Source organism: Bacillus sp. FSL R5-0431 (assembly GCF_038002985.1).
Classification (GTDB): domain Bacteria; phylum Bacillota; class Bacilli; order Bacillales; family Bacillaceae; genus Bacillus.
This window is the reverse complement of sequence record NZ_JBBOOG010000001.1, coordinates 2,018,004-2,074,682: the sequence shown is the minus strand read 5'-3', so window position 1 is coordinate 2,074,682 and position 56,679 is coordinate 2,018,004. Positions and strand designations below refer to the sequence as shown.

Annotated in this window: 65 protein-coding genes, 1 pseudogene and 2 riboswitches (2 of these 68 running past the window's edge); of the genes and pseudogenes, 60 read left to right on the top strand and 6 right to left on the bottom strand. The window is 41.4% G+C overall.

Going from position 1 to position 56,679, the window contains the following annotated elements:
* The 19 genes from MKZ03_RS10410 to lysA all read left to right on the top strand — a co-directional run.
* On the top strand, positions 1-912 hold the 3' portion of the coding sequence (locus tag MKZ03_RS10410; protein WP_340973237.1) for a S8 family peptidase. Its footprint begins 219 nt before the window's first position; only the last 912 of its 1,131 coding nucleotides appear in the window; its start codon lies beyond the left edge, outside the window; it ends in the stop codon at positions 910-912.
* A 116-nt stretch (positions 913-1,028) separates the two neighbouring features.
* Entirely contained in the window at positions 1,029-1,676 is a 648-nt protein-coding gene (gene spoIIM / locus MKZ03_RS10405) for a stage II sporulation protein M (protein WP_034661156.1), read from the top strand.
* 118 nt (positions 1,677-1,794) lie between these two features.
* Positions 1,795-2,247, top strand: coding sequence for a ferric iron uptake transcriptional regulator (fur, locus tag MKZ03_RS10400; RefSeq protein ID WP_003215577.1), 453 nt, complete (start codon positions 1,795-1,797; stop codon positions 2,245-2,247).
* A gap of 118 nt (positions 2,248-2,365) precedes the next feature.
* Positions 2,366-2,593, top strand: coding sequence for a YqzK family protein (locus tag MKZ03_RS10395; RefSeq protein WP_003215798.1), 228 nt, complete (start codon positions 2,366-2,368; stop codon positions 2,591-2,593).
* 6 nt (positions 2,594-2,599) lie between these two features.
* A complete protein-coding gene (xerD, locus tag MKZ03_RS10390; protein WP_034661153.1) occupies positions 2,600-3,490 on the top strand; it encodes a site-specific tyrosine recombinase XerD in 891 nt (296 codons plus the stop codon).
* A 151-nt stretch (positions 3,491-3,641) separates the two neighbouring features.
* Positions 3,642-4,826, top strand: a complete 1,185-nt coding sequence (gene deoB, locus MKZ03_RS10385) for a phosphopentomutase (protein WP_282066486.1) — start codon at positions 3,642-3,644, stop codon at positions 4,824-4,826.
* 11 nt (positions 4,827-4,837) lie between these two features.
* Positions 4,838-5,650 carry a purine-nucleoside phosphorylase gene (locus MKZ03_RS10380; RefSeq protein ID WP_034661149.1) on the top strand — a complete coding sequence of 271 codons (813 nt, stop codon included), beginning with the start codon at positions 4,838-4,840 and terminating at the stop codon, positions 5,648-5,650.
* 157 nt (positions 5,651-5,807) lie between these two features.
* Entirely contained in the window at positions 5,808-6,962 is a 1,155-nt protein-coding gene (locus MKZ03_RS10375; RefSeq protein ID WP_400559215.1) for a D-alanyl-D-alanine carboxypeptidase family protein, read from the top strand.
* Positions 6,963-7,124: 162 nt separating this feature from the next.
* Positions 7,125-7,478: an anti-sigma F factor antagonist gene (spoIIAA, locus tag MKZ03_RS10370; RefSeq protein ID WP_034661146.1), complete on the top strand. Its 354-nt coding sequence runs from the start codon at positions 7,125-7,127 to the stop codon at positions 7,476-7,478.
* Positions 7,475-7,915 carry an anti-sigma F factor gene (gene spoIIAB, locus MKZ03_RS10365; protein WP_034661145.1) on the top strand — a complete coding sequence of 147 codons (441 nt, stop codon included), beginning with the start codon at positions 7,475-7,477 and terminating at the stop codon, positions 7,913-7,915. Before spoIIAA ends, spoIIAB begins: the two co-directional genes overlap by 4 nt.
* Before the next feature lie 13 nt (positions 7,916-7,928).
* A complete protein-coding gene (sigF, locus tag MKZ03_RS10360) occupies positions 7,929-8,696 on the top strand; it encodes an RNA polymerase sporulation sigma factor SigF (RefSeq protein ID WP_024422864.1) in 768 nt (255 codons plus the stop codon).
* A 114-nt stretch (positions 8,697-8,810) separates the two neighbouring features.
* A complete protein-coding gene (locus MKZ03_RS10355) occupies positions 8,811-9,431 on the top strand; it encodes a stage V sporulation protein AA (protein WP_340973233.1) in 621 nt (206 codons plus the stop codon).
* Positions 9,421-9,837 (top strand): stage V sporulation protein AB, encoded by a 417-nt coding sequence (locus MKZ03_RS10350; protein WP_034661142.1) that lies wholly within the window; start codon positions 9,421-9,423, stop codon positions 9,835-9,837. Before MKZ03_RS10355 ends, MKZ03_RS10350 begins: the two co-directional genes overlap by 11 nt.
* Before the next feature lie 20 nt (positions 9,838-9,857).
* Positions 9,858-10,310, top strand: coding sequence for a stage V sporulation protein AC (gene spoVAC, locus MKZ03_RS10345; protein ID WP_034661140.1), 453 nt, complete (start codon positions 9,858-9,860; stop codon positions 10,308-10,310).
* A 12-nt stretch (positions 10,311-10,322) separates the two neighbouring features.
* The gene (gene spoVAD / locus MKZ03_RS10340) at positions 10,323-11,339 is read left to right on the top strand and encodes a stage V sporulation protein AD (RefSeq protein WP_095285354.1); all 1,017 of its coding nucleotides are present in this window, start codon (positions 10,323-10,325) and stop codon (positions 11,337-11,339) included.
* Positions 11,339-11,689: a stage V sporulation protein AE gene (gene spoVAE / locus MKZ03_RS10335; RefSeq protein WP_007501045.1), complete on the top strand. Its 351-nt coding sequence runs from the start codon at positions 11,339-11,341 to the stop codon at positions 11,687-11,689. Before spoVAD ends, spoVAE begins: the two co-directional genes overlap by 1 nt.
* Before the next feature lie 6 nt (positions 11,690-11,695).
* Positions 11,696-12,304, top strand: coding sequence for a stage V sporulation protein AE (locus MKZ03_RS10330; protein ID WP_034661137.1), 609 nt, complete (start codon positions 11,696-11,698; stop codon positions 12,302-12,304).
* A complete protein-coding gene (locus MKZ03_RS10325) occupies positions 12,258-13,730 on the top strand; it encodes a spore germination protein (protein WP_034661136.1) in 1,473 nt (490 codons plus the stop codon). The genes MKZ03_RS10330 and MKZ03_RS10325 overlap by 47 nt, the downstream gene beginning before the upstream one ends.
* A 115-nt stretch (positions 13,731-13,845) precedes the next feature.
* Positions 13,846-15,171 carry a diaminopimelate decarboxylase gene (gene lysA, locus MKZ03_RS10320; protein ID WP_095285352.1) on the top strand — a complete coding sequence of 442 codons (1,326 nt, stop codon included), beginning with the start codon at positions 13,846-13,848 and terminating at the stop codon, positions 15,169-15,171.
* A 38-nt stretch (positions 15,172-15,209) separates the two neighbouring features.
* Here the strand turns inward: lysA and MKZ03_RS10315 are convergent, their stop codons facing one another.
* On the bottom strand, positions 15,210-16,094 hold the full coding sequence (locus MKZ03_RS10315) for a DUF1002 domain-containing protein (protein ID WP_334749609.1): 885 nt from the start codon (positions 16,092-16,094) through the stop codon (positions 15,210-15,212).
* A gap of 322 nt (positions 16,095-16,416) precedes the next feature.
* Here MKZ03_RS10315 and MKZ03_RS10310 point away from each other — a divergent pair, with 322 nt between their 5' ends.
* Positions 16,417-16,854, top strand: a complete 438-nt coding sequence (locus MKZ03_RS10310; protein WP_008359679.1) for a peptidylprolyl isomerase — start codon at positions 16,417-16,419, stop codon at positions 16,852-16,854.
* Between the two features lie 30 nt (positions 16,855-16,884).
* Here the strand turns inward: MKZ03_RS10310 and MKZ03_RS10305 are convergent, their stop codons facing one another.
* Positions 16,885-18,147 (bottom strand): MFS transporter, encoded by a 1,263-nt coding sequence (locus tag MKZ03_RS10305; RefSeq protein ID WP_307499853.1) that lies wholly within the window; start codon positions 18,145-18,147, stop codon positions 16,885-16,887.
* 269 nt (positions 18,148-18,416) lie between these two features.
* Between MKZ03_RS10305 and MKZ03_RS10300 the strand changes: the two genes are divergently transcribed.
* The 7 genes and pseudogenes from MKZ03_RS10300 to MKZ03_RS10270 all read left to right on the top strand — a co-directional run bounded on the left by MKZ03_RS10300 (position 18,417) and on the right by MKZ03_RS10270 (position 22,768).
* Positions 18,417-18,998, top strand: coding sequence for a TetR/AcrR family transcriptional regulator (locus MKZ03_RS10300; RefSeq protein ID WP_034661130.1), 582 nt, complete (start codon positions 18,417-18,419; stop codon positions 18,996-18,998).
* A 220-nt stretch (positions 18,999-19,218) separates the two neighbouring features.
* Complete coding sequence (locus MKZ03_RS10295; protein ID WP_003215556.1) at positions 19,219-19,452, top strand: DUF2164 domain-containing protein; 234 nt, start codon at positions 19,219-19,221, stop codon at positions 19,450-19,452.
* Positions 19,453-19,676: 224 nt separating this feature from the next.
* Positions 19,677-20,021: a hypothetical protein gene (locus tag MKZ03_RS10290; RefSeq protein ID WP_034318777.1), complete on the top strand. Its 345-nt coding sequence runs from the start codon at positions 19,677-19,679 to the stop codon at positions 20,019-20,021.
* A 104-nt stretch (positions 20,022-20,125) separates the two neighbouring features.
* Positions 20,126-20,267: riboswitch (FMN riboswitch) on the top strand.
* Positions 20,268-20,521: 254 nt separating this feature from the next.
* Complete coding sequence (gene ribE, locus MKZ03_RS10285) at positions 20,522-21,172, top strand: riboflavin synthase (RefSeq protein ID WP_307499852.1); 651 nt, start codon at positions 20,522-20,524, stop codon at positions 21,170-21,172.
* An 11-nt stretch (positions 21,173-21,183) separates the two neighbouring features.
* Positions 21,184-21,789, top strand: a pseudogene (ribB, locus tag MKZ03_RS10280) (3,4-dihydroxy-2-butanone-4-phosphate synthase); the annotation flags it as partial.
* 47 nt (positions 21,790-21,836) lie between these two features.
* On the top strand, positions 21,837-22,301 hold the full coding sequence (gene ribH, locus MKZ03_RS10275) for a 6,7-dimethyl-8-ribityllumazine synthase (RefSeq protein WP_012010433.1): 465 nt from the start codon (positions 21,837-21,839) through the stop codon (positions 22,299-22,301).
* A gap of 113 nt (positions 22,302-22,414) precedes the next feature.
* Positions 22,415-22,768, top strand: coding sequence for a GNAT family N-acetyltransferase (locus MKZ03_RS10270; protein ID WP_003215830.1), 354 nt, complete (start codon positions 22,415-22,417; stop codon positions 22,766-22,768).
* A 24-nt stretch (positions 22,769-22,792) separates the two neighbouring features.
* Here the strand turns inward: MKZ03_RS10270 and MKZ03_RS10265 are convergent, their stop codons facing one another.
* A complete protein-coding gene (locus MKZ03_RS10265; protein ID WP_034661127.1) occupies positions 22,793-23,317 on the bottom strand; it encodes a DUF309 domain-containing protein in 525 nt (174 codons plus the stop codon).
* An 87-nt stretch (positions 23,318-23,404) separates the two neighbouring features.
* Positions 23,405-23,497, bottom strand: coding sequence for a YjcZ family sporulation protein (locus MKZ03_RS10260; protein ID WP_012010430.1), 93 nt, complete (start codon positions 23,495-23,497; stop codon positions 23,405-23,407).
* A gap of 209 nt (positions 23,498-23,706) precedes the next feature.
* Here MKZ03_RS10260 and MKZ03_RS10255 point away from each other — a divergent pair, with 209 nt between their 5' ends.
* The 15 genes from MKZ03_RS10255 to MKZ03_RS10185 all read left to right on the top strand — a co-directional run bounded on the left by MKZ03_RS10255 (position 23,707) and on the right by MKZ03_RS10185 (position 37,513).
* Positions 23,707-24,465: a segregation/condensation protein A gene (locus tag MKZ03_RS10255; protein WP_034661986.1), complete on the top strand. Its 759-nt coding sequence runs from the start codon at positions 23,707-23,709 to the stop codon at positions 24,463-24,465.
* Entirely contained in the window at positions 24,455-25,048 is a 594-nt protein-coding gene (gene scpB, locus MKZ03_RS10250) for an SMC-Scp complex subunit ScpB (protein WP_034661126.1), read from the top strand. The genes MKZ03_RS10255 and scpB overlap by 11 nt, the downstream gene beginning before the upstream one ends.
* A 113-nt stretch (positions 25,049-25,161) precedes the next feature.
* Entirely contained in the window at positions 25,162-25,641 is a 480-nt protein-coding gene (locus tag MKZ03_RS10245) for a YpuI family protein (protein WP_034661124.1), read from the top strand.
* 111 nt (positions 25,642-25,752) lie between these two features.
* Positions 25,753-26,904, top strand: a complete 1,152-nt coding sequence (locus tag MKZ03_RS10240; RefSeq protein ID WP_106039221.1) for a D-alanyl-D-alanine carboxypeptidase family protein — start codon at positions 25,753-25,755, stop codon at positions 26,902-26,904.
* On the top strand, positions 26,892-27,479 hold the full coding sequence (locus MKZ03_RS10235) for a nucleoside recognition domain-containing protein (protein WP_095285349.1): 588 nt from the start codon (positions 26,892-26,894) through the stop codon (positions 27,477-27,479). Before MKZ03_RS10240 ends, MKZ03_RS10235 begins: the two co-directional genes overlap by 13 nt.
* A gap of 4 nt (positions 27,480-27,483) precedes the next feature.
* Positions 27,484-28,020: a spore maturation protein gene (locus MKZ03_RS10230; RefSeq protein ID WP_003216139.1), complete on the top strand. Its 537-nt coding sequence runs from the start codon at positions 27,484-27,486 to the stop codon at positions 28,018-28,020.
* A gap of 135 nt (positions 28,021-28,155) precedes the next feature.
* Positions 28,156-28,890 (top strand): 23S rRNA pseudouridine(2605) synthase RluB, encoded by a 735-nt coding sequence (gene rluB / locus MKZ03_RS10225; protein WP_034661122.1) that lies wholly within the window; start codon positions 28,156-28,158, stop codon positions 28,888-28,890.
* A 90-nt stretch (positions 28,891-28,980) separates the two neighbouring features.
* Positions 28,981-29,511, top strand: a complete 531-nt coding sequence (gene resA / locus MKZ03_RS10220) for a thiol-disulfide oxidoreductase ResA (RefSeq protein ID WP_060596759.1) — start codon at positions 28,981-28,983, stop codon at positions 29,509-29,511.
* Between the two features lies 1 nt (position 29,512).
* The gene (gene resB / locus MKZ03_RS10215) at positions 29,513-31,192 is read left to right on the top strand and encodes a cytochrome c biogenesis protein ResB (protein WP_060596758.1); all 1,680 of its coding nucleotides are present in this window, start codon (positions 29,513-29,515) and stop codon (positions 31,190-31,192) included.
* Complete coding sequence (ccsB, locus tag MKZ03_RS10210) at positions 31,176-32,354, top strand: c-type cytochrome biogenesis protein CcsB (protein WP_034661119.1); 1,179 nt, start codon at positions 31,176-31,178, stop codon at positions 32,352-32,354. Before resB ends, ccsB begins: the two co-directional genes overlap by 17 nt.
* Before the next feature lie 87 nt (positions 32,355-32,441).
* Positions 32,442-33,164 (top strand): response regulator transcription factor, encoded by a 723-nt coding sequence (locus MKZ03_RS10205; RefSeq protein ID WP_003215596.1) that lies wholly within the window; start codon positions 32,442-32,444, stop codon positions 33,162-33,164.
* Positions 33,161-34,942 carry an ATP-binding protein gene (locus MKZ03_RS10200; protein WP_034661118.1) on the top strand — a complete coding sequence of 594 codons (1,782 nt, stop codon included), beginning with the start codon at positions 33,161-33,163 and terminating at the stop codon, positions 34,940-34,942. Before MKZ03_RS10205 ends, MKZ03_RS10200 begins: the two co-directional genes overlap by 4 nt.
* A gap of 199 nt (positions 34,943-35,141) precedes the next feature.
* Complete coding sequence (gene sigX / locus MKZ03_RS10195) at positions 35,142-35,750, top strand: RNA polymerase sigma factor SigX (protein ID WP_034318821.1); 609 nt, start codon at positions 35,142-35,144, stop codon at positions 35,748-35,750.
* On the top strand, positions 35,662-36,765 hold the full coding sequence (locus tag MKZ03_RS10190) for a sigma X negative regulator (RefSeq protein WP_334749578.1): 1,104 nt from the start codon (positions 35,662-35,664) through the stop codon (positions 36,763-36,765). Before sigX ends, MKZ03_RS10190 begins: the two co-directional genes overlap by 89 nt.
* Before the next feature lie 100 nt (positions 36,766-36,865).
* Positions 36,866-37,513 (top strand): M23 family metallopeptidase, encoded by a 648-nt coding sequence (locus tag MKZ03_RS10185; RefSeq protein WP_106031049.1) that lies wholly within the window; start codon positions 36,866-36,868, stop codon positions 37,511-37,513.
* 35 nt (positions 37,514-37,548) lie between these two features.
* Here the strand turns inward: MKZ03_RS10185 and serA are convergent, their stop codons facing one another.
* On the bottom strand, positions 37,549-39,123 hold the full coding sequence (serA, locus tag MKZ03_RS10180) for a phosphoglycerate dehydrogenase (protein WP_095285345.1): 1,575 nt from the start codon (positions 39,121-39,123) through the stop codon (positions 37,549-37,551).
* 287 nt (positions 39,124-39,410) lie between these two features.
* A riboswitch (FMN riboswitch) is annotated at positions 39,411-39,542 on the top strand.
* Positions 39,543-39,686: 144 nt separating this feature from the next.
* On the opposite strand from serA, the gene MKZ03_RS10175 reads away from it, so the two are divergent.
* Complete coding sequence (locus tag MKZ03_RS10175; RefSeq protein ID WP_106031050.1) at positions 39,687-40,268, top strand: ECF transporter S component; 582 nt, start codon at positions 39,687-39,689, stop codon at positions 40,266-40,268.
* A 34-nt stretch (positions 40,269-40,302) separates the two neighbouring features.
* Here MKZ03_RS10175 and MKZ03_RS10170 read toward each other — a convergent pair whose 3' ends face one another.
* Entirely contained in the window at positions 40,303-40,551 is a 249-nt protein-coding gene (locus MKZ03_RS10170) for a ferredoxin (RefSeq protein ID WP_003215700.1), read from the bottom strand.
* 266 nt (positions 40,552-40,817) lie between these two features.
* Here MKZ03_RS10170 and MKZ03_RS10165 point away from each other — a divergent pair, with 266 nt between their 5' ends.
* From MKZ03_RS10165 to fni, 17 genes are all read left to right on the top strand, one after another.
* On the top strand, positions 40,818-41,870 hold the full coding sequence (locus MKZ03_RS10165) for a helix-turn-helix domain-containing protein (protein ID WP_340973223.1): 1,053 nt from the start codon (positions 40,818-40,820) through the stop codon (positions 41,868-41,870).
* Entirely contained in the window at positions 41,863-43,371 is a 1,509-nt protein-coding gene (locus MKZ03_RS10160; RefSeq protein WP_106031051.1) for a RecQ family ATP-dependent DNA helicase, read from the top strand. The genes MKZ03_RS10165 and MKZ03_RS10160 overlap by 8 nt, the downstream gene beginning before the upstream one ends.
* On the top strand, positions 43,368-44,009 hold the full coding sequence (locus tag MKZ03_RS10155; protein ID WP_307499847.1) for a CPBP family intramembrane glutamic endopeptidase: 642 nt from the start codon (positions 43,368-43,370) through the stop codon (positions 44,007-44,009). Before MKZ03_RS10160 ends, MKZ03_RS10155 begins: the two co-directional genes overlap by 4 nt.
* Positions 43,954-44,715 (top strand): LysM peptidoglycan-binding domain-containing protein, encoded by a 762-nt coding sequence (locus tag MKZ03_RS10150; protein WP_341031729.1) that lies wholly within the window; start codon positions 43,954-43,956, stop codon positions 44,713-44,715. The genes MKZ03_RS10155 and MKZ03_RS10150 overlap by 56 nt, the downstream gene beginning before the upstream one ends.
* A gap of 64 nt (positions 44,716-44,779) precedes the next feature.
* Positions 44,780-45,232, top strand: a complete 453-nt coding sequence (locus tag MKZ03_RS10145) for a DUF2663 family protein (RefSeq protein ID WP_060596753.1) — start codon at positions 44,780-44,782, stop codon at positions 45,230-45,232.
* Positions 45,233-45,319: 87 nt separating this feature from the next.
* A complete protein-coding gene (locus MKZ03_RS10140) occupies positions 45,320-46,108 on the top strand; it encodes a metallophosphoesterase (RefSeq protein WP_106039278.1) in 789 nt (262 codons plus the stop codon).
* Positions 46,109-46,272: 164 nt separating this feature from the next.
* Entirely contained in the window at positions 46,273-46,854 is a 582-nt protein-coding gene (locus tag MKZ03_RS10135) for a genetic competence negative regulator (RefSeq protein WP_034661102.1), read from the top strand.
* Between the two features lie 195 nt (positions 46,855-47,049).
* The gene (locus tag MKZ03_RS10130) at positions 47,050-48,324 is read left to right on the top strand and encodes a Glu/Leu/Phe/Val family dehydrogenase (RefSeq protein WP_007500982.1); all 1,275 of its coding nucleotides are present in this window, start codon (positions 47,050-47,052) and stop codon (positions 48,322-48,324) included.
* A gap of 123 nt (positions 48,325-48,447) precedes the next feature.
* The gene (locus MKZ03_RS10125) at positions 48,448-49,419 is read left to right on the top strand and encodes a YpdA family putative bacillithiol disulfide reductase (protein WP_334749567.1); all 972 of its coding nucleotides are present in this window, start codon (positions 48,448-48,450) and stop codon (positions 49,417-49,419) included.
* Between the two features lie 155 nt (positions 49,420-49,574).
* Positions 49,575-50,231 carry a glutamic-type intramembrane protease PrsW gene (prsW, locus tag MKZ03_RS10120; protein WP_034661098.1) on the top strand — a complete coding sequence of 219 codons (657 nt, stop codon included), beginning with the start codon at positions 49,575-49,577 and terminating at the stop codon, positions 50,229-50,231.
* Positions 50,232-50,364: 133 nt separating this feature from the next.
* Entirely contained in the window at positions 50,365-51,285 is a 921-nt protein-coding gene (sleB, locus tag MKZ03_RS10115) for a spore cortex-lytic enzyme (protein WP_034661097.1), read from the top strand.
* A gap of 16 nt (positions 51,286-51,301) precedes the next feature.
* On the top strand, positions 51,302-52,651 hold the full coding sequence (gene ypeB, locus MKZ03_RS10110; RefSeq protein ID WP_106039213.1) for a germination protein YpeB: 1,350 nt from the start codon (positions 51,302-51,304) through the stop codon (positions 52,649-52,651).
* Positions 52,652-52,752: 101 nt separating this feature from the next.
* The gene (locus MKZ03_RS10105) at positions 52,753-53,400 is read left to right on the top strand and encodes a flagellar brake protein (protein ID WP_307499842.1); all 648 of its coding nucleotides are present in this window, start codon (positions 52,753-52,755) and stop codon (positions 53,398-53,400) included.
* Positions 53,401-53,463: 63 nt separating this feature from the next.
* Entirely contained in the window at positions 53,464-53,646 is a 183-nt protein-coding gene (locus tag MKZ03_RS10100) for a YpfB family protein (protein ID WP_034661090.1), read from the top strand.
* 71 nt (positions 53,647-53,717) lie between these two features.
* On the top strand, positions 53,718-54,395 hold the full coding sequence (gene cmk / locus MKZ03_RS10095) for a (d)CMP kinase (protein WP_334749559.1): 678 nt from the start codon (positions 53,718-53,720) through the stop codon (positions 54,393-54,395).
* A 223-nt stretch (positions 54,396-54,618) separates the two neighbouring features.
* On the top strand, positions 54,619-55,770 hold the full coding sequence (gene rpsA / locus MKZ03_RS10090; RefSeq protein WP_034661087.1) for a 30S ribosomal protein S1: 1,152 nt from the start codon (positions 54,619-54,621) through the stop codon (positions 55,768-55,770).
* 14 nt (positions 55,771-55,784) lie between these two features.
* A protein-coding gene (gene fni, locus MKZ03_RS10085; protein WP_307499840.1) for a type 2 isopentenyl-diphosphate Delta-isomerase crosses the window boundary here: on the top strand, positions 55,785-56,679 show its 5' portion. 173 nt of this gene lie beyond the right edge of the window; the window shows 895 of its 1,068 coding nt (coding positions 1-895); the start codon lies at positions 55,785-55,787; the stop codon falls past the right edge of the window.

Below are 56,679 nucleotides of genomic sequence, written 5' to 3'. Positions count from 1 at the left end.
TCCTTGAATGAGGCATCGAAAGAGAAACTGAATCAGAGAAAAGAAGTGACCTTCATTGAGGAGGACCAAAAGGCAAAAACAAGCGGTCAAACGATCCCATATGGCATCAAAAGCATCAAAGCACAAAAGGTACATAAACGGGGATACGCCGGACAGAATGTCAAAGTAGCCGTTCTTGACAGCGGCATCGATGGCAAACATGAAGATTTACATGTCACCGGCGGAGTCAGCTTTGTTCCAACAAAGTCAGATCCGCTTGTTGACCCGCATGAACACGGAACGCATGTGGCAGGCACAATTGCAGCGTTAGATAATAAGGTAGGTGTCGTTGGTGTTGCACCAAAGGCTTCTATCTATGCGGTCAAGGTGGCAGATGAAAATGGTGACGGCTACTATAGCTGGATCATTAAAGGAATTGAATGGGCCATTGAGAATGACATGGATGTCATCAATATTAGTATGGGAGGAGCAAGTGAATCTGAAGCGCTGAAAGAAGCGGTAGATCGAGCATACGACAAAGGGATTCTCATTGTGGCTTCTGCTGGGAATGCAGGAAGTTATGGCTCTCTCAACACGGTTGACTATCCAGCTAAGTACGCCTCAGTGATGGCGGTTGCCTCTGTTGACGAAAGAAAACAAAGAGCCTTTGATTCATCTGTCGGCGAAGAAGTGGAAGTCTCAGCACCGGGCGTTTCAACGCTCAGCACCATTCCTCATAATGAATATGGCTATAAGAGTGGAACATCCATGGCATCACCGCATGTAGCGGGCGCTGCGGCTGTCATTCTATCAAAACATCCGAATTTGACAAACGATGAAGTGCGCGAGAGACTTTCAAAAACGGCTGCAAAGCTTGGAGATCCTTTTTATTATGGTGCCGGGCTTGTGAACGTACAAAAAGCCGCCCGATAAATGATAAGAGAGAGCAGTGTTTGGGCTGCTTTCTCTTTTTTCTTTCAATAAAACTGTCATGTTTCGTAATCTCTCTCATAGAATCTAGTAACCTTTACTATTTGGGAGGAAGACGCATGCGGAAAAAGTCTTGGAAGGAACATCTTCTACAGCACGTAAAAGACCATCTATCGATTTATTTGTTTGTCTCTGTACTCTTTTTAATGGGCGTGATCTTTGGGGCCATCATCGTTAATAGTATGACAATTAGTCAGAAAGAGGATTTATTCTATTATTTAAATCAATTTTTTGGTCAGCTGACGAATGAGAAAGCAGCAGAATCAAAAGAAATGTTTTTGCAAAGCTTTTTGCATCATATGAAATATTTAGGTCTTATGTGGATACTAGGAATATCTATCATTGGCCTGCCGCTCATCTTTCTCATGATTTTTTTAAAAGGAATTGTCGTTGGGTTTACAGTTGGTTTTCTAGTAAATCAAATGGGGCTGAGTGGTTTTTTCCTTTCGTTCGTATCGGTTCTTCCGCAAAACATATTGCTTATTCCAGCCTATTTAGTGATTGGTACATGTGCGATTGCGTTTTCCATCCGTCTCATTGGGCAGCTGTTCATGAAAAAAACCATCAGTCAAGCACCTGTTCAGTGGTTCGCCCGGTATGCATCTGTTTTGCTGATGATTTTAGCGCTTGCTGCACTTTCGTCCTTTTTTGAATCTTACGTATCTTTCATGCTCATGAAAAAGCTGGCAGGTGTTCTTTTTTCATAATTTTATAATCGTTATTAAATAATAATCAATTTATTTATCAATTTAAAATGATTATAGTTGGCTCTCAGCACATCATTTGATATAATGATCAAGTAATGTGGCGTAGGAGGGAAAGTCAATGGAAAATCGGATTGATCGAATTAAGAAACAGCTTCATTCTTCCAGCTATAAGCTCACGCCACAGCGTGAAGCAACAGTAAGAGTACTGCTTGAGAATGAAGAAGACCATTTAAGTGCAGAAGATGTATACCTCCTCGTAAAAGAGAAGTCTCCTGAAATTGGTCTTGCTACTGTTTATCGAACGTTAGAATTGCTAACTGAACTGAAAGTTGTTGATAAAATTAACTTTGGAGACGGCGTTTCGCGATATGATCTTCGCAAAGAAGGAGCCGCTCACTTCCATCATCATCTTGTCTGCATGGAATGCGGGACAGTCGATGAGATAGAAGATGATTTATTAGAAGACGTTGAAGAGATTATTGAACGTGACTGGAAATTTAAAATTAAGGATCATAGATTGACATTCCATGGTATTTGCCACCGGTGTCATGATGATGAATCCGGCAAATAATCCGAATTGGAACCTTTTCATTTAAGATGAAGAGGTTTTTTGCATTTTCGCTGTATATTCCTTGTCCCACCTGGCATATGCTGAAGTAATGAGAAGCTTGAGAAAGGACATGAAAATCATGCGAAAATGGCTCAAAACAACAGGTGAAGTGATGAAAGTATTCATCTTGTTCACTGGTTTTACCGTCTTGTTCTATTATGCTATGATATGGATAAATTCAGAATATGAAAGCTACCATCGTTATGATAAACCAGAGGGTGCAGCAATTAAAGTGATGGAAATGGATCAGCCGAATCAAGACAACTGGCAAGACCGATTGATTTATTTTTATCAAAACGGGGAGTAGAAATCATTGAACGATCAATTATCCGACTTTATTCATTTTATGACAGTAGAGAGAGGACTCTCTGAAAATACCATTGTTTCTTATAAACGAGATTTACAGAACTACTTGTCTTTTTTAATGACACATGAGCAGCTGACGGATATCAAAGATGTCACGCGCCTGCATATCATTCATTATTTAAAGCAGCTAAAGGAGGAAGGGAAATCGAGCAAAACGTCAGTGCGGCATCTATCCTCGATCCGTTCCTTCCACCAATTTTTGCTCCGGGAAAAAGTGACAACAGATGATCCGTCATGGAACATTGAAACGCAAAAAACAGAGCGGAAATTACCGAAAGTACTATCACTAGGGGAAGTCGAAAAGCTGCTTGATACACCCAATCAGCACACTCCCTTTGACTACCGTGACAAAGCGATGCTCGAGCTCTTATATGCAACAGGCATTCGCGTCAGTGAAATGCTGGACCTGACCCTTGCTGATGTTCACCTCACAATGGGCTTTATCCGTTGTTTTGGAAAAGGAAGAAAAGAGCGGATTGTGCCAATTGGTGAAGCTGCTGCAAGTGCGATTGAAGAATATATCGAAAAGGGAAGAAGCAAGCTGTTAAAAAAACAGCCGGCAGATGCCTTATTTCTCAATCATCACGGAAAAAAAATGTCGCGGCAAGGCTTCTGGAAGAATTTAAAAAAACGAGCCATCGAAGCAGGGATTCAAAAAGAACTCACACCCCATACACTCAGGCATTCATTTGCAACACATCTGCTTGAAAACGGTGCAGACCTAAGAGCCGTGCAGGAGATGCTCGGACATGCCGATATCTCAACAACACAAATTTATACACATGTGACGAAAACAAGACTGAAAGATGTGTATCACAAATTCCATCCAAGGGCATAAGTAAAGCATGACACAGTGAACGTGTGTCATGCTTTTTCATGTTTGCACCGTTTATGGTTGTCAACCGGCTTGTAAACGGTTTATACTTGAGATGTCAGACCTCTCTTTTTGAAAGGACAAAAGACAAGAATATTGAAGGAGGCGCTTTTTAATGCCTGATTATCAGTATAAACGCATTTTCCTCGTCGTAATGGATTCAGTAGGAATTGGGGAAGCACCCGATGCTGCTGAATTTAATGATGTAGGTGCAGATACACTAGGACATATTGCTGAAAAAATGAACGGGCTTCATATGCCGAATATGGCGAAGCTTGGGCTGAGTCATATTAAAGAAATCAAAGGAATTCCAGCGGATGAAAAACCGCTTGCGTATTATGGAAAAATGCAAGAAGCATCAAATGGTAAAGACACAATGACAGGACACTGGGAAATCATGGGTCTTTACATAGACACACCGTTCAAAGTCTTTCCAGACGGATTCCCAGATGAACTATTAAATGAACTAAAAGAAAAAACAGGCAGAGGCATTATTGGAAATAAACCTGCGTCTGGTACTGAAATTTTAGACGAGCTTGGCGAAGAGCACATGAAAACAGGCGATCTAATCGTCTATACATCTGCGGATTCTGTGCTGCAAATTGCTGCGCACGAAGAAGTGGTGCCATTAGATGAACTTTACCGTATTTGTGAAATTGCACGTGAACTCACATTAGATGAAAAGTATATGGTTGGACGTATTATCGCTCGTCCGTTTGTCGGGGAGCCTGGCGCATTTGTCAGAACACCAAACCGCCATGACTATGCTTTAAAACCATTTGACCGTACAGTGATGAATGAGCTGAAAGATGATGGGCTCGATGTGATTGCGATCGGCAAAATCTCTGATATTTATGATGGTGAAGGAATCACATCTTCTCTTAGAACAAAATCGAACATGGATGGAATGGACAAGCTGGTCGATACACTTAAAACAGACTTTACAGGACTCAGCTTTTTAAACCTTGTTGATTTTGACGCTCTTTACGGACATAGAAGAGATCCAGAGGGCTACGGAAAAGCACTAGAGGAATTTGACGCACGACTTCCTGAAGTGTTTGACCTGTTGAAAGAGGATGATCTCCTTGTGATCACAGCAGATCATGGAAATGACCCTGTTCATCACGGAACAGATCATACAAGAGAATACGTTCCGCTCATTGCTTACAGCAAAAAGCATCAGGGAGCAAATGAACTGCCAACAGCAAAAACCTTTGCTGATCTTGGAGCAACAGTTGCAGACAATTTCAAGTCAGCCATGCCAAAATACGGCACAAGCTTTTTATCTAAACTCAAATAGGGGGAAATCTCGTGGGAGCACAGTTTTCAGAAGCGGCGGCATACATTAAACAAGCATCGACAAACGTACCAACAGTTGGATTGATCTTAGGTTCAGGGCTTGGCATTTTAGCAGATGAGATTGAAAATCCAATCAAGTTGAAATATGAAGATATTCCTGGATTCCCTGTTTCAACAGTAGAGGGTCATGCAGGACAGCTCGTCATCGGGACGCTGAAAGGCACTGTCGTATGTGCTATGCAAGGACGTTTTCACTTCTATGAAGGATATGATATGAAGCAAGTGACGTTTCCAGTCCGTGTGATGAAAGAAATTGGCATTGAGACATGCATTGTGACAAATGCAGCCGGCGGTGTGAATACATCCTTCCATCCAGGCGATCTCATGCTGATTACAGATCATATCAATATGATGGGGACCAATCCATTAATTGGACCAAATGACAGTCAAGGTGTTCGTTTCCCTGATATGTCTGCCCCATACGATAAAGATTTGCTGGCACTTGCAGAAGAAACAGCTCAGCGCTTAGGTATATCTGTACAGCATGGTGTTTATGCAGGGATGACAGGTCCTTCATATGAAACACCGGCTGAAGTTCGTTTCCTCAGAACACTTGGAGCAGATGCTGTAGGCATGTCAACTGTTCCAGAGGTGATTGTTGCGCGTCATGCAGGAATCAAAGTGCTTGGTATTTCATGCATTTCTAATGCGGCATCAGGTATTTTAGATCAGCCGCTGTCTCATGATGAAGTCATTGAAGTAACGGAAAAAGTGAAAGCGAGTTTCCTTGATTTAGTAAAAGATGTAGTCAAACAACTCTCATAGCATGTTTCAAGAAGCCTTCTGTTTTATCGACAGAAGGTTTTTTTATGGCAATCATACGATCTCTGAATAAAACAGCCTGTATGAGGAAAAAATAGAGAGGATTACGATAATGGAGGTCTGCCACTTGAAACGTCATATATGTGCATTGTTTATTTTAATGATCCTTATCTCAATGGTTTCACCATCAGCGATAGCAAAAGAAAAGATTGAAAAACCAGGAGAAAAACAAACATCAGAATTGGTGCACGAAGCCAAATCAGCGATCTTAATAGAACGTGACACGGGAAAAGTGCTTTACAACAAAAACAGCGATGAAAAGCTTGCACCCGCAAGTATGACCAAAATCATGACGATGCTTCTCATCATGGAAGCCATTGATCAAGGAAAACTGAAAATGACTGATAAGGTTAGAACAAGTGATTATGCAGCATCAATGGGAGGGTCACAAATCTTCCTTGAACCTGGAGAAGAAATGACCGTGAAAGAAATGATGAAAGGCATTGCGATTGCGTCAGGAAATGATGCTTCAGTTGCCATGGCAGAGCATATTGCAGGGTCTGAAGAACAGTTTGTGGAGCAAATGAACAAAAAGGCAAAAGAACTCGGCCTCACCTCTACGGTCTTTCAAAACCCAACAGGACTTCCTGAAAAAGACCATTACAGTACAGCTCATGATATGGCAAAAATGGCAAAAGAGCTGTTGAAATATGAACAAATCACTAAATTCACAGGGGTCTACGAAGACTATCTCCGTCAAAACACGGATAAAAAATTCTGGCTTGTGAATACGAACCGATTGATTAAATTTTATCCAGGTGTCGATGGGTTGAAAACAGGTTTTACAGGCGAAGCCAAATACTGTTTGACTGCATCCGCTAAAAAAGGCAACATGCGCGTCATTGCAGTTGTCTTCGGCGCAAGTACACCGAAAGACAGAAACGCTCAAGTGGTCAAAATGTTAGACTATGCATTTAGTCAATACAACACTCACCCGCTTTACAAACGAGGACAAGATGTAGCGGAGATCAAGGTAAGCAAAGGGAAAAAGAAAAAAATTCAGCTTGTCACCTCTGAGCCAATCTCCCTTTTAACGAAAAAAGGCGAAAATGTGGATCAGATTAAAAAAGAAATCAAATTGTCTCAGGATGTCACGGCCCCATTCTCAAAAGGAACGGAACTAGGTACAATTGTCTTGAAAAAAGACGGAAAAGTGCTGCATGAAAGCCCTGTAGAAGCTAAAGAAGGAATGGAAAAAGCAGGCGTTTGGACTTTCTTGAAACGAGCGATGGCGGAATTTGTGAAATGGAAATAAAATGTGAAAGGCTGCTGTAATTGGCAGTCTTTTTGCTATGAGTAAGAAGAAAAGAACATCTAAATGTGACGAATGGTCACTAGTTTTGTCATGGTGAAGGATTTACTTGATAAAAAAGAGAAACAATCTTTATCCGAAATTAGAGCAAGGAGGAATAAAAAGATGAGCCTTGAAATTGATTTTCAAGTAAAAGAGAGCGTACTTTGCATTCGGTTAACAGGAGAGCTTGATCATCACTCCGCAGAAACATTGAGACAAAAGGTGACGAATTATTTGGAAACAGAGGACATTCGCCACATCGTGCTGAATTTGGCTGATTTAACGTTTATGGACAGCTCAGGTCTCGGAGTGATTTTAGGAAGATATAAAGAAATTAAGCAGCTTGGCGGAGAAATGGTCGTCTGTGCTATCTCGCCAGCAGTGAACCGATTATTTGATATGTCTGGCTTATTTAAAATCATCCGTATGGAGCCTTCAGAGCAAACGGCATTGCAAACATTGGGGGTGGCATCATGAGGAATGAAATGAACCTGACCTTCTCTGCTTTAAGTCAAAATGAATCCTTTGCGAGGGTGACAGTCGCAGCGTTTATCGCCCAGCTTGATCCGACATTAGATGAATTAACAGAAATCAAAACCGTTGTGTCAGAGGCGGTGACAAACTCCATTATCCATGGCTATGATGGAAATCCAGATGGCAAGGTGCATATCCATGTCACACTTGATGACCATGTTGTGTACCTCACCATCCGTGACGAAGGCATGGGCATTACAGATCTTGAAGAAGCAAGACAGCCGCTATTCACCACAAAACCAGACTTAGAACGCTCTGGAATGGGCTTTACCATCATGGAGAATTTTATGGATGATGTCATGATAGACTCATCTCCAGAAATGGGCACGACCATCCGTTTAACAAAGCATCTATCAAAAAGCAAAGCGCTTTGTAATTAAAGGAGCTGCTCATATGGATGTGGAGGTAAAAAAGCAAGCAAAAAAAGCCCAGCTGTCAAATGATGAAGTCAAAGAGCTCATCAAAAAAAGCCAAGACGGTGATCAGCAAGCAAGAGACCTCCTCGTAGAAAAAAACATGCGTCTTGTTTGGTCCGTTGTTCAGCGCTTTTTAAATAGAGGATATGAACCAGATGATTTGTTTCAGATTGGCTGTATTGGACTGCTGAAATCTGTTGATAAATTTGATTTGTCATATGATGTGAAGTTTTCGACCTACGCTGTTCCAATGATCATTGGTGAAATCCAGCGATTCATTCGTGATGATGGAACAGTCAAAGTGAGCCGGTCACTAAAAGAACTTGGAAATAAAATTCGGCGGGCAAGAGATGAATTGTCTAAGTCTCACGGAAGAATGCCGACTGTCCAGGAAATAGCCGAATATCTTGATATCACACCAGAGGATGTCGTCCTCGCCCAAGAAGCGGTCCGCTCACCGTCATCGATTCATGAAACCGTGTATGAAAATGACGGAGACCCGATTACATTGCTTGATCAAATTGCGGATCATTCAGAAGAAAGATGGTTTGATAAAATCGCCCTGAAAGAAGCGATCAAGGAATTAGAAGAACGAGAAAAACTCATTGTGTACTTAAGATATTATAAAGACCAAACACAATCTGAGGTAGCGGAGAGGCTCGGTATTTCACAAGTACAAGTCTCGCGGCTTGAAAAGAAAATTTTAAAACAAATCCAAATGCAAATGGATCAAAAAGACAGCTAGCCAATTAGGCTGGCTTTTTTTGTGTGGTAATTACCGGTAAATCAAGTTCTATCGGTATGAGAACCATTTTTCACCACATACTATTTTTAACCCATCGTTTAGGAAGTGACTTGGATGGACGGACAAATCTTTCTTCGGCTGCGCCATCGAATCAAGACCGGTAATGATCAGCTCATTTATTTAGAAGATATCGCCCAAATCACTGGTGATGAGTTTGCTGTGGAAAAGCTTAGCAAAATGCCGATATATCATGTCAGTAAAAAGGATCGTCACATCGCCGTTCTTGATATCATGCATGTGGTCAAAACGATCAAAAAAACATGGCCAGACATCGACATTCAAACCGTTGGAGGCGCTGAGGCCATTGTCGAAATTGATACAGGCAAACGCCAGCTTTCTCCCGTTTTATTTGTGTTTGTATGGCTCCTGTTATTTGTCGGAGCGGCGCTTGCCATTATGAATTTCCACGAGGATGTCAGTATGCGGCTCGTTCATATCCGCCTATATGAAATGATCACAGGAAAAACGGTTGAGCATCCTTATTTATTGCAAATTCCATATAGCTTCGGACTAGGCTTCGGCATGATTTTATTTTTCAATCATGTATTTAAAAAGCGTTTAAATGAAGAACCAAGTCCGCTTGAAGTGGAAATGTTTAAATATCAACTCGATCTCGATCATTATGTCGCCCTCAAAGAAAATAAAGAGACAATGAAAGACATTCATGATCGGTAAGTGGCTTTTTGTCGTGCTTGTTGGACTTGGCGGCGGTTTAACGGTAGGAGCAGGATTTGTGGCATTTCTCACAGTGCTGGGCATCATCCCTCGTTTAATGCAATTAACCAAAACGCAGCGCTTCATACAAGGGTACGAGGCGGCTGTCATCAGCGGGGCGGTCGTTGGCGGCTGGGCAACCTTAAGTCCAATACATTTGCATTTATCCAAATGGCTGGCACTTCCGATCGGTCTTTTAGCGGGCATCTTCGTCGGCATGCTTGCAGCTGCGCTGACTGAAGTATTAAATGTACTTCCTATATTAACGAAAAGAATTGGAATGGACGGGAAAATTGTTTTGCTTCTCATGGCCATTGTCTTAGGAAAGGTATTTGGTTCACTATTTCATTGGCTAATTTATATTTAAGAATTTGGAGGGAACAACACGTGTCGAGTTTAAAAGAGAACTATCCATCTAAGGTGAAAACGTATCAGCCTAAACCTCCTTATGTCCTCAACTGCATCAAGGCTTTTCTTGTTGGTGGATTGATCTGTGCCATAGGTGAGGGGCTGCAAAATTTCTATATTCACTTTTTTGATTTTAATGAAAAGACAGCAGGGAACCCAACCGTAGCGACCCTCATTTTAATTTCTTCTATATTAACTGGTATCGGTATTTACGATAGAATCGGCCAGTTTGCTGGAGCGGGATCCGCTGTCCCGGTGACAGGGTTTGCAAACAGCATGACAAGTGCTGCTCTTGAACATAGAAGTGAAGGGCTTGTGTTAGGTGTAGCCACGAACATGTTTAAGCTTGCTGGGAACGTCATTGTTTTTGGTGTCGTCTCGGCATATGTCGTAGGGATCATTCGATACATCTTGGAAAAGGCGTTTTCGTAGGAGGAATGAAACGTGAAACTAACAGGTAAACAATCTTGGGTATTTGAGCACAAGCTTTATGTCAATGCAGAAGGAACAGCTGCAGGACCGAAAGAAAAAGAAGGCCCGATCGGTCATCTAATTGATAAAACATACGACGAAATGCATTGTTATCAAAAGAACTGGGAAATGGCTGAAAGGCAGCTCATGGATGATGCGATATCAACCGCTTTATCAAAAGCAAATTTGCAAAAAAGCGATGTTGATCTTTTGCTGGCAGGAGACTTACTGAATCAAAACGTCACAGCAAACTATGTGGCAAGAGAACTTAAAATCCCGTTTCTTTGTTTATTTGGAGCATGCTCCACATCAATGGAATCGGTCGCCATTGCTTCGGCATTAGTAGATGGTGGTTTTGCAAAAAGAGCCATTGCTGCGACAAGCAGTCATAATGCGACGGCAGAACGCCAATTTCGTAATCCGACAGAATACGGCGGACAAAAACCAGATACAGCGACAAGTACAGTGACTGGGAGCGGGGCCGTTATTATCAGCCAAGAGCCCTCCCAAATTCAAATTACAAGCGCAACTGTGGGACGAGTTATGGATCTTGGGATTACAGACCCATTTGACATGGGGTCGGCAATGGCACCGGCAGCAGCAGATACCATCAAGCAGCATTTAGAAGATCTAGGGAGAACGGTTGACGATTATGATCTTATTTTAACAGGTGATCTATCTGGCATTGGCTCACCGATCTTAAAGGATCTGCTCAAAGAAGACGGCATTCAGCTCGGCCGAAAGCACGATGATTGCGGATTAATCATCTATACACCCGATCAAAACGTGTTCGCTGGAGGCAGCGGCTGTGCGTGTTCAGCTGTTGTGACATTCAGTCACATCTTTCAAGAAATGAAGGCAGGGAATTTGCAAAGAGTACTGGTTGTCGCAACCGGGGCACTTCTCAGCCCGACGATGGTCCAGCAAAAAGAGACCATTCCAACCATTGCGCACGGTGTCGTATTTGAGCGTGCAGGAGGAGAGAGCTAATGGATTATCTTATCGCTTTTGTTGCAGGCGGACTTATTTGCGTCATTGGCCAGCTTTTACTAGACGTACTCAAACTTACGCCTGCACATGTCATGACCACCTTTGTTGTGGCGGGTACCATATTAGACGGTTTCGGTATTTATGATAAATTTATTGAATTTGCTGGTGCGGGCGCAACCGTACCAATCGTCAGCTTTGGTCATAGCTTGCTTCATGGGGCGATGCATCAGGCAGATGTACACGGGTTCATCGGAATCGGGATCGGTATTTTTGAATTAACTTCTGCTGGAATATCAGCTGCGATTTTATTCTCATTTATTATCGCTCTTATCTTTAAACCGAAAGGATAACCTAATATGGGGCAAAGACGGAAAGTCATTTTAGTGACAGACGGAGATATATATGCTGCCAAAACCATTGAGCTTGCTGCTAAAAAAGTCGGTGGACGATGTATTTCCAGCTCAAAAGGAAATCCAAGCAAACGGACAGGGCCTGAACTTGTACAGATGATTTTAAAAACGCCGTATGATCCAGTGTTTGTCATGTTTGATGACTCTGGCCTGACAGGTGAAGGAACAGGGGAGACGGCGATGAAGCATGTGGCGCGTCACCCTGAAATTGAAGTCATAGGAGCGATCGCCGTTGCATCCAAAACGCATCAAGCTGAATGGACAAAAGTTCATGTTTCCATTGACCGGGAGGGTGAACTGACAGAATACGGTGTCGACAAGCATGGTCTTCCTGAAATGGAGCCTCATAAAATGAGCGGGGATACAGTGTATTGTCTTGACTCGCTTCATCTTCCGTTTGTTGTTGGGATTGGAGATATTGGCAAAATGGGACGTAAAGATGATCTGAGCAAGGGATCTCCGATCACAATGAAAGCAGTTGAATTAATTTTAGAAAGGAGTGGTTTCCATGAAGAAAGACAAGGTAAACGTGTACCGAGACCCGAAGAAAAATGAAGATTACTTCAAGGAAAATGTCGGAATGGGTCTCAGCTTTGACCTTGGCGTGCGGAAAATTTATATACACGATCAGGAAATCCAACTTTACTATGTAAACGGACTGTGTGATACACAGTATGTCATCTACTTATTAAAAGAGCTAATTGAAATCAATGACAACGAACCTGAATCAGATGATCTGGCACGTGTGGTCGAGAACCGTCTAGTCAATCAGCAGGTCTCAAAGGTTGAAACGCTCGATGAAGCGGTAGACCAAGTACTGTCGGGGCTTGTGGCAGTTGTAGTAGAAGGTGAAAACTACGCATTTATCATTGATGTCAGAAGCTATCCTGGCAGAATGCCAGAGGAGCCGGATACAGAAAAGGTTGTCCGGGGCGCAAGAGACGGCTTTGTTGAAAACATTATTGTCAATACAGCGCTCATACGAAGACGGGTGCGAGATGAAAAACTGAGATACAAAATGCTCAAAGTAGGCGAACGTTCGAAAGCGGATGTATGTGTTTGCTACATTGAAGATATTGCGGACCCAGATCTTGTCGATATTATAGAGAAAGAAGTATCAGGAATCAAAGTCGATGGGCTGACGATGTCTGATAAAACGATTGAAGAATTCATTATTAAACAAGGATACAATCCCTTTCCCCTTGTACGCTACACCGAGCGTCCAGATGTCGCCGCTAACCATATACTAGAAGGTCATGTCATCATCATTACGGATACATCTCCTAGTGTCATCATTACGCCAACCACCATTTTTCACCACGTTCAGCACGCAGAAGAATACCGCCAGGCACCTGCAGTTGGTACGTTCCTAAGATGGGTACGCTTTTTAGGCATTTTATGTTCAACGTTTCTTTTACCGATTTGGTTTCTGTTTATCCTCGAACCAAGTCTTCTGCCGGATCATTTAAGCTATATTGGCTTTAATAAACCTTCTCATATCCCGGTCATATTACAAGTATTCCTTGCTGATTTTGGGGTGGAATTTTTAAGGATGGCAGCGATTCATACGCCAACCGCTTTGTCGACCGCCATGGGGCTGATTGCGGCTGTTTTAATTGGACAAATCGCCATTGATGTCGGTTTATTTACGCCAGAGGTCATCTTATACGTCTCACTAGCGGCTATCGGGACATTTACAACGCCAAGCTATGAGCTGAGTGTCGCCAATAAGATTGTACGACTCATCATACTAGCACTCGTGGCGATCTTTAAGCTGAATGGACTCATCATTGGTTTTACGTTGTTAATCATATATTTAACATCCATACGTTCATTGCAGACGCCTTATATGTGGCCGTTTCTTCCTTTTAATGGGAAAGCTTTATGGCAAGTGTTAATTCGGACGTCTGTTCCTGGCTCAAAAGTAAGGCCAAGCATCGTTCACCCTCAAAACAGATCAAAAATTCCGCCAAATTCTTAACGCTCATTGAAAGTGGCTGAAGATTGTGATATTGTATTTTTAACTTTGAGAAACGGCAAAAGGCAGCTCACGCAGCTGTCTTTTTTCAGCCGAGGCGGAGAAAGAGGGAATGACATTGTATTTACACGGCACTTGCAGACAAAATGAACTCGGTCATTTAGAAATTGGTGGTGTTGATGCCGTTTCTTTAGCTGAAACGTATGGGACACCACTTTATGTATATGATGTGGCTTTAATACGGGAGCGTGCAAAAAGCTTTCAAAAAGCATTTATAGAAGAAGAGTTAACAGCGCAGGTAGCATATGCGAGTAAAGCATTTTCCTCCATCGCCATGTTTCAGCTTGCCAAGGAAGAAGGATTATCTCTTGATGTCGTATCAGGAGGGGAGCTTCACACAGCCATTTGCGCCGGGTTTCCGGTAGAAAAAATTCATTTCCATGGCAACAATAAAAGCAGGGAAGAATTGAAAATGGCGTTAGAGCACGAGATCGGCTGTATTGTCGTAGATAATTTCTACGAAATGAAGCTCATTGAAGAGCTTGGTCAAGAGCTGTCAAAACAGGTGAAAGTGCTGCTCCGTATTACACCAGGTGTCGAAGCGCATACACATGATTACATTACAACAGGCCAAGAGGATTCCAAATTTGGCTTTGACCTTCACAATGGACAAGCAGATGAAGCGGTGAAACAAGTGCTTGGATCAGAAGTGATCGAGCTTTTAGGCGTTCATTGCCATATCGGTTCACAAATTTTTGATACGGCTGGTTTTGTCCTTGCAGCAGATAAAATCTTTTTGAAGCTAGATGAATGGAGAGAATCATTTGGTTTTATTTCGACCGTGTTAAACTTAGGCGGCGGCTTTGGTATCCGTTATACAGAAGAAGATGAACCACTTCCTGCGACAGAATACGTCGAGAAAATTATCCAAGCTGTAAAAGAGAACGTAGCCCGCTATGAGTTTGATATGCCGGAAATTTGGATTGAGCCAGGCCGCTCTCTCGTTGGAGATGCAGGGACAACGCTTTATACGATCGGCTCATCAAAACATGTACCTGGCATTCGCGATTATATTGCGGTAGATGGGGGAATGAGTGACAACATTCGTCCAGCTTTATATCAAGCGAAATATGAAGCGGCAAGTGCCAACAAAATGAGCCAAACGCATGATCAAACGGTTTCCATTGCAGGGAAATGCTGTGAAAGCGGAGATATGCTCATTTGGGATATCGATTTGCCAGAGTTATCACAAGGAGATTTATTAGCTGTCTTTTGTACCGGAGCTTACGGCTACAGTATGTCAAACAACTATAACCGCATCCCGCGCCCGGCTGTTGTATTTGTAGAAGACGGGGAAGCGCAGCTTGTCGTTGAACGCGAAACATATGCGGATATTGTCAAACTTGATTTACCGTATCAATCAAAAGTGAAATCATCTACGTAAAAAAGCTGCCTGTACATCAGGCAGCTTTTTATAATGACTTATTTTCCTCCAGTAAATACAGAGACGATTGCGTTCCAAATGGAGACAAAGAAATCCCAAATCTTTTGAAGAAGGTTTTTCCCTTCATCTGATTCTATGAATTTCGTAATCTTGTCTTTTGCTTTATCGATTTGAGATCCTACTTGGTTCCAATCGATATTAATGTTCTTCATTTTATCGAATAGTGAAACAAGCTGATCCTTTTGATCTTGCGTTAGATTTAAGTTTAAATCAGAAGCAGCCTGATCCACTTTTTCTTCGACTTCTTTTGTTGTTTTAGGGACACCATTTTTCGCAATGTCATCCTTGATTTTTGCAATAAGGGCAGAAGCATTGTCTTTCCCGATGGAGTCACCCAATTTAGAAGTTGTCACAAGCTCTTCGTTTGCTACCTGTTTCACATCTTCTGGAATCGCTTTGTCGCTTGACACTTCATAGGCTTTTAATAGACCCGTCAGTGCGGCTGTACCAGAAACTTCAAACGGCGCAGTCACGACAACCTTGGCATCCTTGACACCGGCTGTCATTAAAGCATTTAAATACATCTCATCTGTAATGGTCTTGATGTTATGTGTATCCACAGTCAGACCAGTACCTGATTTTTCAATGGTGATAGATGAAGATGATAATGCTCTCGTCCCGATAGAAGAACGAGGGATATACTTTCCTAAATATTCATGCTCTTCTTTATTGGTTACTTCAATTTTTGTCGCATTTTCAGGTGGATTCAACTCGTCAAGCACCTTCTGGCGATCAGCCGGAGTTAAGTCTTGCCCAAGTGTGACGATGACATCGCCGACAGCTGCATCCGCTAAGCTGACTTTTGGCGCACCAATTAGGAAAAGGAGCGCTGCCATCATACCAAGCATTGATTTTTTAAACATGTTGACCTCCTTCAAGTCGAAAGGGTTCCTCTTTCAAGAGAAACTCATCTTTTGAGCACACGTAAAGAAATGCACTCCATCATATAGACGTAACAAATCGATTCAACGTTTCAATTTTCTTTTTAAGATGTTTTCCTTTTCCAATATAATGAAGACATGTTGCACAGTCTGTCATCAATTTAATAGGAAAAAAGGATCAAGCTCTTCTATTGTATCAATCCTAAGAAAAGAGGTAAATCACAATCAAAGAGCAGGGGATGTTTAACATCACCGAAAATGTGCTATAATGAGCGTTGTTTAACCTGAAAGGAGAATGTGAAAAATGGCGAAAAAAGGATACATACAACTAACGAATGGTAAGAAAATTGAGTTTGAACTATACCCAGAGGCTGCTCCAGGTACAGTAGCAAACTTTGAAAAATTAGCGAATGAAGGCTTCTACGATGGATTGAAATTCCACCGCGTCATCCCAGGCTTCGTAAGCCAAGGCGGCGATCCAAACGGTAATGGAACTGGTGGTCCTGGTTACACAATTAAATGTGAAACAGAAGGGAATCCACATCAACACGAAAGAGGTTCATTATCAATGGCGCATGCTGGTAAAGATACAGGCGGCAGCCAATTCTTTATCGTACATGATCCTCAGCCGCATTTAAACGGTGTTCACACTGTTTTTGGCAAAGTAACATCTGGTATCGAGGCTGTTCTAGATATGGAACAAGGCCAAGGTATGGAAAAAGTCGAAGTTGTCGATGCTTAATCCAAAACACCGCTTAATCGCGGTGTTTTTTTATGTTAAATCTGATTTTACGGTTATTTGTTCCGTGAGGCGGTAGGTGAAGATCCAATACAAAAGGGCAATGGCACTGACAGAGGCACCAAATAAACATACCCCGATCCAGCCATCGTTTGCGTATATGCTGGTTGAAACAATAGAACCAGTCGCACTGCCGATGGAGTAAAAAATCATATAAGCAGCAGTAAGCCGGCTTCTCGCCTCAGACCGCACTGTGAAAATCATACTCTGGTTGGTCACGTGTACGGCCTGCACAGATAGGTCAAGAATGATAATACCGATGATCAATAAAATAAGTGAATATTCAGTGAAAAAGATAAAAAACCATGAAACGATTAATAGGACAAGGGCTATACAAGTTGTTAACTGTCCTAAGCCCCGATCAGCAAGGCTTCCAGCCCGAGCAGCGCCTAATGCTCCGGCAACTCCAGCAAGACCAAATGCACCAATCGCCGTATGTGAAAGATTGTATGGCGTGGTACTGAGGGGCAGCACGAGCGAAGTCCATAACGTACCAAACACAATAAAAATAAGAAGAGCCAGAATTCCACGGATGCGCAGGATTCGTTCTTGTCTGAACAATGTAAACATTGAACGAAGCAGGTTTGCATAGGATAATGACTCTCTTTCGCTGTCATCACCCGGGAGAATTCGGAACAACACGCCAGTTATGATAAGCATCATAATGGCAGAAACTAGGTAGACTGACCTCCAGCCGGCGAGATCGGTTAGTACACCAGCAAAGGTTCGTGCGAGAAGAATCCCGATCACGATTCCACTTTGCACCAAGCCAACAATACGACCGCGCTCTTCTGGAGCGGCCCAAGTCGCTGCGAACGCTACGAGTACTTGAGTGACCACAGCAAGCAGTCCGACCACAGCTAATCCTATAAAGAGGACGGTGACGATAGGAGCGATGCCGACTAGAATGAGAGACAACACGGATAAAAGCATCTGACCAATGATGAGCCGGCGTCTATTCAATAGATCACCAAGTGGTACTATCAGTAGCAGCCCCAGCGCATAACAAAGCTGAGTAATCGTAATGACCATGCCAATGGATGAATAGGTGATACCAAACTCGGATGCGAGGGAGTCTAATAACGGTTGTGCAAAGTATATGTTTGCAACTGCCATCCCGCAGGCTATCGCAAACAGCAGTGCCATATAGCGAGTCATCGTTGATCTCGGTTTGATTGGTAAATGAGTCGTTTCCATATCAAGATGTTCAATGGAAGTGATTTTTTCTTTCACCATGCATTTCATCGTCTCCTTTTGTACTAAAAAGTATAATATACTGTTCGGTATATTATGATTCATGTTAAGGATAACCAACAAAACGTTTTAAAGTCAAGACTTTGATACAGTTAATTGATGCTGATCTTGAGAGGGTAAGGCAATTTGACATTAGTACGTCAATAAAATAAAATTATAATGTACCGATTGGTAACCAAATAGAGAATAATATCAAGAAATAGATGGCTGACTTTGTGAAGAAATTTTATTGTTGAAATGAGGAATTGCTGATGGTTCGACAACGGGAATTTGATAAGGAAAAAGCGTTGGATGAGGCAATGGTGCTTTTTTGGGAAAAGGGGTATAGGGCCACTACATTAAGCGATTTGACTGCAAAAATGGGAATACAGCGGCCAAGCTTATACTCAGCTTTTGGAGATAAAGAGGAATTATTTGAGGCCGCATTACGCAAATATACAAAGCAGCATGCTGGCCATATTCGAACAAAACTTCAAAGCAATCTTTCTGCAAAGGAAGCATTTCATGCATTATTTGCAGATTTAGTAGAAGAGGAATATAGAGATGGTCCGAGTAAAGGATGTTTTTGCATCAATACAATAGTGGAACTTGCGCCACACGAAGAGAAATTTGAAATTCTTACAAGAGAGCATCAGATGTATCTTTCGGTCATTTTTGAAGAAAGGATTGTTCAAGGTATTCGCTCGGGTGAGCTCGAAAGCAGTCTGAATGCTAAAGCTTTAGCACAGACACTGGTCGTTTCTTTCATTGGACTTACCGTCCTCATGAAATCTCGTCCAGAGCGTTCATTTGTAGATCATTCTGTAGCGACGATACTTTCCATATTGAAATAAACAGTCTACGTGGAAAACAGTCAATATAGGGAAAGCGTATTTTGATCAAGCTATCAAAACACGCTTTTTCTTTTAGGACAGTTATGGACAGAACTCGATTTTGTGATATGATAAGAGAACAAATATTCGCATTTGTGGGTGTCGCCACATTCAACTGAAAAACAGATGTCAATGCAAATTAAAAAAGCGTGTTTCATGCTGAAAGAAAGCAGGAGATAATTTGAAACCATTAACAAAAGAAGAAAAAAATCAAATGATGATTGCCATTCAGCGTTACTTTGCCGAAGAACGAGAAGAAGAGATTGGTGAATTAGCAGCCATTAATATACTAGAATTTATCACAAAAAATCTTGGAAGTTACTATTATAATCAAGGGGTTCGTGACAGCCGGAACATTGCTGTTCAGAGATCGCAATTGTTAGAGGAAGATCTATTCGCACTCGAAAAAAGATGATCATCAATGGTGTGCGCCCTACTAACGGATAAAGAGGAAAGAGACCCCCTTAATAAAGAACGCATATTCGTATCATATGTAATGATGAAAAGGTGGAACCAAAGGTCCAACTCAATCGTTATATAAGTAACCATTAATGGAAATCAGCTTTTTTGGTTTTATTTCATCAAAAGAAGGAATAAAACATACAAATAGGCGAAGTGCAGATGATGGAGGTTCTAAATATGGGGAAAATTAAATTGAAAATTGCCGTCTTATTTGTTTTACTGCTTTGTTTAGGCGCAGGTTATTTATACATGAATGGCATGAAAATTGAAGATGTGCCAACAGCCATTGGTGAAAGCTTAACAAATAATGATAAAGATTATACCATCTATGAATATACCATTACGAAAATTGATGGAGATGAATATTACGGTCAAGCAAAAAACGGCACAAAAATCATTTTTAATGGAAAGAAATTCGAAGATGATGTGGCCGACTTGAAGAAAGGCGATCGTATTAAAGCCTACTTTAGTAATGAAAAAAGAATAGATGGACTTATAAAAGTAGTAAAAGTCGTTAATTAACAAGTCTCCTTTCCTATAAGGAGACTTTTTTGTGAGAAATCTTGATTGTTGCATTTGATAACAAGGATCGCTATAATAGCCCCTAAGGACAGCTAAATATCGATTGTATCCTTCGGGGCAGGGTGAAAATCCCGACCGACGGTAATAAAGCAAATGCTTTACAGCCCGTGACCCGTTAATTTATTAACGGTTGATTCAGTGAAAAGCTGAAGCCGACAGTGAAAGTCTGGATGGGAGAAGGATAAAGAAAGCTATGAACGAAAAATATTTGTTGATCATAGTTTTATTTCTGATGCAAAAAAGCCAAAGCCCCGGAATTTTTTCCGGGGCTTTCTGTATGTACATGTAGTTAATAGACCGGCATGCAGTGTTTATTAGGTGATCCCTCATCTACCTTGTATGGACCTTAAAAAGCGACGAAGGTGCTCAATCGATCACATGTCCCTAACATCGCTTTTTTATAAAGTGAGAAATACAAATGAAAAGAAAGGGAGGATCACATGTTTACGGGGATAATTGAAGAAGTTGGCACCGTACAGTCATTAAGTAAAAAGTCAGCAGATGCCATGGAAATTGTCATTAAGTGCAGTCGTGTGCTAGAAGATGTTCACCTCGGAGACAGTATTGCGATCAATGGTGTATGTCTTACAGTCACAAGCTTTACAAAAGCACAGTTCGCAGCAGATGTGATGCCAGAGACGGTCAAAGCGACATCACTGGATCAGCTGACATCAGGCAGTCCAGTGAATTTAGAGCGGGCCATGTCCTCGAATGGACGATTCGGCGGCCATTTTGTCTCAGGCCATGTTGACGGAACGGCAGTCATTACCCGAATAGAAAAGAAAAGTAATGCCATTTACTATGATTTGGAGATGGACAAGACCCTCACAGATATGCTCACGCAAAAGGGTTCGATCGCAATAGATGGTGTCAGCTTAACCATTTTCGATTTGCAAGATTCACACGTCACAGTCTCTATTATTCCTCATACGCTTGAAGGAACTATTTTCCTGACTAAATCTATGGGAGAGATTGTGAATATAGAGTGTGACATGATCGGCAAATACATTTATCGCTTTTTAACAAATGAACAAGGCGAAAAGCAGCCATCCCGATTGACCCCATCATTTTTAAAAGAGCACGGATTCTAGGAGGCGATTGTATGTATCATTCAGTAGAAGAAGCAGTAGATGCTCTAAAAGAAGGAGAAATCATTATCGTAGTGGATGATGAAGACAGAGAGAATGAAGGAGATTTTGTGGCACTTGCTGAGCATGCCACGCCTGAAGTTATTAACTTTATGGCTTTACATGGAAGAGGCCTCATTTGTACACCGGTCCATATGACGATCGCCAAACACCTGAACCTGCATCCAATGGTAGAACAAAATACAGATGCACACCATACAGCATTTACAGTGAGCATCGATCATGTGACAACGACGACTGGTATTAGTGCTTTTGAGCGCTCTGCGACCATGCTTGCCATGTTAAATAAAGACGCAACACCAGAAGAATTTGCCCGCCCAGGTCATGTGTTTCCGCTCATTGCAAAAGAGGGCGGTGTACTAGAAAGACCAGGTCATACAGAGGCGGCGGTAGATCTTGCGAAACTGGCAGGTTCAGAGCCAGCGGGTGTCATATGTGAAATTATGAATGTAGATGGCACAATGGCGCGCGTCCCTGAACTAAAAGAGATCCAAAAACAGCACGGTTTAAAGATGCTGACAATCGAAGCATTGCAGACATATTTAAACAATAACGAAACAGCAACTATCGAAACAAAATAAAAATCACAAAAAAGGATGATCAACATATGAATACAATACAAGGGCATGTAGTAGCAGAAGGACTAAAATTTGCAATCGTCGTCGCGAGATTTAATGACTTTATTACAAGTAAACTGCTTGACGGAGCAGAAGATACATTGCTCAGACACGGAGCAAACGGTGACGATATTGATGTCGTGTGGGTACCGGGTGCTTTTGAAATTCCGTACATGGCAAAAAAACTAGCTGAAACAGAGAAATACGATGCCGTCATTACACTAGGAACCGTAATCCGGGGCGCAACAACTCACTACGATTATGTTTGTAATGAAGCCGCTAAAGGAATTGCTCAAAGTGCCATGTCAACAGGGGTACCGATTATCTTTGGTGTACTAACAACAGAATCCATTGAACAAGCCATCGAAAGAGCCGGCACAAAAGCTGGAAATAAAGGCAGCGAATCGGCTGCAGCTGCCATTGAAATGGCGAATCTCAATCGAACCTTTCGTTAATTTAGTGAAAAAGAGTTTAAAAACGGTATAAAAATGTTTATAATGTGTGATGAGCAAATGATTCGTGAGACATTTGCTGGACATTAGGATAATTTGAATATTGAGGGGTATATATGTTAATTCGTTATAAGAGGTCTTTTGAAAAAATTGCCATGGGGCTACTCTCCTTCATGCCGGGTGAGAAAGACGTCAAACAGCTTCAGCAGACGATGAAGTCATATGAAATGGATGAAAATCGGCAGCTGTTCCTTTGGAAAGATGGCGAGGATATCGTAGGTGCCATTGGTGTGTTGAAAACAGACGACCAAGTACAAATCGAGCATATTAGTGTGAATCCATCCCATCGAGATCAAGGAATCGGCAAGGAAATGGTTTTAGCCGTGGAAGAGGTATTCAAAACCAAAACACTCATTCCAAATGAATTAACGCAAGGCTTCTTTCATAAGTGTCACAGCGAAACAAATTAAATATCACACATGTAAAAGCAGAGGCTACAGTCCTCTGCTTTTTTTACGTTCGATCTGCTTTTTTCGTTCAAGCAATACATCTGTCCGGTCACGCAGTCTATGTTTTTCGATCAAAAATGTGTGGGATAAGTTGCTCTCCTGTCCAAAGGTCAGACCTTCTTTTTGAGCCATTTCTTGGCATAAAGAAAGAAGCGCTTGATCTTTGATCGGGAGCAACACACTTTCGTAGGGCATGTCTTCATTCATTTTCTTCTTTAGCGTTCTCAGAAGTATGAGAAACGCCTCATCATCTAGACCGAGGTTCGCTAATACGGGCCGGTTTGCTTCCAGCAAGTGGAGGCTGTTTGAAATGAGCCGTTTTGCCCCTTTTCCATTTCCCCGTCTTTGATGATACAATGCAACGGCAAGCTGAATGAAACCAACCCAATATTCTTTGCGCTGCTCAGGCGGGTCTTCCTTCCAATATTCCTCAAGAATTTCATGACACTCAAAATAATCCCTTGTCGTATGAAATTCATGTAAAAAAGCCACGTACGCTTCAGGATACACAGTGGTCATCTCCTTTTCCACTCTCAGTCTAACATATTGAAAAGAAAAGAAGAAAGAGCGCCCTTCGTGAAAGGACGCTCTGTTTCTTTAATAAACCCAAGCCGCGCCAACGATGATCAGCAAGATGAAAAGCACGACAATAAGCGCGAAACCTCCGCCAAAGTTATAGCCATCTCCCATAATGATACGGCCTCCTTTTTCATCAGTTCTGTTTACAATGGTATTCTATGTATAAATGCCCTGAGTGGTATGGGCGAAACCACTGTTTTTCTTGTTTTGCCTAGGACATCATGGTCGAAATTATATTGGACGAGAGCTTTATCCTGTCTTATACTAAAGGTTAGCCGGTGAAACGGTACTTAGAAGACAGTAGAAATGGTGAGAAAAAAATGCTGGAATATCAGGTGAAAATAGATTCGTTTGAAGGTCCTTTGGACTTACTTTTACATTTAATCAACCGGTTGGAAATCGATATTTATGATATTCCCGTTGCTAAAATTACGGAGCAGTATTTGTTATATGTCCACACAATGAGGGAGCTTGAACTTGATGTGGCAAGTGAATATTTGGTGATGGCTGCAACCCTCCTGAGTATTAAAAGCAGAATGCTCCTTCCGAAACAAGAGGAAGAGCTATTTGATGAAGACCTGCTCGAAGAGGAAGAGGACCCTCGAGAAGAGCTGATTGGCAAATTAATTGAATACCGCAAGTATAAAAATGCAGCACAAGAACTAAAGGAACGCGAAGAAGAAAGGCAAAATGCCTTTACAAAACCTCCGAGTGATTTAAGCGAATTTGCAAAAGAATCGGAAGTGAAGGACACAAACTTACATGTCACGGTGTATGATATGTTAGGTGCGTTCCAAAAGGTATTGAACCGAAAAAAAATAACGAAACCAGCACCATCTAAGATTACAAGACAAGAAATCCCGATTGAAGACAAAATGAATGAGATTATGAACCATTTAAGAAAAACGAAAAAGCGGACCAATTTCATGACTCTATTTCAACATGATCAAAAGGAGCACCTTGTCGTGACGTTTCTTGCTGTTCTCGAATTGATGAAAAGTCATCAAATCATGTTAGAGCAGGAAGGAAACTTTGAAGACATTTATATAATAGGGAGTGAAACGATTCATGACGCTTGATATCGTGAATTGGAAAGCCATCATAGAAGCGCTGCTGTATGCAGCAGGTGACGAAGGCTTAACAAAAAAACAGCTCATGTCTGTTCTTGAAGTAGAAGAGGCAGCATTACTCGACATGATGTCTGCCGTAAAGGAAGAATATCAAAAACAAGAACGAGGGATTGAGCTCATTGAATATGCAGATTCATATATGCTGCTGACGAAAAAAGAATACAGCATTTATTTGAAAAAATTAGTCGAGACCCCATCCAAAGGTTTGTCACAGGCAGCGCTTGAGGTACTCGCAATCGTTTCTTATAAACAGCCGATCACACGTAGTGAGGTAGAGGAGATCAGAGGAGTCAAATCAGAGCGGGTGCTTCATAGTTTAGTAGCCAAAGCACTGCTCTGTGAAGTAGGACGTGCCGATGGCCCGGGGCGAGCGATTCTTTATGGGACAACGCCTACCTTTTTAGAGCAGTTTGGCTTAAAGGCCTTGGATGAATTACCTCCGCTGCCAGAGAATGTGGAAGCAGATGGTGTACAAGAAGAGGCTGATCTATTTTTTGAAAACTTCAATCAAACATTCGAAGAGATAAAATAGTTCAAAAGAATGAAAAATGTATGATAAAATATAAAAAAGATTTTAGGTCTAACATCTATTGATGTCAGATAAAATGGTAATAAAGCCATGAGGGGAAGGTAAACACGAAACAAATGGCACATATGAATGTAAAGGCTCAAGTTGATCAAGCAGGCGTCTTTTTATCAAAGGTTGCAACTGAAATGAATGGTTTTCTGAACGAAGCTACCTTATCAAGCATGAAACGATTAAACCCTGAAGCGGAAGCCTATTATTGTGACATATTGAGTACATTACGGAAGCTTGCAGTGTACAGCGAGGATGCAGCGGCAGTTTGCAGGAAAATCAGCCAGCAGCAGACATTCCCGCAGCAAGCCGCGCAGCAGACGCTTCACCGTATTTATCATCAATGTATTGAAGAATTTTTTACGCCGAAAAAGGATACATGGTATGAAGACAGCCGTTCCGCGTATACAGGAAAGGGCAGCATTGTTTTCCACCATGAAGTATCCGCTGATATGAAACGATTATTTTCTTCATTAGAAAACGATTTTTTAGCGATGAGAGAAGAGCTAGAATATACGACATCTCATCAGCAAATGAAAATGGTATAGCAAGAGGAAAAAGTGTCTCTACATATAGAGACGTTTTTTTTATGGACGAGGCATCATAACTTTTTCAGGCGCGCATACACTTGTACAAAACGGACAAGGACGTGAATGAACATGCCCTATTTAAAAATTGGAACAGCAGTCCTTCTTCTATTTACACTCTTACTGCCTTTTTCCTCACATGCCAAAGCAGACATATCATTATCTGTGAGTGCAAGAAGCGCCATTTTAATAGATGGACAGTCAGGCAGAGTCCTATTTGGAAAGGACGAGCATGAAAAAAGGAGAATCGCCAGTATTACGAAAATTATGACGGCGGTATTAGCCATTGAATCAGGAAAAATGAAAGACACCGTCAAGGTATCAAAACGCGCGATTCAAGCAGAGGGCTCATCGCTCTATTTAAAAGAAGGGCAGAAGGTGAGTTTAGAAGACTTAACGTACGGGCTTATGCTGCGTTCTGGAAATGATGCAGCTGTTGCCATTGCAGAGCATGTGGGCGGTAGCTTAGAAGGATTTATTTTTATGATGAATCAAAAAGCGTCTGAACTAGGAATGGAGAATACAAATTTTCAAAATCCGCATGGACTCGATGATCATAAACATCATTATTCATCAGCCTATGACATGGCCATTTTAACAAAATATGCCATGGAACATAAACAATATCAAAAAATTGCGGGCACGACTTTCTATAAAGCGAAAACGATGGAAGGCTATTGGAAAAATAAAAACAAGCTCCTCACTGGTTTATATCAATATTCAACTGGGGGGAAAACGGGATATACGAAGCTTGCAAAACGCACACTTGTCTCTACAGCTGCAAAAGGGGATGCGGCGCTGATCGCTGTGACCATTAATGCCCCAGATGACTGGAAGGATCATATCTCTATGTTTGAATATGCATTTGATCACTATAAAACGTACGTACTTGCTGAAAAAGGAAGACTCGCTTCGTTAAAAGGAACCTTTTACGAAAAAAAAGCATTTATCAAGCGTGATGTGGACTATTTTTTAAATGAAGATGAGAAAAAGCTAGTGGAAATTGAAACGGAAATGCTTACCCCTCAAAAGAAGTGGGAAAAAAACGCCGAAGCCATCCCGGATGTTGTAGGGAAAATGACATTTTTATTAGATGGCCAGGTGATCGAGCAAGTGCCGATTTTTTATGAAAATAAACGAAATCGAATGCCTCAAAAAAGCTTTCAAGAAATGTTTAAGTCTGTCTTTCAGACATCTATAGGCGGATTTTCATGGTCAATCTAATTTGGGTATTCCTCACTGTCATCGGTCTTGTGTATGCGATGTTCAACGGAACGATGGAGGAAGTAAACGAAGCTGTATTTAAGGGCTCAAAAGAAGCAGTTACCATTTCAATTGGTCTGATTAGTGTCCTCGTTTTTTGGCTCGGACTGATGAAGATTGCAGAAGAGGCAGGTTTGTTAAATTTCTTTAGTAAATTGTGCCGTCCCTTTATTTCAAAGCTATTTCCGGATATTCCGCCTAACCATCCCGCAATGGGATATATTTTGTCCAACCTTATGGCGAATTTCTTTGGTCTCGGGAATGCCGCAACACCGCTTGGGATTAAGGCAATGGAGCAGATGAAAGCATTAAACGAGGGGAAAAATGAAGCAAGCCGGTCCATGATTACATTTTTAGCGGTCAACACATCCTCTATCACACTTGTGCCAACAACCGTCATTGCGATTAGAATGACCTATGGTGCAGATCAGCCAACAGACATTGTAGGCCCAACCATTTTGGCAACACTCATTTCAGGAATCGGTGCAATTCTCATTGATCGCTATTTCCACTATCGCAGAAGCAGGCGGGGGTGATCTCGTGTCATTTATTAACTGGCTGTCACTTGCTTTGATCCCACTGATCATCGCAGGAATTTTAATTGCAGGAACCATTAAAAAGGTACCGACCTATGAAACATTTGTCGAGGGCGGGAAAGAGGGCATTCAAATTGCCTTTTCAATCATTCCTTATTTAGTCGGTATGCTTGTAGCCATTACGATATTCCGTGCGTCTGGTGCGCTTGACTTTGTCATGGGACTGTTAAAACCCGTGTTTACAGCGATCGGCTTCCCGGCAGAAGTGGTGCCGCTTGCGTTTATTCGTCCGATATCTGGCACGGCCGCACTCGGGATGACATCAGACCTCATTGCGACATATGGACCAGATTCTTTTATCGGACAGCTCGCAGCTGTCATGCAAGGGTCAACAGATACCACCCTATACATTTTAACGGTCTATTTTGGAGCAGTCGGTATTAAAAAGATGGGGGATGCGCTGAAAGTAGGACTGTTAGCGGACCTCATTGGAATCATTGCATCTGTCATCATCGTCAGTTTGTTATTTAGCGGCGCCTAATGAGGCGCTTTTTTGTATTTCGTGGATGGAAAATCGCTTTTTAGCTGAAATTAGACAGACGAATCGCTTATTTTTCCACGAATGCTTGTTTGTTTTAAGTCAAGCAAGTAAGATAGTACATGAGGTGAAAGACAAATGGAACGTTTACAGAAAGTAATTGCACATGCCGGCGTCGCTTCTAGACGAAAGGCAGAAGAATTAATTAAAGAAGGACGAGTTACCGTTAATGGCCAAACAGTGACAGAGCTCGGAGTAAAAGTGGGCTCTTCAGATAAAATTGAAGTCAACGGATTAAAGCTTGAAAGAGAAGAACCGGTTTACTTTATGCTTTATAAACCGCGCGGCGTCATTTCAGCTGCTGAGGATGATAAAGGACGTAAGGTCGTCACAGATTTCTTTGATGACGTCCCGCAGCGCCTTTATCCAATCGGCCGCTTAGATTATGATACGAGCGGTTTGATTTTAATTACAAATGACGGGGAATTTGCCCATAAGCTCATGCATCCGAAATATGAAATTGATAAAACGTATGCAGCGAAGCTAAAAGGCATCCCATCAAAGGAATTGCTTAGAAAGCTAGAAAAAGGGATCATGTTAGATCATAAAAAGACAGCACGTGCTCGTGCCAAAATGCTTTCTATCGATAAACGAAAGCAGACATCTATCGTTCAATTAACCATTCATGAAGGCAGAAACAGACAAGTGCGCCGCATGTTTGAAGCGATCGGTCATGATGTGTTAAAGCTAAAAAGAGAGCAATATGCGTTCCTTCATATTGAAGGCATGAGACCGGGAGACCGCAGAGAATTGTCTCCGCATGAAGTCAAGCGCCTAAGAGCGATTGCAGATCATGGGAAAAGCGCTTTTTAATTTTCACATAAACTTCAAAAAATGAAGAAGCATCAAAAGAAGGAGAATGCTATAATTTACCTGAATGTCTATGGGGAAGGGGTACTTCAGATGAAGAAAAGACGGTTTTTCATACGGACGGGCATTCTCCTTGTGATGCTTGCTGCACTTTGTTATACGATGTATAACTCAGTATTTGCCAAACAGGATCAAGTCAAAGAAGGATCTATTGCGCCAAACTTTGTCCTTCAATCAGTGGATGGGGAACGGATTGAATTAAAGGAATTAAAAGGCAAAGGCGTCTTCCTTAATTTTTGGGGGACCTGGTGTGGTCCGTGTAAACAAGAATTTCCTTACATGGCAAATCAATATGAAGTATTCAAGGATCGCGGTGTGGAAATTGTTGCAGTCAATGTTGGGGAATCCAATATTGCCGTGAAAAATTTTATGGAAACCTATGGCGTGAATTTTCCTGTTGCGATGGACAAAGATCGTCAAGTGACAGAGGCATATGATATTACGCCGCTGCCAACCACATTTTTAATTAATCCTGAAGGCAAGGTAATCAAAGTCATAAAGGGAACCATGACAGAACGTAATGTCTATGAATATATGAATTTGATTAAACCAAAGGGGTCATAGAATGAAAGAGGTAAAGTGCGAGTGTGGACATATTAATCCAATCGGTACTGTTTTATGTGAATCATGCGGGAATCCAATTGCAGCTATAGAGAAAAACTCTTCAAAGCTGCTTGATATGAGATATGACGGCAGTGCAAGACGCTCGCAAACATACAACAAAACGATTGTGGATAAAGTATGGAACTTTTTTTCTTCCGTTAAAGTGGGTGTGTGGCTGATTGTTATTACACTGCTTGCTTCCTCACTAGGAACCATTTTTCCGCAGGAGCGGTTTATTCCGCCAGGTGCATCTGCTTCCACCTATTATGAAGAGCAATATGGGTCGTTTGGTAAGCTGTATTACATACTTGGATTCCATGATCTTTATAATTCTTGGTGGTTTTTAGCTTTAGTCGCATCAATCGGAATCTCCCTTGTCATTTGCAGTCTCGACCGGGTCATTCCTCTTTATCGGGCACTTAAAAACCAAGGGGTTATCAAAAAAGAAGGCTTTATGAGAAGACAGCGTCTGTTCAGTGAGACAGACAAAACGTTAGATCAGCATACATATGAAGGCATCATAAGAGCAATGAAACAAAAGCGTTACCGCGTGCGAGAAGAAAACGGACATATTTTAGCTGAAAAAGGCCGCTTTTCACGCTGGGGGCCTTATGTCAATCACATTGGATTAATCATCTTTCTCATTGGATCGATGCTCCGGTTTGTCCCAGGCATGTACGTGGATGAAACGCTGTGGGTCAGAGAAGGTGAAACTGCTCCAATTCCAGGCACAGATGGTCAATATTTTTTGAAAAATAATGCGTTTTCAATTGACCGCTATGAAACTGGAAATGAAAAAGAAGTGTTTGAGAATGCGATTGAAAGAGCTGGCGACGGTCAAGTGGTGAAAAGTTATAAAACCGATGCCACTTTATACAAACGTGAAGGGGAAGTTGTTTTTGGTGAAAAGCCCAAGCTGAAGCAGGTAACAGAACACGATATCAAAGTGAACGAACCGCTCAAGTTTGATCATTTCTCATTATATCAAGTGGATTTTAAACAAAATGAACTCGATCAAATGGTCTTTCAGCTGATTCGTAAAGATACAGAAAAATCTTTCGGAACAGTGAAGATTAATCTGCTGGAGCCTAAGTCAGAATATGATCTTGGTAGCGGTTACAAAGTCAAAGTGATGAGCTATCTCCCTGATTTTTATTTTGACGATGATGGAACGCCGAGTACGAAAACAAGAAATCCAAATAATCCTGCTTTCGTGTTTGAAATGATTTCTCCTGAAAAGCCTAAAGGTGAAAAAAGCTTTGTGGCGATTCAAGAGACAGTAGAAGGCTCTGATAACAACATATATAAAATGAAGTTTGATCGAGTGGAAACGAAAAACGTCACGGGATTGACGGTTAGAAAAGATTTAACTCTCGGGGTGCTCATCGTAGGCGGGATTATCTTCATGATTGGTGTCGTGCAGGGGATGTATTGGCAGCATAGAAGAATTTGGCTGTCTGCAAAGGATGGAAAAGTATTTGTGGCAGGACACACAAACAAAAACTGGTTCGGCTTAAAGTCTGATCTCAACGTGTTACTAAGTGACAGTGGCATCAAACAGCCAGTTGATCAAAAAGAACTGCCTGATACAACAAGTATCAGCAAAAGCAAGGGGGAAGGATTAGATGGCAGCAGTCAGTGAAAACCTGTTATTTGCAGCTTTTCTATTGTATTTAGCGGCAGTTCCTTTTTTTGGTGGTGCCATTAAAGGAAAAAAGCAAGTTGATGGACCGCGCAGGAATAAGGCAGCACTTATCGGCATTACGCTCACCATCATCGGTTTTTTAAGCCAATTTGGCTATTTTATTTCAAGGTGGATGGCGTCTGGTCATGCACCAGTCAGTAATTTGTTTGAATTCACAACCGCTTTTGGCATGATGCTTGTGCTCGCATTCATCATTTTATATTTTGTGTATCAAGTGTCTGTACTTGGTTTATTTACACTTCCAATCGCTTTATTGATTATTGCCTATGCAAGTATGTTCCCATCTGATATATCACCGCTGATTCCTTCACTACAAAGTAATTGGCTTTATATTCACGTGACAACAGCAGCACTAGGGCAAGCCATTTTAGCGATCAGCTTTGTGGCAGGTGTCATCTTCTTATTAAAGCATGTCGATCAAACAAAGCCAGGGAAGAAGACATTTGGTTTAGAGCTCGTCATGTTTATGATTGTCGTCACACTTGCATTTATCGCTGTCACGTCCATCTTTAGAATGACAGGATACGAGGCGAAATTTAATTGGGTCGATAAAAATAAAGAGGAAAGTGTGATGGTCTATGAGCTGCCAGCTCTAGTTGGACCTCATAAAGGAGAGCTTGTGACGCAAGATCGTTTGGAACCATTTGTTGATTTGCCGCCTGTTTTTTCAGGAAGAAAGGTCAATACGGTGTTATGGTCATTCGGCACGGGGCTGATCTTGTATGGACTGATTCGGTTGATCATTCGCAAACGACTCAGCGCTCTGCTTCAACCGCTTGTGAAGCAGGTGAACCTAGATTTAGTCGATGAAATTGGATACAGGGCTGTTTCCATTGGTTTCCCTGTATTTGCGTTAGGCGGGCTGATTTTTGCAATGATCTGGGCGCAAATTGCCTGGACTCGGTTCTGGGGCTGGGACCCGAAGGAAGTATGGGCATTGATTACGTTTCTCTTTTATGCAGCCTACCTTCACCTTCGCTTATCCAGGGGCTGGCATGGCGAAAAGTCCGCTTGGCTAGCTGTCATCGGATTCGCCATCATTATGTTTAATCTCATCTTTGTCAATCTTGTGATTGCAGGGCTTCATTCTTACGCTTAATCACATGAAAAAGGCCAACTTTTTATGAATCGATTTGGCTTTTTGTTAAAATGAATGTAACAACGGAGAAAGCAGGAGGATTGTCTAATGGAACACACAACTCAAACGAAAATATTAGTCGTAGATGATGAGGCAAGAATTCGCCGCCTTTTAAAAATGTACTTAGAACGTGAAAATTATGAAATCGATGAAGCAGAAAATGGAGATGAGGCGATTCAAAAAGGACTCCAAACAGATTATGACCTCATTTTACTCGATTTAATGATGCCTGGGACAGATGGAATCGAAGTGTGTAATCAAATTCGAGACAAAAAAGCGACTCCAATCATTATGCTGACGGCAAAAGGAGAAGAAGCCAACCGCGTCCAAGGGTTTGAGGCAGGAACGGATGACTATATCGTAAAACCTTTTAGCCCGCGTGAAGTTGTTTTACGTGTAAAGGCATTGCTCAGAAGATCTTCTCAAACGTCTTATCTCAATACTGGGACAACAACAAAAGATGTACTTGTGTTTTCTCATCTTTCAATTGACCACGATGCGCATAGAGTGACGGCTGATGGCAAAGAAGTCAGTCTCACGCCGAAGGAATATGAGCTTTTATATTTCCTTGCGAAAACACCGGATAAGGTTTATGACAGAGAGAAGCTGTTAAAAGAAGTATGGCAGTATGAATTCTTTGGAGACTTGAGAACAGTCGATACCCACGTCAAACGACTTCGCGAAAAGCTGAATAAAGTGTCACCAGAAGCTGCGAAAAAAATCGTGACGGTATGGGGTGTCGGGTACAAATTTGAGGTCGGCGCTGAATGAAACTGTGGAAAAGTGTCGTTGGAAAGCTATGGTTAACCATTCTCTTCCTCGTCCTGATCGTTTTATCTATTTTAACCGTGCTTCTTTTAGAGTTCATTGAGAATTACCATGTAGAAGAAGCAAAGTCAGATTTAACGCAAATGGCAAACAAAGTAGCGGTCATTTTAGAAAGCCACGAGGATCAATCTCTCGCAAGGTCGATTACATCAGAGCTTGCTGACAAATTGACGAGTATTGCGATTATACAAGAGGACGGGCTAGAGTGGTATTCGTCTGAAAAAGACGGGAAGCTTCCTGCGATTACAAAGAAACAAATTGAAGCGGACAGTGATTTAAATCAAGCACTAAAAGATCGTAAAAAAATCAGTAAACGTGCAGAACCAAATGCAGGCAATCAGAAAGATGAACGAATTGTCGTCGGTGTACCATTTGAGGCAAACGGAAAAAAAGGCATGGTCTTTCTTTCTCAATCATTACTCGCTGTAGAACAAACAACGAAACATACGACGCGTTATATCTTCCTAGCAGCCGGAATTGCCATTATTCTGACCACTATCTTCGCTTTCTTCTTATCAACACGTGTCACCTATCCTCTCAGAAAGATGAGAGAGGGGGCACAGGATCTGGCGAAAGGGAAATTTGATACCAAGATTCCTATATTAACGCAAGACGAAATTGGAGAACTGGCCATCGCCTTTAATCAAATGGGCAAGCAGCTTAAATTCCATATCACAGCCTTAAATCAAGAAAAAGAACATTTGTCCAACATTTTAAGCAGTATGGCTGATGGTGTCATCACCATCAATATTGATGGAACGATTCTCATGACGAATCCTCCTGCAGAACGATTCTTGCAGGCGTGGTATTACGAGCAAAATATGAAGATCAAAGATGGAGATGAACTGCCGCCAGAAGCGAGAGAACTGTTTCATACAGCCGTCAGCACAGAAAAAGAGCAAATGATCGAAGTCACGCTGCAAGGACGTACTTGGGTTCTTCTCATGACCCCGCTTTATAATCAGCAGGATGTCAGGGGAGCAGTTGCGGTCCTTCGTGATATGACAGAGGAACGAAGACTTGATAAGCTGAGAAAAGACTTCATTGCCAATGTCAGTCATGAACTTCGTACTCCAATTGCCATGCTGCAAGGGTATAGTGAGGCGATTGTAGATGATATTGCAGGCTCAGAAGAGGAAAAGAAAGAGATTGCGCAAATTATCTACGACGAATCACTTCGAATGGGACGTCTTGTGAATGACCTTCTAGATCTAGCGAGAATGGAAGCGGGCCATATTACACTTAATCTTGAATCGACAGATACAGAAGAGCTGACCGAGAAGATTTACCGCAAGTTTCTCGGTATTGCGAAAGAAAAACAAGTTGATCTCACATATGACATTCAAGTGGATGAACCGCACTTTGTACTCGATCCGGATAAGATTGAGCAGGTGTTTACGAATCTCATTGATAACGCCATTCGTCATACACCAGAGGGCGGAGAGGTTCACTTCTCGGTTCAATCGGTGGAAAGCGGTCTGAAAATGGATGTAAAAGATTCGGGAAGCGGAATCCCGGAAGAGGATCTGCCATTTATTTTCGAACGTTTCTATAAAGCGGATAAGGCAAGAACAAGAGGGCGTTCTGGTACTGGGCTTGGTCTTGCGATTGTGAAGAACATCGTAGAGGCGCATCAAGGCTCCATTCATGCACATAGCAAAGCGGGTACAGGTACACACTTTACCTTTTATATTCCGAGAAAAAAGCAGGAACTCGTCTAATCCTGACGAAGAATCTTGTTACATGAGAAACACTTCTTTTCGAAAAAAAGAAGTGTTTTTTTATTTTCATATTTTTAAGGAGAAGTTAAACAAAAAGCCCTTCCCAAATTGTCGAACTTGTAATATATTTGTCATAAAGTTGTAATGTAACGTTTTGTAAGAGTCAATCGACAAAAATAAGTGAACGGAGGGGTTTCCTATGCATGAAACCTTTCAAAAAATATATGATTCGTACCATCAAGATTTGTACCAGTTTTTATTTTATATGGTTAAAGATAAAAATCAGGCAGAGGATCTCGTTCAGGAGGTTTACATCCGGGTACTTCACTCATATAAAACTTTTGAAGGAAGAAGCAGCGAGAAAACATGGCTGTTTTCAATTGCAAGGCATGTGGCGATTGATTGGTTTCGCAAACAGCAAACCATTAGACAACGGGTACTCGGCACGTTTGATTGGGATAAGCAGGATGTAAAGGACCCAGACTTGCTCCCAGACGAACTAGCTGTACAGGATGAAAATGTAAAAGAAATCTATGCCGCACTTGATCATTGCACAATTGATCAACGAGCTGTCATCATTTTAAGATTTATCCAGGGCTACTCAATCATGGAGACGGCAAAGGCGCTAAAGTTCTCGGAAAGCAAAGTCAAAACAACGCAGCACCGAGGCCTGAAAGTGCTCCGAAAACATATGGAGCTTTTGAAGGAGGAGCTAGTGAATGAAAACGAACAGGTCCGATTGGAGCGAAGAACGAATCAAGGTGTTACTAAGTCAGCTTCCAAAGGTGGAGGACAACCGTTCATCTAAGCAGATATACCAGCAGATGCTGATGGCAAGCGGGCAGAAAAAGAAAAGTGCCAAATGGATCGGTCCAGCGGTCGCAACCGTTGTGGTTTTATTTATGGCGTTTTTGATTTCTCCTCATTTATTTCAACCGGCTGCTCAAGATCATCATAAGCAAGTGGAAACAAGTGCTGACAAAAGTCAGGTGAACGCCACATTAGAGGCGGTCAAACAGACTGATGGGCCCTCACACGTTGTTTCTCGTAAGCAGCAGCAAAAGTATATGACCATTGCATACATAGATGAATCAACCTCTCAGGTAGTTCCAATTAGCATTGAAAAAGAGGATAAGTATGATCATTTGCAGGAAATGATGAACACATATGAGCAGGTGCAGCTGCCTGAAATGACAAAACCTCTTCAATCTTATATTGATATGGTAGATCTTCGAGAAAAAGGAGATACACTCATCTTTCAGTTAAAAAATGATTTGTCCCTCGATACGTTAAAAGAAGCCAACCGGTTTAAAGATATGGTAAAAGAAACGCTAAAATGGAGTAAGTATAAGCAGGTACAGGTCAAGACATCCAAAGGTTCTCAACTTCAATTAGGAGCAAATGGCCGCATTGGAACAATGTCGATTGAGAAACAAACAAAGCACGCTTATTATGTTTTAGACAACAAAAGCGGGACTTTTTTAGTGCCTTCAAAAACCCATTATCCTTCGTATGAAGATGCGGTAGAGGCCATGAAGCGGACAAGTGATGCCGGACTTGATCCATTAATTAAAGATGAATCGATTAAAGAAGTGACGACTAAAGGAAAACATGTGACTATCACGTTTGGAGCATCAGCGCAATTATCGGACTCAAATGATCATATTCTACTCATTGAAGGTCTGCTGCTCTCAGCGAAAGATTTTGGTTTTACAGAGGTCACCATTCAACAGGCGGGGGCAGATCAAGTTGGTCCATATGAATTAGAAGAACCCATAGAGGTGCCGGCTCTGCCGAATCCAGTTGTTATAAGAGACCGTTAAAGGACGCAAGAAATTGCGTTCTTTTTTGATGTATAGAAAATAGCTTCCTTGCTGTATACTAAGCTGTCATAAAAAGAACCTCAAAGAAGGGGAGTCACTGATGAAAAGGTATTGCTTCATATGTGCCAGCTGTTTTTTGCTGTTGATTTTTTCGCCTTTTGCTCATGCACAGAAAACAAGCGAATGGGTGGAGCCGATAAAAGGAGAAGTCACGGATTTGTTTGGGACAAGAGGTGGCTCGCACAAGGGATTAGATATAGCTGCGCCTGAAGGAGAATCCATATTTGCTGCAAGTGAAGGTGTGGTCTCGCGTTCGTATGTATCTGCTACATATGGAGAGGTTGTGTTTATCCAGCATCCAAATGGATATGAAACCGTCTATGCTCATTTACACGAGCGTTTTGTTAAAAAGGATGACCATGTAGAAGCAGGACAGCCGATCGGCATTATCGGCAACACAGGGGCTTCTAGAGGCACTCATTTGCATTTTGAGGTGCACAAGGGTAATTGGTCAGTCAGTAAAGAAGATGCGGTAGATCCACTCACAATCATTGCGATGGATCGTTTCCAAGAGCCGGCTCTTCATGTAAACGGGCATGAAAACAATACATATCTCATTAAACAAGGAGATACCCTTTGGTCGATTGCAAAGGCGCACGAGATGACTGTGGAACAATTGAAAAAAATCAATGAGCTTACTACTCATCTCATCCGAACGGGAGACCGTTTAATGATTTCAACAAAATAAACCTCATGCAAATGCATGAGGTTTAACATTATTTTTTATAGGTCGATCAGACGGACAGAAAGTATATCTTGCACTTCGGTTAATTCTTTGACAATTTCGTCCTCAAGATGTTTGTCGAAAGAAAGCATCATGATGGCTTCGCCGCCTTTTTCTTTACGTCCTACTTGCATTGTCGCAATGTTGACATCATGGTCGCCTAATATTTGTCCAACCTTTCCAATCACACCAGGGGCATCAGTATGCTGGATGTAGACAAGGTGTCCATCTGGATAAAAATCAATATTAAATCCATTAATGGAAACAACGCGTTCTCCTAAATGCGGGATGTAGGTTGCTTTTAGAGTAAAGGTTGAAAGGTCACCTTTGACTTCAATAGAAATGCTGTTTTCGTAACCAGATTCGCTGGAAGAAATTTTTTCACTAAAGCTAATGCCGCGTTCTTTTGCCACCATCCCAGCATTTACTTCATTTACAGTCGAATCGACGCGTTCTTTTAAAAAGCCTGACAGGAGACTTTTTGTAATAAAGGAGGTTTCGAGTTTTGAAATAGAGCCTTCGTAAGAGATGCTTACTTCTTTTACAGGCTCTCTCATTGATTGAGAGACAAGACGTCCGAGCTTTCCTGCAAACTGATGATAAGGCTGAATCTTTTTGAACTCGTCTTTTGTCATCGCTGGTAGATTAATAGATGACATGACAGGAAGTCCTTTTGCAAATTGAAGTACTTCTTCAGAAACTTGCGCCGCTACATTTAATTGTGCTTCCTTTGTCGATGCGCCAAGATGCGGAGTCGCAATGACGAGCGGATGGTCTACAAGCGGATTATCAGTAGGAGGTTCTACCTCAAATACATCGAGTGCAGCTCCTGCAACATGGCCGCTTTCAAGCGCTTCAAGAAGGTCACCCTCGTCAATAATACCGCCGCGCGCACAGTTCACTAGGCGAACGCCTTTTTTCGTTTTTGCAATTGTTTCTTTATTGAGAAGCCCTCTTGTTTCTTTTGTTAATGGGGTATGTACAGTGATAATATCTGATACTTCGAGTACTTCATCAAGTGATTTGGCATTGACACCAATTTTTTCTGCACGTTCCTTTGTGAGAAATGGGTCAAATACGTTGACTGTCATGCCAAATGCTCTTGCACGCTGAGCGATTTCGCTTCCGATTCTGCCAAGTCCAACAATCCCAAGAGATTTTCCATAAAGCTCAGCACCAACATATGCGCCTCTGTTCCATTCTTTTGATTTCACAGAAATATTGGCTTGTGGAATATGACGCATTAGCGAAGAGATCATGGCAAATGTATGCTCAGCTGTGGAGATCGTATTACCGTTTGGTGCATTGATGACAATGACGCCATGCTTGGTCGCTTCATCAATATCAATATTGTCTACTCCCACACCGGCACGGCCGACAATTTTTAATGAAGACATTTTTTCATAAAGCTCTTTGGTCACTTTCGTAGCACTTCTGACAAGTAAGGCATCAAATGTGTGTAATTCATCTTCTGCTTCAGTTACATTTTTTTGGACAATTTCAACAAAATCTGATTCTAAAAGTGGTAAAAGACCATCATTGCTCATCTTATCTGAGACTAATACTCGAAACATCGTAAGATTTCCTCCTAAAATAAACGTCATAAATATCTGATAATTTACCATATTCCTTTTCACTGTGTCAATCAAATTAAAGCAGTAAAGCGAAAAAGAAAACACGAACATTTATTGGTATCTTTATAAAGAATGGACACCTTTAAACAAAAGATAACCAATTTTTGCGCATTTGTCATTATAATTTTTAAGTTTTTTACGATTTCTTAAAACTGATGAAATTGCTCAGGATTTTTATCTGTACAAATGCTCATATATCATATATAATGATGTCGAATTGAATAATGATCAATCTTCGGGGCAGGGTGCAATTCCCTACCGGCGGTGATGAGCATAGTCTCTAAGCCCGCGAGCCTTTTTTGGCAGGATTCGGTGTGATTCCGAAGCCGACAGTATAGTCTGGATGGGAGAAGATGGAGGTTCGTAAACGTTGAAAACATGGTTTTTCACACGTTTATTTGTCTAGCCAAAATTCCCCGCTCCTGTTTTCATGAGCGGTTTTTTTGCGGCTGAAATTGAACAATCCTCTTTTCGAAAGATTTGATCGAAAAGGAGAGAGAATATTGAATCAAAGTAAAGTAAAACGTTTAGTCGTCACCAGTATGCTCAGCAGTATTTCGTTCGTGTTAATTTTATTGGATTTCCCTTTCCCAGGGCTTCCAGCGTATTTGAAAATTGATTTCAGTGATATACCAGCGATTATTGCGATTTTAATTTATGGGCCGGGTGCAGGAATTGCCGTTGAGGCATTAAAAAATGTTCTGCATTATCTCATTCAAGGCAGTATGTCTGGTGTTCCAGTTGGGCAAGTCGCGAACTTCATTGCAGGCACATTATTCATCTTACCAGTCGCCTTTATGTTCAAAAGAATTAAATCAGCAAAAGGGATGGCATGGTCAATGATCATCGGTACATTACTGATGACTGTGATGATGAGCATTTTAAATTACTTCTTATTTCTGCCAGCTTACACATGGTTTTTAAACGCACCTGAACTATCTGATCATGCGCTCAAGACGACCATTACAGCAGGGATCTTACCTTTTAACTTTATTAAAGGAATGATCATTACCATCGTGTTTAGCTTCATTTTTGTGAAAATGCGTCCATGGTTTGAAAATAAACGCCGACTTCAAAATAGTTAATATAAAAAAAGCCCCTGCATAAGGGGCTTTTATACTATTCATGCTTAAGTGGGTCACCCTCGAAAGATTCGTCCGCAACTTTGATTGAGTCAGTTGGACATCCTTCAAATGCATCAAGCATATCTTCTTCAAGTACTTCTGGAACTTCTACAGTCCCTTGGTTGTCGTCAAGCGTAACAAATGCAATGCCTTCATCATCATAATCATAAATGTCTGGAGCAGCTGCACCGCATGCGCCGCAAGCAATACATGTGTCTTTGTCTACAATTGTATATTTTGCCATGTTAAAAAATACCTCCCAGATAGTTCGATGGAACACATGGTTTAACCTTTTTAGTTTCACCGATAAAAAACAATTTCCTCAAACCTTATTGTAATGATTTTAAATTCACATTTCAACTGTAAAGTGATTGAGAATGCTTATCACATAAGGGTTTGTTCATAAATTTCCCCCATAAATTGAGTTTAAACATTTCTTCTTGTATGAAATCTGTTAAAATAAAGGGAGAAAATATTCGAATTTTGTCAGGAAGACAGGTGCTTTGATGAATGACTCTTCATTATTTGGATGTCATGTTAATGGACAGCGTATATAAATTGAACGGCGAACGCTCCATTAGTGCTGTCTACCATCTTTTTAAAGGAAAAAAATCATCACAAACCATACAGGATGCCAGCTTGTTTGAGCTTTCCAGGTACTTCGGCTGTTACCCGGGGTTTACGAGGGATCAGCTGAATCGTTCTGCTTTAAAGCTTGAAGAGAAGCACTACATTAGAAAAAACGATGAGACATTCAGCATCACTGAAGCAGGGCAGCGAATGCTAAACCAGCATTTTTCTGAAAAACCGATGCCCGCTTATTTTCATGGTGCCAAATATCACGATAAAGCAAAGATGCTATGGATGAGGCTCTCTTTACTTGTACAAGTGCTTTCTCACTATATGGCTGGATCGCATCAATATGTTCCAATACAAAGAGATGTCTCGGTTCAAAGCTGGACGAAATCTTTCTTGAAACAGCATCAGCAGAAAAGCAAGCTTTCAGAAGATCTGCATCATGAACTAGAAAAGCTCCTTGTTTGTTTAAGCGATCAAGAGGCACTGATTTTTGTTTATTCATTGACCTCAAATGAACGAATCGGGCGTACGTATCAGCAAATGGCGGAGTGGATGAAAGAAGATGTGTGGTATGTGTACCTGCTTTTTTGGAATGTACTCCATTATTTTATTCAATCTGCCCAAAAAGGTGAGGCACCGATTTTGCAGCAGCTCGTAGGTGACCTTGAATTCAAACGCGTGTTAACAACTTCTACCCATAAAACACTTGAGCTTGTCCAAAAAGGATTTGATATTGAACAGATTGCTCACATTCGTTCACTAAAAAAGGCAACGATCGAAGATCATATCGTGGAGCTGTCGATACATGAGCCAAGCTTTTCAATAGATCCGTATGTGAGTATAGAAGAGCAGCGGGCGATCCTTACTGTAGCCAGGGAGCTTCAAACAAATAAAATGAAGCTGATTAAAGAAAAACTCGAGCTTCCATTTACTTATTTTCAAATACGATTGGCACTGACAAGGATGGTGAAAGCAAATGGATAAGCTTCATCAGACGCTCATGCGATACTTTGGCCACGACACTTTTAAAGTGGGTCAAGAGGACATAATTCAAAGTGTACTGCATCAAAAAGATACGGTTGCCATGCTGCCTACTGGCGGAGGGAAGTCACTTTGCTATCAAATTCCTGGCTATATGACAGAAGGATTAGTTCTGATTATTTCGCCTCTTTTATCGCTTATGGAGGATCAAGTCGAACGAATGAAAATGCGCGGAGAAAAACGAGTGGCGGCGCTTAACAGCACATTGTCTTTTCAGGAGAGACGACATATCATTCGGCATTTGCCATCATATAAATTTTTATTCGTCGCACCTGAGGCATTAATGTCAGAAGTGCTGCTAGAACAGCTCAAGTCGATGCATATTGGTCTGTTTGTCGTCGATGAAGCGCATTGTATATCAGAATGGGGGCATGATTTCCGTCCTGAATATTCAAAGCTGGGAGAATGGAGAGAAGCGTTAGGTCATCCTGTGGCTTTAGCTCTTACAGCAACAGCAACGAAACAAACGCTAAAAGATACAGTGCAAACGCTAAGATTACAGCATCCAGAATTTCATATTCATTCCGTCAACCGCCCGAACATTGCCTTCGTCAAAGAAGCGCACGAATCGAAAGAAGCAAAAGAGAAACGGGCCATTGAGCTTGCGGACTTCCTGCAAGGACCAGGTCTTATTTATTGCCCGACCCGGCAAATGACAGAAGAGCTTGCACTCTGGATGAAACAAAAAACCAATCAGCGTGTTGAGTTTTATCATGGCGGAATGGATGCAGGAGACCGTATGCTCATTCAGCAGCAATTTATCAGCGGTCAGCTTGATCTCATTTGCTGCACGAGTGCTTTTGGCATGGGAATTGATAAAGCGGATATCCGATTTGTCATTCATATGAGCCCGCCGCAATCGATTGAAGCATTTATGCAAGAGATTGGAAGAGCGGGAAGGGATGGGAAAAACAGTGTGAGCATTCTTTTATATACAGAAGAGGATGCAGATATTCAGCAACACTTGATCCAAGCAGAAGGCTTTGACGATCCAGAAATTGATTTCTTCTTAGCCCAGCTCACACAAATGCAGACAAATGATGAAAAAAAATTACGTGAACGATTAATGGAAACAGGGCTTCAGGAGACCCGTGCAAGAATGCTGACGCATTATTACATGATGCATGAGTCCGAACAGCGCCCGGCAATCCTCATGAATCTAAAAGAAAAATTGCAGGACAGACAAACAGAAAAGCTGAGAAAAGTGTGGCAATTTAAAGAGCGGATCATGGGTCATGACTGCTTTAGACAATCTCTGTTATCATACTTTCACGAACAGCTTAATCAAACAGAGCACGCGTCCTCTGATTATTGCTGCTCTTCTTGCGGACTTGACCTGTCTGATTATGAAAAAAAAGATCAATCATTGGAGCTGAATGAAATGAAACACTGGAAGACTGTGCTGGATCGTATGTTTCATCTGACAAAAGAGGCGCAGCATTGATTGAACAACATCGTCGAATCATTGAAAAATTAACCGATCGACAAGTCGTAGAACAGCTGTATTTCACGCAGCTCCTCATGCTTATCGTTTCTTTTTTACTAGGCATATTTATGTTCGATCAATGGACGGATTTTACAGCCCTTTGGCAGATTCATGATATACGTATTCTGACATATGGAATTGGCGGTGCGTTGCTCGTCATTATTGTAGATGCAATTGTCATGAAGGTGTTTCCCGCTCATATGTATGATGATGGCGGTTTAAATGAAAAGATGTTCAAAAACCGAAGCATCCCGCATATTGTTTGGTTAGCACTCCTCATCGCCTTTTCAGAGGAAATACTATTTCGCGGAATCGTTCAACAGCAATTTGGGCTGGAGATTGCCAGCATCGTGTTTGCGCTTCTTCACTTTCGCTATTTATCAAAAATACTCTTGTTTATCCTCGTGGTTTCCATTAGTATTTTTTTAGGACTTTTATACGAGTGGACGGGGAATTTATTTGTTCCTGTCATGACTCATTTTGTCATTGACTTAGTCTTTGCTTGTCAAATTCGTTTGAAATATAAGGGGAGGGATGAACATGGAAGAAATGTCGAGAATGCAGAGAAAGAAGGAGCAGCTGACAAACAACCATGACGACGATGTAGAGGAAATTCTTGAAGAAAAAGTACATCCTTCTGATGACTCTCACTTTCCTACACGAGAAGACTTTCATGAATATAAGAAGCAGCGCACGAAAAAAGTGCGCAATCCTTTGTTTACGACATTGGCTATTATCTTTCCTATCATCGTCATCACTGTTTTCTTTCTATTGATCTATTACACATCAAAGGAAATCAACGATAATAACAATCAAGGTGTATACATCGATAAAACCTCAAGTGCTGACACAGACCCAGTTCCGTCAGCACTTGTCGAAACAAAAAATGACGCTAGCGATGATAAAGCGGATGCGTCTGATGAAGAGAAGAAAAAGAAAGATGAAGAAAAAGAAAAGCAGCGATCAAAAGAAAAAGCAGAGAAGAAGAAAAAAGAAAAAGCCGCTAAAGAGAAAGAAGAGCGTGAAAAAGCCGCAGCTGCGAAAAAGCGTGAACAGCAGCAGCTCGCACTGCAAAAACAACAAGAAGAGAAAAAACGAAAAGAAGCCGAAGAGAAAAAGAAGCAGGAAGAAAAGCCGGTTCGTGTCGTACAGCACACTGTGGGCCCAGAGGAAAACCTGTATCGAATCTCGATGAAATATTACAAAAACCGATCGGGTGAAGAGAAAATTAAAGCCTATAATCATTTAAATGGGAACAGTGTATACAGTGGTCAAGTACTCAACATTCCATTGGAAAACTAATTACCTGACATGATCGAATGAAAAAGCACATACATATGTAGAAAAAAGGGACAGGGTGTATGTGATGACATTGCACGTAATCAGCCGCTATATGGATCAGCCGACACAGAAAATGATGGAAACGTTGATCAAAAGAAAGCACAAATATGAGGGCTTTGCTAAGCAGTGCAAAAGATGGCAATGGACAGCCCTATTGTCGCTGGCGATTCTTTTGTTTTATTTTGTAATAACGGCAAATAAGGGAGGCTCTCTTCAGCCGGAAGCGATGATTGCAACACTGCTTGGTCATGAGATCTTTCTATTTTGGATAATGGCTGAGGTGTTTGCTTTTTACGCATCTTATTACTATAAGAAAAAAGAGGAAAAGGCTGAGGATGAATATCATCGGCTTAGATGTGAGATTATACAAAAAAGCACAGACTTATGGCCGCAATCAGACCAGTGGAAAGAGCGTGAAGCGGTTTTTCACTATATGCAGAAGCAATATGACATTAATCTCTATTATGAAAGTAAATAAATGTGTAAAAAGACGTTTTAATAGTTGAAACGTCTTTTTTCATTCAAGCGTCTTATGAACGAAACAAATGCAAGGGAGCCATTTATGATGAAATATGCCATCGGATTTACTGCCGCCATTGCGGCTGTTACAACAGGTGTGTGTGTAACGGCAAAAATGGTGAAAACGGCAAAACAAAACAACATCAAAAAGCATTACTTTACAATAGAGGCACTTCAATCAGATCGACCAGCAGTGATTTTCTTTATTTCTGATACACACCGGCGTCTTATTAGTGACTCATTATTAGCAGAAGTCACACAAGAAGAACCAGATGTCATTATGGTAGGCGGGGACTTAGCAGAAAAAGGTGTACCCTACGCCAGGATTGAAGAAAATGTGAAACGTTTATCAAGAATTGCGCCCGTTTATTTTGTTTGGGGAAATAATGATCATGAGCTGCACCAGCAAAAGTTTAAAGAGATACTTCATGCATATGATGTCACGACTCTGCAAAATGAAACGGCTGTGTGGGATTTCGAAGGCCAGCCAATCAAAGTTGGAGGTATCGATGATATTCGGCTTGAAAAGGCGGATTATGAAGCGATACGGCCTGAGTTTGTGAAAGATGAGGTGAATATTCTCTTATCACACAACCCAGATGTACATCATTTGATGAGTGATGAAGAGGGAATCGACCTTGTTCTGAGCGGTCATACGCATGGAGGTCAGATCCGAATCGGGAAATTTGGTCCGTATGAAAAAGGAAGAACAGGTCAGGTCAAAGGCGCGTTTTTTCTCATTAGTAATGGCTATGGAACAACAAAGATTCCAATGCGTCTCGGGGCAGAACCAGAAACCCATCTGATCTATTTAATGCCTGTAAAAACGCGATGACTGGCTGCACCCTCAATATTTTCCATAAAAGTCACCGTAAGCATAGCTTCATGCTTGTCTTCCGTCTTGACACAGTGTAAACTGAATACAAAATTAAGAACCTATGACTCATCATCTCATATACTACAGTATGATGTGTGTTAGAAGAGGCAGGAGGGAACGTTATGCGACTGGAGCGTCTGAATTATAATAAAATCAAAATTTTTCTCACACTAGATGACCTGACAGACCGGGGTCTTACGAAAGAAGACCTTTGGAAAGATTCGTTCAAAGTCCATCAGCTGTTTAAAGACATGATGAACGAGGCGAATCAGGAGCTCGGTTTTGAAGCGAGTGGACCGATTGCTGTTGAAGTATTTTCTCTTCAGGCGCAGGGGATGGTCGTCATTGTCACAAAGAGTCAGCAGGAAGATGCTGATGATGATGAGTTTGATGAAGATTACATTGAGATGCAAGTCAAGCTCGACGAGAGTAATCATGTGCTCTATCAATTTGCCTCGTTTGAAGATGTGATTCAACTGTCCCATAGTTTAAGTCGTATTGGACTTTTAGGGGGTACAGTTTACCATTATGAAGGTCAATATTTTCTCAGCCTAGATGATTTTGAAGAACTGTCTGCTGATACAGTCATTTCCATTTTAGCGGAGTTTGGTTCTCCTACGACATTAACGATTCATCGGCTAAAAGAATATGGAAAAGTGATCATGCAAGATGATGCAGTGAAAACGATTCAAATGTATTTTTAATCACTTTTTTCTATTATATTTAATACTGTTGTGATGAAACAACAGTATTTTTTATATCCTTTTTTATATTTATAAACACTGATATTTTATTTTGATAAAAAACGTTTTTTACCTTTGCTTTACCAGTACGAAGGTGTATACTATTGCTTGAAAGGGAGCAGTAGATCATGAAAGATTTCTAGGGGGTTTATTTTAATGGCAGCCGATCAAAACGCCGCTCATAACGCAGAAGATAAGCTAGATGTTTTAAAGTCAACTCAAACCGTCATACATAAAGCGCTAGACAAATTAGGGTATCCGCAAGAAGTGTATGAATTGCTGAAGGAGCCAATTCGTCTATTAACGGTCAAAATTCCAGTACGGATGGATGATGGATCAGTGAAAATTTTCACTGGTTACCGCGCACAGCACAATGATGCTGTCGGACCGACAAAAGGCGGCATTCGTTTCCACCCAAACGTTACTGAAAAAGAAGTAAAAGCGCTTTCAATTTGGATGAGTTTAAAATGTGGTATTGTGGATCTTCCTTATGGCGGAGGAAAAGGCGGTATTATCTGTGATCCAAGAGAAATGTCATTTAGAGAGCTTGAAAAACTAAGCCGCGGCTATGTTCGCGCAATCAGTCAAATCGTTGGTCCAACAAAAGATGTACCAGCACCAGATGTGTTTACAAACTCTCAAATTATGGCATGGATGATGGACGAATATTCTAGAATTGATGAATTTAACTCGCCAGGATTTATTACAGGAAAACCAATTGTTCTTGGAGGGTCACACGGACGTGATACTGCAACAGCAAAAGGTGTGACGATCTGCATCAAAGAAGCGGCGAAGAAAAAAGGAATTGACATCAACGGGGCTCGTGTTGTCGTACAGGGATTCGGAAATGCAGGAAGCTACTTGGCTAAATTCATGTATGATGCCGGAGCAAAAATCGTAGGGATTTCAGATGCTTATGGCGGATTATACGATGAAGATGGTCTTGATATTGACTACTTGCTAGACCGGCGTGACAGCTTTGGAACCGTGACTAAATTATTTAACGATACCATTACAAACCAAGAGCTGCTTGAGCTTGATTGTGATATCTTAGTACCTGCAGCCATTGAGAACCAAATCACTGAAGATAACGCGGCAAACATTAAAGCCAAAATTGTCGTAGAAGCAGCAAATGGTCCAACGACACTTGAAGGAACAAAAATTCTTTCAGATCGTGGAGTACTGCTTGTCCCAGACGTACTTGCGAGTGCGGGTGGTGTAACGGTTTCTTACTTTGAATGGGTGCAGAATAACCAAGGGTTCTACTGGACTGAAGAGGAAGTCGAAACTCGTTTAGAAGATATGATGGTGAAATCATTTAATAATATTTATGAAATGGCGCAAAACCGCCGCATCGATATGCGTCTTGCTGCATATATGGTCGGCGTACGTAAAATGGCTGAAGCTTCTCGATTCAGAGGCTGGATTTAAGCGGCTTATTTGCATCGCGCCCAAAAATCTCCTATCCTTAAATAGGAGATTTTTTTATGGAATAAAACAAATCATCAAACAGCTAGCAATTGTTATTGTATTGAAACGACAGGAGTGGAACAAATGAAACAAGAAAAAGCGATCATAATAGGAGGCGGCCCGTGCGGGCTATCAGCGGCCATCGCATTCCAGCAAATCGGTATTGATGCACTTGTCATTGAAAAGGGGAATGTCGTTAACAGTATTTATCATTACCCAACACATCAAACCTTTTTCAGTACAAGTGAAAAGCTTGAGATTGGTGATGTCGCTTTTATTACTGAAAATCGCAAGCCCGTTCGTATCCAGGCGCTTTCTTATTACCGAGAAGTAGTCAAACGAAAAAGCCTGCGTGTGCATGCCTTTGAAAAAGTAACCGCTGTGACGAAAAAAGATGGCTGTTTTACCGTGAGCACATCAAAAGACGACTATTCATGTGATTATGTCGTGATTGCTACTGGGTACTATGATCATCCAAACTATATGAACGTAAAAGGAGAAGACCTTCCTCATGTGTATCATTATTTTAAAGAAGGACACCCTTACTTTGATAAAGATGTGACGGTGATCGGCGGGAAAAACTCAAGTGTCGATGCAGCGCTAGAACTTGTGAAATGCGGAAGCAGAGTCACTGTGCTGTATCGAGGAACTGAATATTCGTCTAGCATCAAACCTTGGATTTTACCAGAGTTTGAAGCGCTTGTGCGGAATGGAACCATCCGAATGGAGTTTGGAGCGCAGGTGAAGGAAATCACAGAAGAAGAGGTGATTTTTACAAACCAGCAAGATCAAACGGAGCGAGTGAAAAGTGATTATGTTTTTGCCATGACAGGCTATCATCCAGATCATTCTTTCTTAGAAAAAATGGGTGTGACAATTGATCAAGAATCAGGCCGTCCAGCATTTGATGAACAGACGATGGAGACAAACGTAGAAGGTATTTTCATTGCAGGAGTCATTGCAGCTGGAAATAATGCCAATGAAATTTTCATTGAAAATGGAAGGTTTCATGGGGGGCTTATTGCAGAAGAAATCAACAAAAGAATGAACGGATAAAAAAAGAACTGGATCCTTACAAGGGATTCGGTTCTTTTTGATATAAAATGGGATTATATAGAAGAATATTTTCATAAAAATGGGCTCGAGTCATATAAAAAAAGGGTAAATCATGGTACGATAATGAAGGATAATGTAGGGAAAGAGGTCTGGTTATGATCGCAATCATCTCAGCAGGTTTAGCTCCCGGCATCGCACTTTTAAGTTATTTTTATTTGAAAGATCAGTACGACAATGAGCCGGTTCACATGGTCATCAGATCTTTTATGCTAGGTGTCATACTTGTGTTTCCAACCATGTTTATTCAATATGTCCTTCAAGAGGAAAATATCGCAACGAACCCTATCTTGATTTCATTTGTGACGTCGGGCTTTTTAGAGGAATCATTAAAATGGTTTATTTTAATGGTCAGCGTCTATGCGCATGCCCAGTTTGACGAACACTATGATGGGATTGTGTATGGAACAAGTGTCTCACTTGGTTTTGCAACATTAGAAAATATTCTTTACTTGGTCGGGCATGGGGTTGAATATGCGTTCACCCGTGCTTTATTACCCGTCTCAAGTCACGCTTTATTCGGTGTTGTGATGGGGTTTTATATCGGGAAAGCCCGTTTCTCTGCAAAAAAAGAGCAAGTGAAATGGTTGATCCTATCTTTAACGCTCCCAGTACTTTTTCACGGCTTATATGATTTTATTCTTCTTGGCATGAGAAATTGGGGATATATTATGCTGCCATTCATGATTTTTTTATGGTGGTTTGGCCTGCGGAAAGCAAAAAAGGCCCGTTCAGTGAAAATGGTGCAAATTTAATGTGGAAAACGTCCTATCAGTTGATAGGGCGTTTTTTTTGTCTTTTCATCCAATTCACTCCTGTGATGAATGTATAAAAATAGGGATCGGAAGAAATATATATTCAAACATCAAAAGTACAGGAGGATCAAATATGGACAAAGCTCGTTTCATGAAACAAATCGTCCTTATCTTCTCAATTGTTCTACTCGCAACTTCACTGATGTCAGCTGAAAAAAGTGAAGCCTTCACCAGTCAAGTCATCCAGCGAGGTGCAACAGGAGAAGATGTAGTCGAGCTGCAAGCACGGCTCCAATATAATGGCTTTTACAATGGCAAAATTGATGGTGTATATGGCTGGGGGACGTACTGGGCCGTTCGCAACTTTCAAAGCCAATATGGTGTAAAGAAGGTCGATGGACTTGTAGGTAAACAAACAAAAAGCCTATTAGTTCAAAAGACAAAATACTATAAAGACTTTGTTCAGCAGCAGCTGCAAAAGGGGAATGAGTTTACCCATTATGGCGGGAAACCTCTTGATCAGCAAACAAAAGCTTCTGCGAAAAGAAGCTCACAAAAAAAGACAGCTCAAGGGGCAAAAGAGAATCAAAAAAGTCAAAGCGGAGGAAGCGGGACATCTGGAAAGACTGGGAATCAGTCAGGCAATCAGCAAGCAAACCAAACACCGAAACAAACGGCAGCCAACATGCCAGGTGGTTTTTCTAGTAATGATATTCAGCTCTTATCACAAGCTGTTTATAGCGAAGCAAGAGGCGAGCCGTATGAAGGTCAGGTGGCGATCGCTGCCGTTATCTTAAATCGATTGAACAACCCGACTTTTCCAAATACGATCGCAGGTGTTATTTTTGAACCGCTTGCATTTACAGCTGTGGCGGATGGTCAATTTTATATGTCGCCAAATGACACTGCTAAAAAGGCTGTGTTTGATGCCATTAACGGCTGGGACCCATCTGAGAGCGCCGTCTATTACTTTAATCCTGATACAGCAACAAGTCCATGGATTTGGGGAAGACCACAAATTAAACGAATCGGGAAACATATTTTCTGCGAATAAAAAGAGGTGTAAATAAATGATCAGAGGAATATTGATTGCCATTTTAGGAATTGCTGTCATCTCAACAGGTTATTGGGGCTATAAAGAGCATCAAGAAAAAGACGCAGTGCTGCTGCACGCAGAGAACAACTATCAAAGGGCTTTTCACGATTTAACGTACCAAGTGGATCAGTTGCACGACAAACTTGGGGCAACGCTTGCGATGAACAGCCAAACGTCGATTTCACCAGCACTTGCAGATGTATGGAGAATGTCATCAGAAGCACATAACAATGTGAGTCAGCTTCCGCTCACATTAATGCCTTTTAACAAAACGGAAGAATTTTTGGCGAATGTCGGAGACTTTAGCTACAAATCATCAGTCAAATCCTTATCAGATGAACCATTAAACAAAAATACGCACAAAACCATTACGTCTTTATATCATCAAGCGGCTGATATCCAAAACGAACTGAGACAAGTACAGCACCTTGTCCTTAATAAAAATTTAAAATGGATGGATGTTGAAATGGCGCTTGCTGATGGCGACCGAAAGAATGATAACACCATCATTGACGGGTTGAAAACAGTCGAGAGAAATGCAGATGCATTTGCGGATGTCAATCTCGGTCCGACAAATGTGTCGACAGAATCAGAAACACATGGCTACAATCATTTAAAAGGGAAAAAGATCTCAAAGAAAGAAGCGATACGCATTGCCCAGCAATTCGCACCTGATCATAATCAACATTTTAAGGTCAGAAAAAGCGGAAGCAAAACCAATCGAGATGTGTACAGCTTATCGATGTCAGATCCTGATAGTAAAGCGAATTTCTATTTAGACTTGACTGAAAAAGGAGGGCACCCAGTCTACCTTCTTCAAAATCGAGACGTAAAAAAACAGAAAATCAGTTTAAATGATGCATCAGAAAAAGCACTCAGCTTCTTAAAGAAGCAAGGATTTGATGCAGAGTCGTTCCATTTAGATGAAAGCGCGCAATTTGATAATATCGGTGTATTTACCTATGTACCTCTTCAAAAAAATGTACTGCTTTATCCAGATAGTATACGCATGAAGGTCGCATTAGATGATGGTGAGGTGGTTGGATTTTCAGCGAAAGACTATTTAACGAATCATAAAACAAGAGACATAAAAGCACCTAAAATCTCACAAAAAGAAGCGAAGAAAACATTGAATCAGCATGTAAAAATCGAAGATTCTCATGTAGCGATTGTTCAAAATGATATGTCAGAGGAAGTTTTGTGCTATGAGTTCCTCGGAACTATTAAGAACGATACGTACCGAATGTTCATTAATGCGGATACTGGAAAAGAAGAACGAGTAGATAAACTAAAAAACGCAGAACCTATATATAAAGACCTATAGAAAAGGAAGTGAGGAAAGGCGACTAAGCCTTTTCCTTTTGTTTTATACATGGTTTAATATAGGAGAGGATATGATTTCACAGATGAAAAGAGTGATGAGGAATGTTACAAATAGGGGATGCAATCACAATTGAATACGTCAATGAGAACAAAGAAGTGAAAACTGCAAAATCGAAAGTTTTGGAAAATAATAACGATGATATTTGCATTAATTATCCAGCTGATAAAGAAACGGGCCGCACGATCTATTTAAACCAGCAAACAGAAATCACCGTTTTCTTTTTCGATGAAAATCAAATTCCATACAAATGTACAAGCGAAGTCATCGGAAAGAGGAAAGAAGATATTCCGATGATTGTCATTTCCATTCCGCCAAAAGAAGAAATGATTCGGCTTCAGCGCAGAGAATACCTGAGAGTCGATACAATGGTCAAAGCGACGATCACGCAAACGGATGAAGAAGCCTTTGACACGTTTATTGTCAATATGAGTGCTGGCGGCTTAGCAATTGCTGTTCCCGAAGGTGTCTCATTGAAAGAATACGGAGAAGTGGTCACAGAGTTTGAACTTCCGCTGAAAGAGCCTGTGAAAATTAAAGCGGTTGCAGAGATGAATCGAGTATATCAAGATGAGCAGACTGGCAAAACAAGAGCGATCATGGAGTTTTCTGAGATTACAAATGACCACCAGCAGCACATTATGAAGTACTGCTTCCAGCAGCAGCTTTTAACACGGGTAAAAAAAGCATAAGAATAAAGGATGTTAAAAGCTTCCATACTAGAGGTGAAAGAATCTAGCGTGGAGGCTTTTTGTATGAAGACAATGGAAAGATGGTTATTGAAAGCGGTGCTCATTCAGCTTGTCTTATTATTAGCCGTTCAGATCACACTTCATTTGACAAAAGGAGAACTCTTTTTGTCAAAAGTCGTGCAATACGAGGGTGTAAATAACATGAGCATTGAAGATTGGATCGAAACGTTTAAGCAGAAGGATTGATAGAAAATTCCCCCGTTTGAGCGGTGATCGTGTTACAATTCATAAGGGAGATTCAATCAAGGAGAGGTATTATGAAAAAGAAATTATCTATCGCAATTGACGGTCCTGCTGCAGCAGGAAAAAGCACTGTGGCAAAAATTGTCGCAGCAAAAAAATCATATATTTATATCGATACAGGTGCCATGTACCGCGCGATTACACTTGCGGCACTTAATCATGGTATAGACCTTGAGGACGAAACAGCACTTGATGCATTACTAAAAAAAACTGTGATTGATCTGGTCTCAACGGACGAGGGTCAAAAAGTTCATCTAGACAATACCGATGTCACAGAGGATATTCGCACAGACCGCGTGAGCAACCAAGTATCGGTTGTCGCAAAGCACAGAGCTGTTCGGGAAGAAATGGTCCGCAGGCAGCAAGAGCTTGGTCAAAAAGGCGGTGTCGTTATGGACGGAAGAGACATAGGTACGCACGTTCTTCCAGATGCCGAAGTGAAAATTTTCTTGCTTGCATCAGTAGAAGAAAGAGCAAAACGCCGTTTTGAAGAGAATCAGAAAAAAGGCTACGATGTCAATTACGATCAGCTGATTGAAGAGATTGCAAGACGTGACAAACTTGATTCTGAGCGCGAAGTTTCGCCACTTAAGAAAGCGGATGACGCCATTGAAATTGACACAACTTCTCTTTCCATTCAAGAGGTAGCAGGTAAAATTTTAGATGCAGCAGACCGCGTGGAGAAACAGTAAGAAATTTTAGAAAACTTTAATAAGTTAGAGGTTTATCTCTTGACAAACAAGGTCTTTTATTAGAAGTTTATACTAATACTATTTTTATTGATCATTCAAGCAATTATGTTGATTTGAATGTTTCTTTAATACATATTCGGCTGGTAATCATCATGCTTAAGACACATATTCGCCCAGTCGTTTTAACTAAGCTGTGTAGGTTTGGACCAAGGAGGTTATCGAAATGACAGAGGAAATGAATCAAATCGATGTTCAGGTACCAGAGGTTGGAGATGTAGTGAAAGGGATTGTTTCTAAAGTTGAGGACAAGCATGTCAATGTAGATATCGTCAATGTGAAACAGCCTGGGATCATCCCAATCAGTGAATTATCAAGTCTTCACGTTGAAAAAGCATCAGATGTCGTGAAAGATGGCGACGAGTTAGAGCTTAAAGTAACAAAAGTCGAAGACGATGCTTTGATTTTATCGAAACGTGCTGTTGATGCAGACCGCGCTTGGGAAGACCTAGAGAAAAAGTTTGAGACAAAAGAAGTATTTGAAGCTGAAGTAAAAGACGTTGTAAAAGGTGGTCTTGTCGTAGATATTGGTGTGCGTGGATTTATTCCTGCATCTCTTGTAGAAGCGCACTATGTAGAGGACTTCTCAGACTACAAAGGTAAAACACTCTCACTTGTCGTGGTCGAACTTGACCGCGAAAAAAATCGTGTGATTCTCTCGCACCGTGCAGTAGTGGAGCAAGAGCAATTAGACAAAAAGCAAGACTTCCTGCAAAAGCTTGAAGTAGGCAGTGTGATTGATGGTAAAGTGCAGCGCCTTACTGATTTTGGTGCATTTGTAGACATTGGCGGCATTGATGGATTGGTTCACATTTCTCAACTATCCCATGCGCATGTTGAAAAGCCATCTGACGTAGTGGAAGAAGGCCAGGAAGTCCAGGTCAAAGTACTTGCTGTTGATCGTGATAACGAACGTATCTCACTATCTATTAAAGAAACATTACCAGGACCTTGGAGCCAGATTGGCGAAAAGGTAAAACAAGGTGATGTGCTTGAAGGAACTGTTCAACGTCTTGTGAGCTTTGGTGCATTTGTTGAAATTCTGCCAGGCGTCGAAGGACTTGTGCATATTTCCCAAATCTCTCATAAACATATCGGTACACCGCAAGAAGTCCTTGAAGAAGGGCAGACTGTGAAAGTGAAAGTGCTTGATGTGAATGAAGATGAAGAGCGCATTTCATTAAGCATCCGTGATTTAGAAGAAAATCCTGAAAAACAAATCGAAGAGAATTATCGTCAATATCAGGCGAAAGAAGAAAACACAAGCGGATTCCAGCTTGGTGACCTGATCGGCGATAAGCTTAATAAATTAAAATAATTTGGTGATCAAAATTGACGAGAGCAGAAAGAAAGAAGCAGCATATTGAACATGCCTTGTCCACTGGACAGCATGCAGCAACAGGTTTAAAAGATGTTTCCTTCGTTCACGTCGGTCTACCAGATCTTGCGACATCACAAATTGATACACATACGACAATTGGCGGACTGACTTTCGGTTCGCCAATTTTTATCAATGCAATGACTGGCGGGGGCGGAAAGTCGACCTATGAGATCAACCGCTCTTTATCGATCGCAGCGAAGGAAACGAATATTCCGGTGGCAGTTGGATCACAAATGGCTGCACTGAAAGATAAAGAAGAAAGACGTACGTATGAAGTTGTTCGAAAAGTCAATCCGGATGGAATTGTGTTTGCGAACTTAGGCAGTGAAGCAACGATTAAGCAAGCGAAGGAAGCAGTCGAGATGCTGGAGGCCAATATGCTCCAGATTCATTTAAATGTGATCCAAGAGATCGTCATGCCTGAAGGAGACCGTGATTTCAGGGGGGCGCTTGAGCGCATCGCAGCCATCGCTGAATCAGTTGGTGTGCCTGTTGTCGTAAAAGAAGTCGGATTTGGCATGAGCAAGGAAACGGCAAAAAAGTTATTTCATGCTGGAGTTGCGGCCGTTGATGTAGGAGGATTTGGTGGTACGAACTTTTCAAAGATCGAAAATCTTCGCCGCCAAAAAGCGCTTCATTATTTTGACCAGTGGGGGATTCCAACAGCAGCGAGTCTTGCTGAAGTACATACAAGTTTTCCAGATCAAACGGTTTTAGCCTCCGGAGGTATACAAGACGCCCTTGATGTAACAAAATCAATTGCTCTTGGCGCATCCGCTGCTGGTCTAGCTGGCTTTTTCTTAAAATCACTGACTGGCGGAGGGGAGAGCGGCCTCATCGCTGATA

Bases quoted from the DNA above. Each gene is read 5' to 3' on its own strand.
- MKZ03_RS10100 (WP_034661090.1), top strand. From the start codon at position 53,464: ATGAAGACAATGGAAAGATGGTTATTGAAAGCGGTGCTCATTCAGCTT.
- MKZ03_RS10395 (WP_003215798.1), top strand. From the start codon at position 2,366: ATGCGAAAATGGCTCAAAACAACAGGTGAAGTGATGAAAGTATTCATC.
- MKZ03_RS10105 (WP_307499842.1), top strand. From the start codon at position 52,753: ATGTTACAAATAGGGGATGCAATCACAATTGAATACGTCAATGAGAAC.
- MKZ03_RS10150 (WP_341031729.1), top strand. From the start codon at position 43,954: ATGGAAGAAATGTCGAGAATGCAGAGAAAGAAGGAGCAGCTGACAAAC.
- ribH (WP_012010433.1), top strand. From the start codon at position 21,837: ATGAATACAATACAAGGGCATGTAGTAGCAGAAGGACTAAAATTTGCA.
- rpsA (WP_034661087.1), top strand. From the start codon at position 54,619: ATGACAGAGGAAATGAATCAAATCGATGTTCAGGTACCAGAGGTTGGA.
- rluB (WP_034661122.1), top strand. From the start codon at position 28,156: ATGGAACGTTTACAGAAAGTAATTGCACATGCCGGCGTCGCTTCTAGA.
- MKZ03_RS10260 (WP_012010430.1), bottom strand. From the start codon at position 23,497: ATGGGAGATGGCTATAACTTTGGCGGAGGTTTCGCGCTTATTGTCGTG.
- cmk (WP_334749559.1), top strand. From the start codon at position 53,718: ATGAAAAAGAAATTATCTATCGCAATTGACGGTCCTGCTGCAGCAGGA.
- MKZ03_RS10125 (WP_334749567.1), top strand. From the start codon at position 48,448: ATGAAACAAGAAAAAGCGATCATAATAGGAGGCGGCCCGTGCGGGCTA.
- spoIIM (WP_034661156.1), top strand. From the start codon at position 1,029: ATGCGGAAAAAGTCTTGGAAGGAACATCTTCTACAGCACGTAAAAGAC.
- fur (WP_003215577.1), top strand. From the start codon at position 1,795: ATGGAAAATCGGATTGATCGAATTAAGAAACAGCTTCATTCTTCCAGC.
- ribE (WP_307499852.1), top strand. From the start codon at position 20,522: ATGTTTACGGGGATAATTGAAGAAGTTGGCACCGTACAGTCATTAAGT.
- MKZ03_RS10245 (WP_034661124.1), top strand. From the start codon at position 25,162: ATGGCACATATGAATGTAAAGGCTCAAGTTGATCAAGCAGGCGTCTTT.
- MKZ03_RS10170 (WP_003215700.1), bottom strand. From the start codon at position 40,551: ATGGCAAAATATACAATTGTAGACAAAGACACATGTATTGCTTGCGGC.
- MKZ03_RS10300 (WP_034661130.1), top strand. From the start codon at position 18,417: ATGGTTCGACAACGGGAATTTGATAAGGAAAAAGCGTTGGATGAGGCA.
- MKZ03_RS10305 (WP_307499853.1), bottom strand. From the start codon at position 18,147: ATGGTGAAAGAAAAAATCACTTCCATTGAACATCTTGATATGGAAACG.
- MKZ03_RS10200 (WP_034661118.1), top strand. From the start codon at position 33,161: ATGAAACTGTGGAAAAGTGTCGTTGGAAAGCTATGGTTAACCATTCTC.
- MKZ03_RS10355 (WP_340973233.1), top strand. From the start codon at position 8,811: ATGGACGGACAAATCTTTCTTCGGCTGCGCCATCGAATCAAGACCGGT.
- MKZ03_RS10240 (WP_106039221.1), top strand. From the start codon at position 25,753: ATGCCCTATTTAAAAATTGGAACAGCAGTCCTTCTTCTATTTACACTC.
- MKZ03_RS10270 (WP_003215830.1), top strand. From the start codon at position 22,415: ATGTTAATTCGTTATAAGAGGTCTTTTGAAAAAATTGCCATGGGGCTA.
- MKZ03_RS10140 (WP_106039278.1), top strand. From the start codon at position 45,320: ATGAAATATGCCATCGGATTTACTGCCGCCATTGCGGCTGTTACAACA.
- resA (WP_060596759.1), top strand. From the start codon at position 28,981: ATGAAGAAAAGACGGTTTTTCATACGGACGGGCATTCTCCTTGTGATG.
- MKZ03_RS10315 (WP_334749609.1), bottom strand. From the start codon at position 16,094: ATGTTTAAAAAATCAATGCTTGGTATGATGGCAGCGCTCCTTTTCCTA.
- MKZ03_RS10350 (WP_034661142.1), top strand. From the start codon at position 9,421: ATGATCGGTAAGTGGCTTTTTGTCGTGCTTGTTGGACTTGGCGGCGGT.
- sleB (WP_034661097.1), top strand. From the start codon at position 50,365: ATGGACAAAGCTCGTTTCATGAAACAAATCGTCCTTATCTTCTCAATT.
- MKZ03_RS10375 (WP_400559215.1), top strand. From the start codon at position 5,808: ATGATCCTTATCTCAATGGTTTCACCATCAGCGATAGCAAAAGAAAAG.
- serA (WP_095285345.1), bottom strand. From the start codon at position 39,123: ATGTTTCGAGTATTAGTCTCAGATAAGATGAGCAATGATGGTCTTTTA.
- MKZ03_RS10190 (WP_334749578.1), top strand. From the start codon at position 35,662: ATGAAAACGAACAGGTCCGATTGGAGCGAAGAACGAATCAAGGTGTTA.
- deoB (WP_282066486.1), top strand. From the start codon at position 3,642: ATGCCTGATTATCAGTATAAACGCATTTTCCTCGTCGTAATGGATTCA.
- scpB (WP_034661126.1), top strand. From the start codon at position 24,455: ATGACGCTTGATATCGTGAATTGGAAAGCCATCATAGAAGCGCTGCTG.
- MKZ03_RS10130 (WP_007500982.1), top strand. From the start codon at position 47,050: ATGGCAGCCGATCAAAACGCCGCTCATAACGCAGAAGATAAGCTAGAT.
- spoIIAB (WP_034661145.1), top strand. From the start codon at position 7,475: ATGAGGAATGAAATGAACCTGACCTTCTCTGCTTTAAGTCAAAATGAA.
- MKZ03_RS10185 (WP_106031049.1), top strand. From the start codon at position 36,866: ATGAAAAGGTATTGCTTCATATGTGCCAGCTGTTTTTTGCTGTTGATT.
- sigF (WP_024422864.1), top strand. From the start codon at position 7,929: ATGGATGTGGAGGTAAAAAAGCAAGCAAAAAAAGCCCAGCTGTCAAAT.
- spoIIAA (WP_034661146.1), top strand. From the start codon at position 7,125: ATGAGCCTTGAAATTGATTTTCAAGTAAAAGAGAGCGTACTTTGCATT.
- MKZ03_RS10235 (WP_095285349.1), top strand. From the start codon at position 26,892: ATGGTCAATCTAATTTGGGTATTCCTCACTGTCATCGGTCTTGTGTAT.
- MKZ03_RS10205 (WP_003215596.1), top strand. From the start codon at position 32,442: ATGGAACACACAACTCAAACGAAAATATTAGTCGTAGATGATGAGGCA.
- MKZ03_RS10290 (WP_034318777.1), top strand. From the start codon at position 19,677: ATGGGGAAAATTAAATTGAAAATTGCCGTCTTATTTGTTTTACTGCTT.
- MKZ03_RS10310 (WP_008359679.1), top strand. From the start codon at position 16,417: ATGGCGAAAAAAGGATACATACAACTAACGAATGGTAAGAAAATTGAG.
- spoVAE (WP_007501045.1), top strand. From the start codon at position 11,339: ATGGATTATCTTATCGCTTTTGTTGCAGGCGGACTTATTTGCGTCATT.
- MKZ03_RS10165 (WP_340973223.1), top strand. From the start codon at position 40,818: ATGACTCTTCATTATTTGGATGTCATGTTAATGGACAGCGTATATAAA.
- MKZ03_RS10325 (WP_034661136.1), top strand. From the start codon at position 12,258: ATGAAGAAAGACAAGGTAAACGTGTACCGAGACCCGAAGAAAAATGAA.
- sigX (WP_034318821.1), top strand. From the start codon at position 35,142: ATGCATGAAACCTTTCAAAAAATATATGATTCGTACCATCAAGATTTG.
- MKZ03_RS10255 (WP_034661986.1), top strand. From the start codon at position 23,707: ATGCTGGAATATCAGGTGAAAATAGATTCGTTTGAAGGTCCTTTGGAC.
- ypeB (WP_106039213.1), top strand. From the start codon at position 51,302: ATGATCAGAGGAATATTGATTGCCATTTTAGGAATTGCTGTCATCTCA.
- resB (WP_060596758.1), top strand. From the start codon at position 29,513: ATGAAAGAGGTAAAGTGCGAGTGTGGACATATTAATCCAATCGGTACT.
- MKZ03_RS10145 (WP_060596753.1), top strand. From the start codon at position 44,780: ATGACATTGCACGTAATCAGCCGCTATATGGATCAGCCGACACAGAAA.
- MKZ03_RS10160 (WP_106031051.1), top strand. From the start codon at position 41,863: ATGGATAAGCTTCATCAGACGCTCATGCGATACTTTGGCCACGACACT.
- MKZ03_RS10135 (WP_034661102.1), top strand. From the start codon at position 46,273: ATGCGACTGGAGCGTCTGAATTATAATAAAATCAAAATTTTTCTCACA.
- ccsB (WP_034661119.1), top strand. From the start codon at position 31,176: ATGGCAGCAGTCAGTGAAAACCTGTTATTTGCAGCTTTTCTATTGTAT.
- prsW (WP_034661098.1), top strand. From the start codon at position 49,575: ATGATCGCAATCATCTCAGCAGGTTTAGCTCCCGGCATCGCACTTTTA.
- MKZ03_RS10330 (WP_034661137.1), top strand. From the start codon at position 11,696: ATGGGGCAAAGACGGAAAGTCATTTTAGTGACAGACGGAGATATATAT.